The sequence below is a fragment of the Methylobacter sp. genome (assembly GCF_036845245.1).
GTDB lineage: Bacteria > Pseudomonadota > Gammaproteobacteria > Methylococcales > Methylomonadaceae > Methylobacter_A.
In genome coordinates, this window is record NZ_DAIUEH010000008.1 from 1 (window position 1) to 57,671 (window position 57,671).

The following is a 57,671-nucleotide window of genomic DNA, read 5'->3' on the forward strand; positions in this document are numbered from 1 at the left end:
AGTTTGCCATGCGAAAGTAGGGAATCGCCAAGCTCTTATCCTAAAAACCCAAGCCTCATCGCTTGGGTTTTTTTTTGACCTGAGTTTTTCCAACTGTTGAGCGCAGCTCATTATGCTCAGTTAAGCATAATAACAAATGCCATGGTTAACTTAATTCATAGGTTTATCATGCTGTTTATGCACAGATTGAGTTTGGGACAATAAATACCGAAATCCCTTTAATGCAGACGCCTAACCTTAAAATCTATAAATGTAACCTATTGATTATAAAAATATTAATCTTCTGTATAAAAATGATACAATCTAAACAACAGATAGGTTTAATCGGGTCTGAATAACGTTATCTATATCTTATACACAGAGTTATCCACAAAAACTGTGGAAAAGCGTACATGTGCTTGATTATTAAATTTGAATGCGGAAAACAGCTAAAAATTAGCAAAGTCACCTATCAATTCCACTGGCAGGAAGCTTACTATGGAAAACATAATTAAACATTGGACCAAGATAAAATAAATATGATGTGGTTCGACTTGGATGCCAACTCCAAATAGCATGGAATATTTAAGCATGAAAATTAATAATTTCGATCCGGTTCAAACCGAGCTTCTGAAGGGCGTAAACCTGATTGAAGCCAGCGCCGGAACAGGGAAAACCTATGCTATAGCGATGCTGGTGCTACGTTTTGTAGTCGAGCAGGGTATTTCCATTGAAAAATTGCTGGTGGTCACATTTACCAAAACGGCAACCGAAGAGCTTAAAGACCGCGTGCGATGCAGATTGGCAGAGGCTAGGCGAGCTTTGGATGGGCATGCCGAAAACATCGACAAGAATATTATCGTCTGGCTGGCTAATCTGGATATAGAGCCGGAACTGGTCAAGCAACGTCTTCAAATGGCGCTGCTGAATATAGACCAAGCCGGAATTTTTACCATTCATGGTTTCTGTCAACGTGTTTTAAGGGAACATGCGCTGGAAAGTGGGCAATTATTCGATGCCGAATTAACCGGCGATTTGGCGGATATTAAACAGGCTTGTGTAGATGATTTTTGGCGTAAGCAGGTATACCAACGTTCGGCGTGGGAGGTTGAGGTATTAACGGCGGGCTTTAACACCCCGGATGCTTTGTTTGCCAGCATTGCCGCCTTTCCCGGTAACGGCTTTCAAGCTCAAATCTATCCGGATTGTCAGAGCTTGGAGATCACATTAAAAGAATTACAACGGCAAGCGGACTTGGCTAAAGACTCCGGTGACCTATGTGCAAATACTTTACGGCATTGTTTCGCCGACGGAAAATTCAAGACTAGTTATACCGATGCATTCGATTATCACTATAAATCGCTAAGTGCGTGGCTGCATGGTGCCACCACATGCATTCCCGATGCTGAAGCGTTTGCCTTATTGACCGGAAACGGTTTGATGGAAGCCCTGCATGGCGGTAAATTCAGAGCCAATAAAACCCATACCGGCGAGCAGCGTAAGGCCGAGTATCTAGCTGAATTAGCGATAGATACCTCTGTTTTCGATGCGCTGGCGTTGGCGTTTACACAAATTGCCCTGGTATTTCGCAAAACACTGTTAGACCATTTGCGCGAGGAGATGGATAAACGCTTGCAACTGCTTAATGTACTGTCGTTCGATGACTTAATCAGCCGCTTGGCTGAGGCGTTGCAAAGCGAAAAAGGCGAACTGCTGACGGCTGAATTACAACAGCGTTTTGAAGTCGCCTTGATCGACGAATTTCAGGATACCGATGACAGCCAGTGGTTTATTTTTTCCTCATTATTTGCCGCTCCCAGCCAGTATTTATATTTAATCGGCGATCCCAAACAGGCAATTTATAAATTTCGCGGTGCGGATATTTATTCGTATCTGGATGCGCAAAAGCAGGCCGAGCATCAATTTACCTTAGGCAAAAATTGGCGATCGCATCCGAAATTGGTCGATGCAGTCAATGCATTGTTTCAAAGAGAGCGAGCCTTTTTTCTGGATGGTCTGGAATTTATTGACGTAAAGCCTGGCTTGTCGGCAGATAACGGCGAACTACATCAAGCAGGACAAGCAATGCCGCCGATGATGTTGTGGCAGTTACCTGAAAGCGATAGTAAAACGGGGTACTGGACTGCGGGCAAGGCGGCCGAGGAAATCAGGATTGCCGTTGTTAATGAAATAGCCGAGTTGTTGACAGGTGATTACGCATTGCAGCCGATGAATCGAGCTTTGCACCCCAAAGACATTGCGATTCTGGTAAGAACCAATACCCAGGCCAGAGACTATCAGGCAGCATTGCGCCTGGTTGGTGTACCTTCAGTGTTAAACAGCACGGAATCGGTTTTTGCTTCGCAGGAAGCGGCCGATTTATACAGCCTGTTGCAGGCTGTCGCTCAGCCCGGTGATGGCGGTCTACTCAAGCAAGCGCTGACGCTGGACTGGTTTGATTTGGATGGCCAAACGGTCTATCAGCTTAGCAACAACGAAATAGAACTCGACGCCTGGATGTCGCGGTTTCTGAACTATTATCAGAACTGGCAGCAGAACGGATTAATGGCGATGATGCAGCATTTGTTTCGTGAAGAAAAAATCAGGGCAGGCATCTCTAAAACATTGATGGCGGAAAGGCAATTAACTAATCTGTATCATCTTATCGAACTGGTACAACAGGCTGCCGTTGATGAGCATCTGGGCATCAATAAAACCCTGGACTGGCTATGCAATGCGATTGTTAAAGAAAGTAGCATCGAAGAGCAGCAGTTGCGTCTTGAAAGCGATGACGATGCGGTCAAAATTGTCACCATGCATCGCTCCAAGGGCCTGGAATATTCAATCGTATTTTGCCCTTATCTTTGGCAACGTAGCGATCGTTTAAACAGCGAACGATCGTTGATCAGGTGTCATGAAAATGGCTGGACCATAGTCGATTTGGGGTCAGGGGATTTTGATCGATACCGCAAACTGGCGTTAGACGAAGAGCTGGCCGAGGATTTGCGGGTGTTCTACGTCGCGGTTACCCGCGCCAAATACCGCTGTTATATTGCTTGGGGCGACGTACGTTCTCAGGACACGACGAATGATTCGTCGATGGCTTGGCTGCTTGAATTTGCTGAAGCCGATTTTTCCCGGCAACAGGCAAAACTGAAAAGCTTTCAGGATCAGGCCGGGCAGGCTTTTGCCTACCGCTTGCTGGAAGTGCAGGGTGAGTTAAACGGAAGCTATCAAAAATCGGTCGTACACGCCCAATTACAGGCAAAAAAGCGTAAAAGATCGCTATATACCCGCTGGCAGATGAGCAGCTACACGGCTTTGTCTGCATTAAGCCAGCATGATGCGCCGGAGTTGCCGGAAGATAAGGCCGGAGAACAGATGCTCACCGTCAAGCCTGAACCCGGTAATGCAGTAATGGAATTACCTCGAGGCGCGCATACCGGCAATGTCGTGCATGATCTGCTGGAAAATAATGCATTCATCGAACTAGCCCAGCGTAAGGATATTACATTGCAGCGGGACAAGGCTTGCCAACGCTACGGCTTAAAACTGGAACGCCCGGCTTTGCTTGATGAACTGTTGCAAGCGGTGGTTTCAACACCGCTGTCTGCAACCCATACCGATTTTTGCCTGATGAATCTGATGGAACAGCAGTGTCTAAAGGAAATGCCGTTTTACTTATCGATGCAAATGATGGACGCCGCCCAGATTAATCATATTCTGCGCGACACACCGGCTTTTCAGCCGTTGACCGCCAAGCAGATGTGCGGTTATCTGACTGGATTTATCGATCTTATCTGCGCGTATCCAAGTTCAGCAGAAAGCCGTTATTATGTGATGGATTACAAAACCAACGGCCTGCAGGATTACAGCCCCGAAAGCTTGACCCATGCGATGCGCGAACATAATTACGGCTTGCAATATTGGATCTACACGGTAGTGCTGCATCGTTACTTACAAACGCGATTGCCGGATTATGATTACGAAACCCATTTCGGCGGTGTGCGTTATCTGTTCGTGCGCGGCATGCGGCCGGATCAGCCGATGAGCGGCGTTTATCAGGATAGGCCCGATTTGGAACGGGTTGAAGCGTTGGCGGCGTTGTTTGGGGGTGATAATTGATAGATTACGATTTGAGTGCAGGAACGCAAACCGAACCCAGATCATTTAGCCGTTTGGATATTGCCTTTGCCCGCTTTCTGAGTCAGCGCACCGGCTTAGACCCGATACAAAAGCAGGCTTTTGAAACCATCGCGATGACAGCCTCTTACGAGCAAAACCAGGGTCACAGTTGCATTCAAATAGATGACAATGCCCGAACATTGCTGCTTGCTTCAGGACTGGTAGAGACCAACCTTGAAAACCAACTCAATCCCTTACCGCTGGTCATCGAACAGGATCGCCTGTATCTGCACCGCTACTGGAATTATGAAAACCGGCTGGCGATGCAGATCAAGGCAATGACCCAGGCCGAACAATCGATTGAAAAACTCGACGCGATGCTGGATCGTTATTTTCCGGATGCGATAGCTGGAGCCGACGATCAGCGTGAAGCGGCAAAAATGGCGGCGCAACAGTCTTTCTGCATCATAACCGGCGGCCCGGGCACCGGAAAAACATTTACCGTCGTTAAAATCCTGGCGTTATTGCAGGAATTGGCGGAACAACCGCTGCATATTGCATTAGCGGCGCCGACCGGAAAAGCAGCCATGCGTCTTCAGGAGTCGATCGGTTTTAGCAAGACGAAATTGCCGTGTCCGGACGCGATAAAAAATCGCATCCCGGAAACCGTAACCACCTTGCACCGCTTGTTGGGCGCGATGCCGCCCTCTTCATATTTCCGGCATCATGCAGATAAACCGTTGGTTTATGACTTGGTTGTGGTTGACGAAGCATCCATGGTCGATCTGGCCTTGATGAGCAAATTGCTTGACGCGATAAAGCCCGGTGCGCGCTTGATCTTATTGGGTGACAAGGATCAGCTGGCTTCGGTCGAATCCGGCGCGGTGTTAGCCGATTTAGCGATGGCCGAGACTTTGCAAAACAACGTCTACACGTTAAAGACATCGCACCGTTTCGGCGGCGCTATAAAAGAGTTGGCCGAAGCGGTCAACCTTCAGCAGGATCAACTTGCCTGGCAAATTTTATCCGATGGTGGAGACGAAGCCGTGCAATGCCTGCATGAAGATTTGATCGATTATGTAGCCGCACAGCAAGCGGAGTATTTGCAGTTGATTAAAGCCAACGCCGAATTTGAGCCTATTTTTCAGGCGTTTAGCCGTTTTCAGGTGCTGTGTTCCAACCGGCAGGGGAAAAACAGTGTTGCCGACATCAATTATCGGGTTGAGCAAAAACTGGCCGAGCAAAAGCGCATCGACTTGTCCGGTTTATGGTATGCGGGGCGGCCGGTCATGGTCACGCAAAACAACCCGGCGCTGAATCTTTATAATGGCGATATCGGTATTTGCATGCAGGACAGCGTTCCTTCGACAGGCTCCTCAGGACAACTGATGGTATTTTTCCAACGCGCCGACGGCAGTATCAAAAAATACCTGCCTGCGCGCATACCGCATTGCGAAACCGTTTTTGCGATGACCATACATAAAAGCCAAGGCTCTGAATTCGAGGAAGTGTTGATCGTCCTACCCGAAATCATCAACCCTGTGTTAACCAAAGAATTACTGTACACGGCGATTACCCGAGCAAAGAAAGCTATCAAACTGGTAGCAAGTGAGGCGGTATTTTCTGCGACAGTCAGGCAAAAAATCGAAAGAGTTACTGGATTGGTTGATAAGTTTACAAGCTGAAAAGGTTTTATTTTAGCTGGCGCCGGAAAAGCTTCCGCTCCTGCTCACGCCCCTTACCTACATCCATGTAGGCAACGCCTGTTCTCGCTGACGCTCGAACCGGCTTATTCCGGCTTACGATCCCTCTTATTCTTTCATCTTCCTTTCCAGTTCTTCCTGGGTCAAATGCCGCACATCTTCGCCTTTGACCATATAAACCAAACTCTCACAAATATTGCAGGCATGGTCGCCGATTCTTTCCAGCGAACGGGCAATCCAGAGTACATCCAACATTCTGGTGATATTTCTCGGGTCTTCCATCATCCGGGTAATCAGCTGCCGGATAATACTGCCGTATTCACGATCGACATTTTCATCCAAACCGGTAATCGTAGTGACGTCCTCGACATTCATTCGGGCAAATACGTCCAGAGCGCCATGAAGCATTTCCTGAACCAATTCCGCCATGTGTTCCAGTTCGTAATATTGGTCATGCTTGTTGTCAGTATTCGACAATTGTATTGCCATTTCGGCGATGCGTTCGGCCATGTCGCCGACGCGCTCAAGCTCATTGACAACCTTGATGACGGTGATTAATAACCTTAAATCGAATGCCGCAGGCTGCCTCAGCGCAAAAATCTGCATACATTCCTGATCGATAGCCATTTCCAGTGCATCGACCTGATTATCCTGTTTGATAACCAGTTCGGCCATTTCCACGTCCCCGGTCGAGAAGGCCGTTACAGCGAGTTCGATCTGCTGTTCAACCAGTCCGCCCATGGTTAAAACTTTATTGCGCACATCTTCCAGCTCTTTATTAAACTGGCCTGAGATATGTTGCCCTATTTTGCTGTTGTCCATTGCTTGCTCCTTTGCTTGTCCAGTTAGCCGTATCGACCGGTAATGTAATCTTCGGTTTGTTTCTTGCGAGGATTGGTAAATAACTCGCTGGTTGTGCCCATTTCAATCAATTCGCCCATATACATAAACGCAGTGTAGTCCGAAACCCGGGCAGCCTGCTGCATGTTATGCGTCACAATGACTATAGTATATTTTTCTTTAAGCTCATTGATCAGCTCTTCAATTTTTAATGTTGAAATAGGATCCAGCGCCGACGCAGGCTCATCAAGCAATAATACTTCGGGTTCTATCGCAATCGCTCTGGCAATCACCAGACGTTGCTGCTGTCCACCTGACAAGCCCAAGGCGTTATCATTCAGGCGGTCTTTGACTTCGTCCCACAGCGCTGCGCCGCGTAAGGAGTTTTCAACCGTTTCTTCCAATATCCGTTTGTCATTAATGCCCTGAATTCTAAGGCCGTAAGTGACATTCTCGAAGATCGATTTGGGGAAAGGATTGGGCTTTTGAAATACCATGCCGACGCGTCTGCGTAAAGCGGCCACATTAACGGATTTGTCGTAAATATTATCACTATCCAGCAATATCCTGCCTTCGATGGTCACGTTATCGACCAGGTCATTCATCCGGTTGATGCAACGCAGCAGTGTCGATTTGCCGCAGCCGCTGGGGCCGATATAGGCGGTTACTTTTTTCTTGGCCATTTCCATATTAACGCCATGCAAAGCCTGCTTTTCCCCGTAGAAAAGATTTAAATTTTCTACTTTGATACAGGTTTCATTCTGCTCGTCCATTCCTTTCTTTTCACGTAAAACTGAACTTACATCAATGGTATGTGTGCGTACTTGTTGTGTTGTCATGTCTTTAACCTTCTAATGCTCGGTATTTTTCTCGCAAATGGTTTCTGATTAAAATGGCTGATAAATTCAGCCCAACAATGACCAGTACCAACAGTAATGATGTTGCATAAACCAACGGTCTCGCCGCCTCAACATTGGGGCTTTGAAAACCGACATCATAAATATGAAAACCTAGATGCATAAACTTTCTGTCTAAATGCAAAAATGGATAATTGCCGTCCAGCGGTAACGTGGGCGCCAGCTTAACGACACCGACCAGCATTAACGGAGCTACTTCGCCTGCCGCCCGTGCCACAGCCAGAATCAATCCGGTCATCATCGCAGGGCTTGCCATCGGCAATACCGTCAGCCATAGGGTTTCCAGTTTGGTTGCGCCCAACGCCAGACTGCCTTCGCGTATCGATCTGGGAATACGGGCCAAGCCTTCTTCCGTTGAAACAATAACCACCGGCAAAGTCAATAAAGCCAGCGTGATTGAAGCCCACAGCAACCCTGGTGTGCCGTAGACCGGCGCGGGCGATGCTTCCGGATAAAACAGCCGGTCGATGTTACCGCCCAGGATATAGACAAAAAAGCCCAAGCCGAATACGCCGTAAACAATGGAGGGAACCCCCGCCAGATTGTTAACTGAAATCCTGATTAATCGGGTAATAAAGCCTTGTTTTGCATATTCGCGTAAATATACCGCGGCAATGACGCCAAACGGGGTTACGATAACCGACATCATCAATACCATCATGACCGTACCGAAAATAGCCGGGAAAATTCCCCCTTCAGTATTGGCTTCACGCGGATCATCAGTTAAAAACTCAACCACCTTAACGCCATAATGCTTGATTTTATCGAACGAGCTCATGGTGTTCGGCTGGAAAACCCTGACTACTTTAGCCAATGGAATTTCAACCTCACTGCCGCTTTCGGTTTTAGCGACCAGGCTATCCCGTCTAATTTGTCGATACAGCTCACTTAATTGCGTTTGATATTCTTTATATTCAACTTCCAGGTCGGTCTTTTCGGCGGCTATCTGTTGCTCGGCTGCCGCATCCCAGCGATTTTTCAATTGCAGTCTTTTTTGTTTAAGTCTTAACTGTTCCAGACTATAGTTGATCGCTCCGACTTCCTTTTTTTCCAGATGGGCTATTTTCTTAAAAACCGTTAAAGCTTCATCTAATCTCGTTTGAACAGCGGGCCAGGCTTGTGCGCCTTCAGCGATAATCTTGCCGTTTTCCTTGACCGCAACCAGTTGGCCGTAAAAATTACCCCATTCCCGCCGTTCAATCACCATCAGGTCGTCAGGAGACTGTTGCTGCTTAACATTCCGTTCCAATATCCAGCGAAAATCAGTACCGGTAATATCCCGGTTACCGGTTTTAATCAAGTATTGCACCAGAGTATCTTCATCATCGGCCATTGCATAGCCGGTTGACTTGGCCATCACGGCCGGGGTAATACTGGTATCGATATGTTCGCCGATAATTGTCTGGAATTGTCCGTCCGGTTCCTGATAGGTGAACTGTACAACTTGGGACGGCCAGAAGTGGCCGGCTCCACGCACTAAAATCAAGCCCAGCACACCAACCACCATAATAAGGCAGGTACTGACTGCCGCCGCATTGAGCCATACCCAGGGAGTACCGCTTTTAAACCATAATCTGATCATAATGAGCTATATCTTTCACGTAAGCGCTGACGAATGACTTCGGCCAGCGTGTTAAAAACAAAGGTAAACATAAACAACACTAGGGCCGCTAAAAACAAGACCCGATAATGTGTACTGTCCACTTCCGATTCCGGCATTTCCACCGCGATATTGGCAGCCAGGGTACGTAAGCCCTGAAAAACGCTTAAATCCATCACCGGCGTATTTCCAGTTGCCATTAACACAATCATGGTTTCCCCAACGGCGCGGCCGAAACCGATCATCACCGCGGAAAAAATACCGGGACTCGCAGTTAACAGCACAACCCTGACCATGGTTTGCCAAGGGGTAGCCCCCAGCGCCAGAGAGCCCACGGTCAAATGTTTCGGTACGCTGAAAATGGCATCTTCGGCGATTGAAAAAATGGTTGGAATAACCGCAAATCCCATCGCCACGCCGACCACCAGCGCATTGCGCTGGTCATAGCCTATGCCCAACTCAGCCTTAAACCAGTCGCGCAAAGTGCCGTGGAACAAAAATGTTTCCAAAGGCACGCTTACCTTAAAGGCGAACCAGCCGCTGAGTAAAATGACTGGGATCAATATAGCGGCATCCCAACCTTCCGAAAGATTATCAGTTATGGCTTTGGGCACAAATTCCCAAGCAAAAGCAAACAGCATGACGCCGACAGGAACTATCATCAACAGTGCAAAAAATCCTGCCAGATGCTCTTCCATGAACGGAGCCAGCCAAAGACCGGCAAGAAACCCTAAAATAACCGTCGGCAATGCGCCCATGATTTCAATAAAAGGCTTCACGTACTGCCGCATACGCGGAGTCATAAAATAAGCGGTATAAATCGCCCCCATCAGCGCCAGGGGTACGGCTACCAACATGGCATAAAATGCCGCTTTCAGAGTGCCGAAAACCAGCGGCGTTAAACTGTATTTAGGTTCAAAATCACTGTTTGCTGAAGAAGACTGCCAGACATAATCGGGCTTTGGATAGCTTTCATACCAGACTTTCTGCCAAAGCGACCGGATAGAAACCTCTGGATGCTCATTATCGATATGCCAGAAATGCATTTTGCCATCTGCTGACTGCACCAACAGTGCATTCGCTCTCGGCGACAAAACCGCTGCGGTTGGCAACGCATCGCTGACGCGTTCTTTAATCATTTCTCTTTCAGAGGTTGAATGATAAATGCCAACGACGCCGTCGGCATCCGTGGTCATAAAGCCTTTACGGCGCTGTTCGGAATTGATCGCAACGACCGCTTTATCAGACACTTTAAATGCCCTGATTTTTTGCATGGCGGGGCGGTTCAACTTGTCTTTAACCATGCTCCACTGTGAGACCAGACCGCTGGAGTCTCCTACCATCAGCGAAAGGTCGCCATTTAAAAAAGTCACGCTGGTGACTTTTTGCCCGGCATCCACCACATTCTGTTGCTGTCTGATAGCAGGATTGCTCTTGTCGCTAATATCAAAAAAACCGAGCTGACCGTCTTTGCTGATCATGTATAGGTTGGATTCATCCTTATCGATTAAGATATCCGCAACGCCCCCCGCCGGCTGTTCCAGAACTGAATCCGTACGCGTTAAGGCGGCCTCATCGGCAAACAATGATTGTTCTTTTTGGAAATTGATTAAATGGATTTTACCGGGAGCCTCCGGCATATCAGCCGATTTTGCGACTATCGTCGTCGCATTCTCGCCAACTTTAACCGCGATTTTGTCCAAAGCGGCACCGGAATCGTCCAGCACCAAAGGTTGTTCGCCTAACGGGTATTTAAGCGATGGTGTAATAACCCGCACATTGTTCGGATAAGTGACTTTATATTGATGTTTAACAATAACCGCCCGTCCATCGGATAAACCGTAAATGACTGCGCCTTCATTGATAGGGCTGCCTTGGGCAAAGCTGGTGATATGTGTACCCGCCGGTATTGCCACCGCCTGTGTCAATACCGTTTTTCCGTTAGCGGCGTCAAAAAATACCACTTGTCCGCTGTCGGTAAACCGGGCGCCTACTTCATTTTGCTCTTCGATCTCCAGCAGCAAGGTGTTGCCCTGCGCCTGTTCCGGCACCGCGTATTCACTGACCGATTCTGCACTGGCCGATATAAACAGCGGATAAACCACATACAGCAAATAAAAGAAAATCAGTACGATCGCGACAATTACACCCAGACCACCGGCTATTACACCATAGCGTGCCAATGCATCTTTTATGAGTCGCCAGCGCTGATGATATTCACCGGAACTGATTTTTATGGAGGAGGGGGTTATGGATGTATTTATTTCTGACATACTGAAAATACTAGAAATTAAATGAAACTATGATATAACAAAAAAACAAAAAAAACGGCCAAGATTCACAAAGCAAACCTTAGCCGTATTTTTGTTCGATGCGCCTTTACTTTCTGAGGGGGAAGATAACAACACACTAAACCAACATCCTTGTTTACGCATCCTTGCGTGACCTCAATCCAATCCTTAATCTTTATTTAAGCGTAGCCAGTACCTTATCAACAACTTTCGCAGGCAGAGGGATATAGCCGTCTTTTATAACCACTTGCTGACCGGTTTTGGACAACACCATTTTGATGAACTCATTGTCTAACGGCGCCAGCGGCTGATTCGGCTTCTTGTTAACGTAAATATACAAGTAACGTGTCAAAGGATAAGTGCCCGCAATTGCATTTTCAGGTGTTGCATCAACAAAAGTCTTGCTGCCTTTCTTTGCCAAAGGAACCATCTTGACGCCCGATGTGGTATAACCCATGCCGGAGTAACCGATGCCATTAACCGATGAAGTGACGGATTGAACGACGGAAGCTGAACCGGGTTGCTCGTTTACGTTGTTTTTAAAGTCGCCTTTGCATAAAGCGTGTTCTTTGAAATAACCGTAAGTGCCGGAAACCGAGTTACGACCGTATAACTGAATGCTTTTTGATCCCCAAACGGCAACACCGGCGTCACCCCATGTTTCAATGCTTTTTTCGCCGCCGCATTTATTGGTTGAAGAGAAAATTGAATCAACTTGTTCCATGGTTAAGCCCTTGACGGGGTTGTCCTTGTTAACAAGAACCGCCAAGGCATCAATAGCGACCGGAATAGCGGTAGGCTTGTAGCCGTATTTATCTTCGAAAGCTTCAAGTTCGTCATCTTTCATTTCGCGGCTCATAGGGCCCAGGTTTGAGGTGCCTTCGGTCAGCGCAGGAGGCGCTGTAGAAGAGCCCGCCGCCTGAATTTGAATGTTGACGTTAGGATAAGCGCGGTTGAATTCTTCAGCCCATAATGTCATCAGGTTGGCCAAGGTATCAGAACCGACACTGGATAAGTTGCCTGAAATACCGCTGGCTTTTTGATATTCGGGAACACCGGAATCAACAGTTTGTACTGCGCCTGCAACACCACTGACTAATGCAGTGATACCAAAACCCATCGCAGTAACTAACGATTTAGTTTTAAAAGATAATTTCATCATGAACTCTCAAAATAATTTAAAGTGACGCTATTATGTAAATAGAATATGACAAGGATATTACAGCGCAGCATTTTTTGTTATGCTCAGCCTTAAGCGAAAAAACATTATTACAGTAACCTTTTTGCCGGGCAATTCATATTCGTGTCATTAAATATTAATACTGGGCTGTTACGCTTGAGGGCTCATTAATCAGATTATTCCTGGAATTACACACTTTAATATATGTCCTTACAATTTGAATTTCCGGTAGATTTAACCGCTGAAAACTTTATCGCCAAATTAAGCCATGAGGCGACCATCAAGCCGGCTTCACGGCAGTCTTGCTGTAAAACCTATTACGACAGCTTTGACTGGCGCTTATACTCAAATGACATCATTTACGAATTTAACCAATCAAAATCCGCTTCATTCTTAACCTTGAGATCCCTTAAAAATGATTCGGTTATTGCCGAGTCAACACTTAAGAAAGCGCCTTTATTCAGCCAAGAATTCGAGCCTGGGATAATAAGCGATACCTTGGCGCCGCTATTGGAAATGCGCGCATTATTACCCGTTTGCACGCTGGATTATCAAATCTATCATCTGAACGTCATCAATAAAGATGAAAAGACCATACTGCGCTTGTTAATTGAAGAGTACGGCCAATTCAATAACCGTGTTTCGCTGCAATCGGTAAGAGGTTACGATAAGGCCGTTGAACATATCATTGAGATATTGACAACGACACTGGGTTTAACGGCCACGGATAAACCCGTTCTGCAAACAGCATTGCAATTTCAGGGACGCAAGCCTAAGGATTATTCATCAAAACTGAATATCAACCTGGACCCTGACATGCGTGCCGATATCGCCGGCAAATATATTTACAGTCACCTGCTAAAAGCCATCAAAGTCAACGAGCAGGGCACTATCGCCGACACCGACAGCGAATTTTTGCACGATTTTAGAGTGGCAATCAGAAGAACCCGTGCAGGACTCAGTCAAATTAAAGGCATACTGCCCGCTAACATCAGCGCCTACTACACCGATTTTTTCTCCTGGCTGGGACAGATCACCGGACCAACACGGGACTTGGATGTTTATCTGTTGAGTTTTGAGAGTTATAAAAACAGCCTGCCCGCTTCAATCAGGGAAGATATCAATCCCTTATATGATTTTTTGCTGTCTAAACAGCAAAAAGCCCAGAAAGAACTGGCAAAAAAACTGCAATCGACCAAATATCTGTCCACCCTGGCTGAATGGGAACAGTATCTTAAAGAACCCTCCTATAAAAAACCGCTTGAGCAAAATGCCAAACTGACCATTAAGGAACTGGCAGACCGGAGAATATGGAAAGTTTTTACTCGCGTATTGGAAGAAGGCGAGTCGATTACCGACTCATCACCGAGCGAGGCATTACATGACTTAAGAAAATCCTGTAAAAAACTGCGCTATTTGATGGAATTCTTCCAAAGCCTTTATCCGGAACAGCAAATAAAGTACCTGATTAAAAATCTGAAAGGACTTCAGGAAGTGTTGGGGGACTTTCAGGATTATGCCGTTCAAGAGCACAATCTAAAATTGTTCAGCGAAGAAATGATGGCGCTTAACACCCATGCCAATACCTTTTTAGCTATGGGCGTACTGGTTCAAGACCTTGATGCCCATCGATGCCGTGCCCGCGAAGACTTCGCATCAAGATTTGAAGACTTTAAGCAGGAAGAAAACCGGTCGGTCTTTAAATTGCTTTTCGCTCCGGCAAAGCCGCACAACCATCAGCATTGAGTGTGTAGAATACATCCACCCGAGATTATTGTATTATTTATCAATGGAATTATTTCAGCATGGGTAGATCGGGAGCAATGATGTCGAATGTCAGAAATAATCATTTTTCAAACTTACGCCTAATTAAACTATAAGGGTTAAATACTATGAGTAGATTCAAGCTGATAATAGGTTTTTTGTTGGTCATGTTGATTGCCGGTTGCGCCGGAGGCGCTACATATGAAAGTACCGGGGAATATCTGGATGATTCCGCCCTGACTACTAAGGTGAAAACTTCGATATTGGGCGATTCATCGCTTAAACTGTTACAAATCAATGTTGAAACTTTTAAAGGCGTCGTTCAGCTAAGCGGGTTTGTGGATTCCGCGTCTGCTGCGAATAGAGCGGTGGAACTGACGAGAAAGGTTAAAGGCGTTAAATCGGTTAATAACAGCTTAATTGTGAAATAATCGCAGTTGTATAATCCACACGGATGTGGGCAATGCAGATATTAAAAAAGCAGTCAAAATAAATACGTTAGAAAATATATTTATACAGGCAATCATCGGTAACGGTTCCTGCGTTACCCTGTCTATTAATCATACAGCCGTATCCGGCTTGCATCAGGCTAACGCCAGCTCATGCTCATCCAATACAAATCGAGTTACAAATGTCGCGTTGGCGTCTTCAGCCTCCTGTTGACCGGTCTCGGCAATTGCTTCTCTATCTCCTGCATCCATGCTGCGGTCATTTTGAGCATAAAGCAAATTCATAATTTCAGGGCTTAAGGCAAAGTCAAAGCCGACGTTAAGCTCGTCATCCTGCTCCGGTAAAAACAGCTGCGCCTTGGTCGCCACCCAATTGATAATCATAAATATGCCTCTTCAGTGCGTTAAGTCTCGGCTGATTATGCAACATTACAATTAAATTTAGATGACAGTTATAAGACAATAAGATGACACTAAAGTTTCAGAGCAGTTTGCCTGAGTTCATACAGGCAAACGGTACGAAGTAACACTCAAGTGCACATTGTTAATCCAGCATTCCGGCTTGAATAATGAAATCTTCAACCGCTTGAAGACCTTCTTGGGTTTTCAAATTGGTGAACACAAACGGCCGTTCACCGCGCATTTTACGCGCATCGCGATCCATGACCTCCAGCGATGCACCGACATAAGGCGCCAGATCGATCTTGTTGATGACCAGCAAGTCCGAACGGGTAATGCCGGGCCCGCCTTTGCGCGGTATCTTGTCGCCGGCCGAAACGTCGATCACATAAATCGTCAGGTCGGCCAGTTCCGGGCTGAAGGTTGCGCTGAGATTATCGCCGCCGCTTTCGACCATGATGAAGTCGAGATTATCAAAACGCTGGCTTAACTCATCGACCGCCGCCAGGTTCATCGATGCATCTTCCCGAATTGCGGTATGCGGACAACCGCCGGTTTCAACGCCCAAGATGCGTTCCTCCGGTAGCGCCTGGCTGCGAATCAAGAACTGCTGGTCTTCCCTGGTGTAAATATCATTGGTCACCACGCCGATTTCGAAATTGTCGCGCATTTGCTTGCATAGCGCGTCGACCAATGCGGTTTTGCCGGAACCGACCGGGCCGCCGATACCTACTCTTAATATTTGTTTAGTGCTCATATAGTCTCTCAAGAACGAAATAATCTGGAATACTGCATTTCATGCCGGCTACTGGCCAAGGCCAGGCCGAACGCGCTGCCGCCGATGTCATGATCGGCAATACTCAGCGCTTCGTCGACTAAAGCCGGTATTCTTCCGGCCAAGTCTGTCAATAATCGTTGCCCGGCCACTTGTCCTAACGGCACCAGCTTGACCGCGCATAACACCTGGTTTTCCAGCCAGCTCCACAAATAGCCGATCACGGTTTCGCGTTTGGGTACGCCCCAGTTCACAGCGGCAAAAGCGAAGATTGTAGCCAACGTGGCCTCGGGCTTGCGAATCCAGCGCTGCATACCGGCTATGTCCATCGAATCCAGCAACCTTGCCAATGCCTGGCCGGTGTGCCGGTCTTCGGCTCTTAATTCGGAAGTCTCCCGGCACGCAAGCAGCGTTCCGCTCCAATATTCAACCCTCTCAATATCACTGCATTTCCAGGCATCATAAAGCCGCGCCAGAATCGGTAAATCGATGCGCGTCAAACAGATCTCCATCAAGCCGTTAAGCCATTCATCGGCATCGCTTGCATTGTTTATCCAGCCATCATCGACCGCTCGTTCCAAACCTTGCGAATAGCAGTACATGCCTATCGGCAGGCCGGAACTGACCAGTTGCAGCAGACGCAATAACGCCAGATCAGTGACCATGGCCGTGATACGCGCCTTGCTCCGGCTCGAAAGGCAACACTTCATGGGTGACCGTTAAGCCCAATCCTTCCAGCATATGATCCAGCACATGATCGGTCAGGAAGCGAAGCTCGCCCGGCAGAATCTGCAACGCGACATGGCGGTTACCCAAGTGATAACAAGCCTTGGCGAATTGCAGCGCGTCGTCGGTGCGCACCACCGATAGCGATTCCGGCGCCGCATCGACCAGCACCCGGTAATGGTCGGGGCCGGTCAGCACAGAACCTTTGCGCAACACTTGGCCGCGCGGCAAAAAAAGCCCGATTTTGGTGCCGTTGTCGGTTTTAAGCAGCAGGCGGCTTTTCTGGCGCGATTCATACGGTAGCGTTACTACGTCGTCAGTAGCGGTCTCCGGCGGAGCCAGTTCAGTCAGTTTCAGCATAGTCAAAACAAAAAATAACGTTGGGCGAAAGGCAGCACATCGGCCGGTTCGCAAGTCAGCAGCAGGCCGTCGGCGCGGACCGAATAGGTTTGCGGATCGACTTCGATATGCGGTTGGTAGTGGTTATGGATCAAATCCTTCTTGCCGATGGTTCGCGTATTCGCCACCACGCCGATCCTTTTGTTAAGCCCTAAAGTTCCTGCAACATCGGACTCAACCGCAACTTTAGGCAAAAAGAACATCGAAGTCGCCGACGCGGTCTTTCCGAACGAGCCGAACATCGGCCGGTAATGCACCGGCTGCGGCGTTGGAATCGAGGCATTCGGGTCGCCCATCGGCGCCGCGGCAATAAAGCCGCCTTTAAGAATCAGGCTGGGTTTGACCGCGAAAAAAGCCGGATTCCACAACACCAAATCGGCCAGTTTGCCGACTTCGACCGATCCGACTTCATGCGCGATGCCGTGGCTGATAGCCGGGTTAATCGTGTACTTGGCGATATAACGCTTGATACGGAAATTGTCGTTGCGCGGTGAATCTTCCGCCAAACTACCGCGCTGCGCCTTCATTTTATGCGCGGTCTGCCAGGTGCGGATGATGACTTCGCCGACCCGGCCCATCGCCTGGGAATCCGAAGAAATCATCGAAAACGCGCCCAAGTCATGCAGAATATCCTCGGCCGCGATGGTTTCGCGGCGAATCCGCGATTCGGCAAACGCCACGTCTTCGGCAATGCCCGGATCAAGGTGATGGCAAACCATCAGCATGTCCAGATGCTCGTCGACGGTATTGATCGTATAAGGCCGGGTCGGATTGGTTGACGACGGCAGCACATTAGCCTCGCCGCAAGCCCTGATAATATCCGGGGCATGGCCGCCGCCCGCGCCTTCGGTATGATAAGTGTGGATGGTGCGGCCTTTGAACGCGGCAAAAGTATCTTCGACAAAACCGGATTCGTTCAAGGTGTCGGTATGAATCGCGACTTGCACGTCGAAGCGGTCGGCCACCGAAAGACAGCAATCGATAGCCGCTGGCGTCGTGCCCCAGTCTTCATGCAGCTTCAAGCCGATCGCTCCGGCACGAACCTGTTCTTCCAACGCAACCGGCAGACTCGCGTTGCCTTTGCCGAGCAAGCCGAAATTCATCGGAAAACCGTCCAAGGATTGCAGCATGCTGTGAATATTCCACGGCCCCGGCGTGCAGGTCGTCGCATTAGTGCCGGTCGCGGGGCCGGTGCCGCCGCCGATCATCGTGGTCACGCCGGACATCAAGGCTTCATCGATTTGCTGCGGACAAATAAAATGGATATGTGCGTCAATGCCGCCGGCGGTCAGGATTTGTCCTTCCCCGGCGATAATTTCGGTGCCGGGGCCAATGACGATATCGACGCCCTGTTGCGTATCGGGATTTCCGGCCTTGCCGATGGCGGCAATGCGGCCGTTTTTGATGCCGACATCGGCTTTGATAATGCCCCAGTGATCGACGATCAGCGCATTGGTGATTACCAGATCCATTGCCAGCGTGGAATCAACCTGACTTTGGCCCATGCCGTCGCGGATGACCTTGCCGCCACCGAATTTAACCTCATCACCATAAACCGTGCGGTCGGCTTCGACTTCAAGAAACAAGCCGCTGTCGCCCAGACGCACCCGGTCGCCGGTGGTCGGTCCGAACATATCGGCATAGGCTTGCCTGCTGATCCTGCTCATAGATTTTTCTCCAATGCGCCCATCACGTCCTGGCGGAAACCGTAAATTCGGCGCAATCCGGCAAACGCCACCAATTGTATTTCGCGTTGCTGGCCGGGTTCGAAACGCACTGCGGTACCGGCTGGAATATCGGGCCTGAATCCGCGTGTAGCTGCACGGTCGAATTGCAAAGCCGGATTGGTTTCGAAAAAATGATAATGCGAGCCGACTTGAATCGGCCTGTCGCCACTGTTCGCAACCACCACGTTTATCGTCGCGCGGCCTGCGTTCAGTTCGATGTCGCCATAGGCGGGGATGATTTCTCCGGGTATCATGGTTTTATTCCTATATATCATATATAGCGTGGGGCGTGTCATGCGCGCCATTTCCGCTGCTTATTGGCGTGCACGGCACGCCCTACTTGTTATTCGATCGGGTTATGGACCGTGACCAGCTTGGTGCCGTCCGGAAATGTCGCTTCAACCTGCACATCGGGCAGCATTTCCGCGATGCCTTCCATTACATCGTCGCGGTAAAGCAGGGTGCGGCCGAACTCCATCAATTCGGCGACCGTGCGGCCGTCGCGCGCACCTTCCATAATCGCGGCGCTGATAAAAGCCACGGCTTCCGGATAATTAAGCTTCAGGCCTCTGGCTTTGCGGCGTTCGGCCAGCAAGCCTGCGGTAAATATCAGCAGTTTGTCTTTTTCGCGTGGTGTTAGTTGCATTGTTTTATTCCGGTCATTATTTCAACTTCTATTTTATTCAGACTTTTGTTTATGATTCCCACGCTCTGCGTCATCGCCATTAAGTTAGGTCTTGTAGGAGCGGGCCGCGCCCGCGATGAGAACGCTACAAGTCCGCAATCGCTATGTAAATGTCGCGGGCACGGCCCGCTCCTACGAAGTGTCGATAATGGTAGTGATGCTCTGCGTAAACGATGAACATAAACTTCGTACTCTTCGTGTCTCGGCAATTGCTCCTGCATCCATGCAAGTCAGTCGTGGCGCATAAACTCAAGTCGCCCAAATTCGCGGCGCACAAGCTTTGCGTTGTACGGAATCCGGCCGCACAATCGCCCAAACCTGTTCGAAAAAACCGCGCAGCCGGTCGCTTCTGTCATCAATAGCTCTACAGACCAGCAGATCATCAATGAGAGTCACGCCGCAGCTTTTACTATCGCTGATTAGTTGCTGGACTGCGGCCAAACTTTCAGCTCCGGCAGGGCTGGCAAACAGGGTTCCGCAAGCCGATAAGCCCTGTAATCCCCAGCGGGCCGCAAAAGCCTTCGCATCCAAATGCAGGCGTTCCAAAAATAAAGGCTGATTTTCGCAATAAACTTGCCAGCTCATATCCGCTAAACCTTCATCGAAACGTTCGCCACAAGCCGGGCGGCCCAACGACAAAATCTCCCAGCCGATAAAACGTGCGCCAGCAGCCAATTCGACATTAACAGACGATCTTAACTGTGCGCCTTGATAAATAATCGTTTCCTGCGGCAGCCATTCCAGCGCCGCTCCTTTCTTCACTTTGATCGAAACGGTTTGGACAGCCTGCTCGCCATTGCTACGATAAAACTTTCCGGCCGCGGGCGTGGTAATCAGCGCATGGCTGTGTGGTTCGGCATTGATGCAAAGGTTCAAACGGTCGCCGCCGACAATCCCGCCCGGGGGGTGCAGGATATACACATGGCACACGCCGCCTTCCGGGTAAAAAGGCCGTTGTACTGTTAGCGGGCCTTGATGGCGACGGTGCGTAAGTACGGTTTTATCGTGTTTTTGCTCAAAGCCGAGTTCCAGTTTTGCTTGCCAGCCTTGGTTTTGTGCGACGTTACAGTCAGCAATTTCAGCGTACGGCAGGGCATCAGGTTTCAAAGCAGTGTTACCATTGTTTGTTCGTATTACTTGGTGTTTGTTTTATCGGCATGATGGTATGCACAGCGTACCCTACGCTATAGGTTGTGAAACCAACGGAAAAGTCTCCGGGTGACGAATTGAATCGACATGCAAATCAATATCCAATTCCGGCCAATAAAGATGGTGTGGTTGGGGACGATCAACATGGAAAAGCTCTACTACCGGCGCTTTGCGAAACCACGGAAACTCCAAAAATGAAACGAATAGTTCCTCCTTTTCATCAAGCAGTATCCAGAAACCGTGTTTGGTAACGCCGGAAACCTCAATCGGGGAAATGTCTGTGCCAAGCATCTTTAATCTCCTGCTCGTGTAAATTTTCTCGTTCCCATGCGTAGCGCTCATCATATACACATCTCAATGTAGGCCGGAATAAGTCGGTCCGCGCCTTAGCGCAGGACTGGCGTTTCCGGCTACGATTGCCGGAAACGCCCACCCTGGCTATCGCCGGGTGGGCTTATTCCGGCCTACATCCTGTATTTAAAATCATCAACAAATTATCCAAGTTTACAATTAAACGCCAGGGTTATAATTCTCAAACCGTCAAATACCGCTTAACCATGTCATCGCTCAATTCATCCATCGCCCCGGCAGCCACTCCTCGGCCTCTATCCATAATATAAAACCGGTCGGCAACCTTACGTGCAAACGGCAGTTTCTGCTCCACCAGCAACACGGTCACGCCCAATTCGTTTTTGATTTTGATAATGCCTTCGCGCACTTCGTCCTTCGCTTCGTCGCCTTGTTTAAGCAAGGGCGTCGTTATGCCTTTGGCTCGGTTCAGGCGGATAATCACATCGCCGATTTCGCTGACGATATTCGGCTGTATGCCTTCGGTCGGCTCGTCCAGAATCAGCAATTTAGGATTCAACACCAAGGCCCGGCCGATAGCCAGTTGCTGTTGCTGGCCGCCGGACAAATCGCCGCCGCGCCGTTTGAGCATTTGTTTCAGCACCGGAAAAAGTTCATAGATATGTTCCGGTACTTTTTTGATGCCTTGTTTTCGTACCGCGCGCAGGCCGATTTTCAGGTTTTCCTCGACCGTCAGCAACGGAAAAATCTCCCGGCCCTGCGGCACAAAACCTATGCCCAGCTCGGCGCGGTGTTCCGGTTTGGCAAGGGTTAATGCCTCGCCATTGTAGTCGATAGCGCCGTCGCGCACGGCGATCAGGCCCATGATGCATTTCAGCAAAGTCGTCTTGCCGACGCCGTTGCGGCCCATTAAACACAGGCAGGAACCGGCCGGTATATCGAGATTCACATCCCACAAGGTATGGCTGCCGCCGTAATATTGATTCAATCCGCTAATTTTCAGCATCAGTCCCCCAAATAAACCTGTATCACGCGAGGATCGTTCTGCACCTCGTCCATCGTGCCTTCCGTCAGCACCGAGCCTTCATGCAACACCGTCACATGTTTGGCAATCGAGCGGACAAACTCCATATCGTGCTCGACCACCACAATCGAGCGTTCGCCCTGCAACGATAACAGCAGTTCCGCGGTGCGTTCCACTTCCTGGTGAGTCATGCCCGCAATCGGCTCATCGACCAGCATGACTTTAGGTTCCTGCATCAGCAACATGCCGATCTCCAGCCATTGTTTCTGCCCGTGCGACAGGATGCCCGCCGGTTGCGACCTCAATTCAACCAGCCCTATTGTTTCCAGCACTTGCTCGATACGGTCGCGTTGCGCGCCGGTCAATTTCGCAAATAAGGTCGACCAGACGCCTTTGTTGGTCGCCAAAGCCAGTTCCAGGTTTTCGAACACGCTGAGCATTTCAAATACGCTGGGCTTTTGAAATTTACGGCAAATCCCAGCCTTGGCGATGGCCGGTTCGTCCATTTGCAGCAAGTCGATGGTTTGCCCGAAAAACACCGAGCCGGTATCGGGTCGGGTTTTGCCGGTAATCACATCCATCAGCGTGGTTTTACCGGCACCGTTTGGCCCGATCAAACAACGCAATTCCCCGGCGTCGATATACAGCGACAGCTTATTCAAGGCTTTGAAGCCGTCGAAACTGACGCTGACATCTTCAAGATAAAGAATCGGGCCGTGACTGGTATCGACCTGTCCCGGTTTAAGCGCTAAGCCGTTCATTGTTTTTGCTCCTGCAATCGACGTTGCCAGAATCCGAGTAGGCCGTCAGGCAATAGCACGGTCACCAGAATAAAAGTCGCGCCGAGGAAAAACAGCCAGATTTCCGGCGCCCATCCGGTCAGCAGAGTTTTGGTGTAATTGACCAGCACCGCGCCGACAATCGCGCCGTACAGCGTGCCGCGCCCGCCGATAGCGACCCAGATCACGATTTCCAATGAGTTCAACGGCGAGAATTCGCTGGGATTGATAATACCGACTTGCGGCACATACAACGCCCCGGCAATCCCGGCCAGCATCGCGGCAAACACAAAAATCCACAGTTTGAACAGTTCAACGCGATACCCTAAAAAACGCACCCGCATTTCTTGGTCGCGAATCGCAGTCACCACCCGGCCCAGCTTGCTGTTGACGATCCAACGGCTAAGCAAAAAAGCCAAGATCAGGATTATGCCGGAAGCCATCAACAAACAGGCGCGCACGGCATCGGACTGGCTATTAAAGCCGAGGATTTCCTTGAAATCGGTTAAACCGTTGTTGCCGCCGAAGCCCATTTCATTCCTGAAAAAAGCCAGCAACAGCGCATAAGTCAGCGCTTGGGTGATAATCGAAAGATAAACGCCGGTCACCCGTGAGCGGAACGCCAGCCAACCGAATAAAAAAGCCAGCGCACCGGGAACCAGCACAATCATGATTGCGGCAAACCAGAACTGGTCGAAACCGTGCCAGTACCAGGGCAGGGCTTTCCAATCGAGAAACACCATAAAATCGGGCAGCAGCGGGTCGCCGTAAACGCCGCGATTACCGATCTGGCGCATTAAATACATGCCCATCGCGTAGCCGCCGAGCGCAAAGAATGCGCCGTGACCCAGGGCCAGAATACCGCAATAACCCCAAACCAAATCCAGCGACATGCCGAGCAACGCGAAAGTGATATATTTGCCCAGCAGCGACACCGTATAAGCCGAGAAATACAGCGGCGAGCCCGGTGAAAATATCAAATTGCACAGCGGAATAATCAGGCTGATTGCAGCCAGAACAGCCAGTACCGAGAGCGTGGCTTTATCGTTTTTAAACAGCATCGCTTAGCCCTCCACCGCGCGGCCCTGTTGCGGAAACAATCCGCGCGGACGTTTTTGAATGAATAAAATGATAAACACCAGCACCAGTATTTTCGCCAAAACCGCGCCTGCGTAGGGTTCGAGCAATTTATTGGCAATGCCCAGCGAAAATCCCGCCACCAGCGTGCCCCACAAATTGCCGACGCCGCCGAACACCACGACCATAAACGAATCGACGATATAAGCCTGTCCCAGATTCGGGCCGACATTGGTAATCTGGCTTAACGCGACCCCGGCGACTCCGGCGATACCGGAGCCCAAGCCGAAGGTCAACGCATCGACCCGGCCGGTCGGAATGCCCATCGCCAAGGCCATCTTGCGGTTCTGCGCTACGGCGCGAACTTCCAGGCCTAAGCGGGTGCGTTTGAGGATTTGCAGCAACAATACGAATACCAGCAAACAGAAAATCAATATGTACAAGCGGTTCCAGGTCAGCGATAAAAAGTCATTGATTTGCAAGGCGCCGCTCATCCACTCCGGCGTCGCGACGCTGCGGTTTAACGGCGAAAAAATCGAGCGCACGGTTTGTTGCAAAAACAGGCTGACGCCGAAAGTCGCCAACAGCGTTTCCAGCGGGCGGCCGTATAAAAAGCGGATAATGCCGCGTTCGATCACAATCCCGGTCAACGCCGAAATAATGAACGCAGCCGGTACCGCAATCGCCAGCGACAGTCCCAAATGGTTGGGCATCAGCTGTTGCGTGACATAAGTGGTATAAGCGCCGAGCATCATCAGTTCGCCATGCGCCATGTTGATCACGCCCATCACGCCGAAGGTAATGGCAAGGCCGATCGCGGCCAAGACCAGCACCGCGCCGAGGCTTAAACCGAAAAACAGGGTTTCGATAGCGGCATAGGCTTGCAGTTTCGAATTGATTTTTGCCAATGCGGCTTCGGCCTGATGGCGCACATCGTTGTCCGCTTCCAGGTAATGGCCGTCGCTATCTTTTTCGACCAGTTCATTCAAGCGGTTAACCACATTTTGGTTGGCCTGATCCTTTAATAAGTCTATCGCGGCCAAACGCACGCCTTTGTCGGGGCTGTTCAATTGTTCCAAGCCCAAAATAAGCTTGATTGCATTTTGTACCTTGTCATCTTGTTCCATCATAAGATGGCCGCGCAACAGCGCCAGGCTCTGGTCATCGATGGCTTTTCCCATCGCGCCGACGGCTTCTAGCCTTACGGAAGAATCATCATCATTCAGTTGCAAACGGCCGATTATTTTCCTCAATGAGGTTCGCAGGCTGTTATTAACAGTGATTTTTTGAGTAGCGGAGCGTTCGACGATGCCGAGGCTTTCCGAGCTTTTGGCGTCGGTCAGTTTGTAGCCGGTCTCGATTTCTTCGCCGATGACGAGTTTTTCATCGGCCTTAAGCGTCAATAAGCGTCCATCGAGCAGGGCTTGCAATACCGCAATGGCCCGTGGATTCGGCACTGCGGCCAGTTGTTCGATAGCCTGGCCACGCTCTTGCATGGACCCGGCTTTAAGATTGGATAAAGCGGCCGAGAACGCATCTTCGGCGGCAATTTCCTGACCGATACTCAAGGTTGGCGACATCAGGAACAATCCCAGCATTACCCGGCAACACCATCTGAAAGAATTCGGTTTCATGTCATCTCCATAAATCATTGATAAGCGGGCTAGCTATATTAAGCCGAGCAGCTCGCCAGTTAGGGAACGAGCGAATGTAACTAGTACGAGCCCTCTCCAGAGGGAGAGGGTTGGGTGAGGGGGAAATAAAATAAGGAAATCCTATTTATATCCCCTCATCCCAGCCTTCTCGGCAATTGCTCCTGCATTGCTCTACTACCTACATCCCTGTAGGCATCCCTGAGGGAGAAGGGGCATATGTCTCCAAGTCAACAATATTGTAAATACGCAGGCCGTAGGGCGCGCCGTGCGCGCCAAATTGGTTTAAATACGCAGCTGGATATCCGGTGTCTATCTTTGAAATTGTCAGTTTGGGTGTGGCTGCTCGCTGTAGGAGCGGGCCATGCCCGCGATGAAAGGACGACAATCTGTCGGCCCATGTCGCGGGCGCGGCCCGCTCCTACGGCGTCATTACACTTAACTTGAGCCTTGCCCAACCTGTCCAATTAACTCATATCAAAAATTCTGTCCGGAGCACTTCTTGGTTTTGGTGTTGTAATTTCCGCAATTGATGGGGGCTGTCCAGTCGGCAATAATCGGTTTGCTTTCCGGCAAAAAGTCGGACCAAGCATCGCCGTCGATCAGCTTGTTGGTTTGCCAAACAGTCTGCAATTGGCCGTCATCCTGGATTTCGCCGATTAATACCGGTTTGCTGATGTGATGGTTAGGCAACATTTTGGCGGTGCCGCCGGTCAGGTTCGGGAATTCGACGCCGATGATCGCTTTTTGTACCGCGTCAGGATCAGTCGTACCGGCTTTTTCAACTGCTTTGACCCACATGTTGAATCCGATGTAATGCGCTTCCATCGGGTCGTTGGTCACCCGTTTCGGGTTTTTGATGAAGTCATGCCATTGGCTGATAAACGCGGCATTTTTGGTGGTATCGATGCTCATGAAATAGTTCCATGCGGCCAGGTGCCCAACTAGCGGTTTGGTGTCCATGCCCGACAATTCTTCTTCGCCCACAGAAAACGCGATCACAGGAATCTTTTCTGCGGAAATGCCCTGGTTGCCCAGTTCCTTGTAGAACGGGATATTGGCGTCGCCGTTGATCGTCGAAACAACGGCTGTTTTCTTACCTGCCGAGCCGAATTTCTTGATGTCGGCGACAATACTTTGCCAGTCGGAATGCCCGAACGGCGTGTAATTAATCATGATGTCCTTTTTGGCGACACCTTTGGACAGCAGGTAGGCTTCAAGGATTTTGTTGGTTGTGCGCGGATAAACGTAGTCCGTGCCCGCCAATACCCAACGTTTTACCTTTAAATCGTTCATCAAATAATCGACTGCCGGAATTGCCTGCTGGTTAGGCGCGGCACCGGTATAAAACACATTTTTCGACGATTCTTCACCTTCATACTGCACCGGGTAAAACAGCAGGCCGTTCAATTCTTCGATGACCGGCAATACCGATTTGCGGGAAACGGAAGTCCAGCAGCCGAAGATCGAGGCGACTTTATCCTTGGTCAGCAATTCGCGGGCTTTTTCGGCAAACAGCGGCCAATTTGATGCCGGATCGACGACTACCGCTTCGAGTTTCTTGCCGAGCAAGCCGCCTTTTTTATTCTGCTCGTCGATCAGCATCAGCATCGTGTCTTTCAGCGTGGTTTCGCTGATCGCCATTGTGCCGGACAAGGAGTGCAGAACGCCGACTTTGATCGTGTCTTCGGCGTTTGCCGCGCCTGCGGTAAAGGCCAATGTCGCTATCGCACCGGCAATACCGAGCTTTTGGAGTTTTGAAGATAATCTTTTCATATTTGTCATCCTGAATAGTTAAGAGGGATTAGATCTGCCACTGGAAGCCGAGCTTTACCGCATTGGTGTTTTCGCCTGCGGCAGTTGATGTGTAGTTCAAGCCTTTGGTCATCAGGTCGCCGTATTCCCAGCTCAACGACACTTTGGCGTTGTGGCCGTCGATCACATAGTTCACGCCGCCTTCGTAAGAATTGCGGTTGGAGCTGCCGCCGGGCATCACATTCACGTAACGCACATAGGGCTGAACCTGGCCGATACCGATTTTTTGCGGGAACAAATACATGCCGCTGACGTCATAAGCGTTGCCTTCGAACATCGAGAAACCGCCGCCCGCATTGCGCGAGGCTTGGCTGTAGCCGCCGGAAATCCCGTAGTTTTTGTATTCGCCGTTGACCGTCACCACGCCGCTGTTGGGCAGCACTTTTTCCAGTAGCACATCGACCGCGGTGCCGCGGAAGTTGCCGTGATCCAGCGCGGTACCCGCGCCGTCTTCCTGATATTGGTTGGACACGCCGACGGTCAAGATGTCGCCGCCTTTGCCGTAGTAAGTGCCGGAGGTGTAATAGCCGGGATTCTTCTCAACTTCCCAGAAGTTGTAGGCGAAACGTTGGCTGTATAGGATATTGTCGTCGACATTCGCGCCGCCTCTTAAGCCGCGAAAAAAACCGATCGCATATTGCAGGCGGCCGCTGAATGCAGCACCCCAAAAAGTCGCACCGTCGTCACGGCCGAAAGAACCGGCGGAAGTACCGTCCGATTTAATCGTCAAATTGTAATCGGCAGGCTCGAACGGCGTGCCGGAACTGAAAATATTGTAAATCGCGCTATAAAACGGACCGTTCATTTCGCGGCGTTCGGCCGGAACCAGCATGCGGCCAACCCAAAGATTAACGTACGGGTTGTATTCGATCTTGCCGATCGCATCCAATACCCGGACTTCGCCGCCGTTGCTACAGGTTTGGCAATCGGTATTGAACTCGACTTTCAAATATTTGTGGATCTGGCCGTTGAGGTACAAACGGATATTGTCCAGGTTAAAGTCGTTGCTCCATTTGTTGCCGCTGGCGCCGGCTCCGCTTTCGGCAGCCTGAAAGCTGGTGCGTAAACCCGCGCCGATGCTGACCCATTTGGTGTCGTCAATTTTAAATGTCGCCCCGGCTTGGCTTACCGGCGCATAGCCGGCCGCCAGCGTTAATAAGCTGATTGCCGAAAGAAGTGGCTTGCTTCGTAGTCCGGCCGTTGTTTGTGTAGAATCACTCATGTCAGGTTCCCCAGAATTTAATACGTGATTTGATAGTGCAGCCGGTTTATCCGGATGCAGCCAGGAAGTTGGCTGGGGACGATTATTTTGTCCGGGGCGAATTTGCACAATGCGTCATCTGACTCATCAGTCAAATGACGTATATCCGGCAAACTGCGATTCGCCTACAGTTGCGGAACCTGTCTCACACAATCCGGATTCGTATGAATAAGCCAATACAAGACCCTGCCAGAAGCCTGTTTTTCATCCTTATCGCAATGGCCGGGCTATTAACCGCCTGTGCGCCGGGTTTGGAAAAAAAACCGATGCAAATCGATACCGCAGCGATTAAGCGAATTGAATTCAAGATCGGCACGGTCAAGCAAGCGTCGTTGAAACCGGTGCTGGCCCGTCAGGATGTGGCTGCCCGGATCAGCCAAAATCTGTCCGGTTGGGGTTATCCGGTAGGAGCTAAAGACAATCAGGCTTTTAGTCATACCTTAACCGCTGAAGTTGGCTTGATTGAGCACAGTGGAACACCGCCCGGATTTTCATTTTCTTCCGGCAACTCCGATCCAAGAGCCCTCGATTTTCAAAAAGCCAACGTGCTGCCGATCAGCTGCGAGCTGGCTTCCATCGCTGATCCGAAACAAACGACTTATTTATATATCGACTTTGCGGCCGCGAATTCGACCAGTGAGGCGCAATTGCTCGATCACATCAGCACGGTCTGCTTCAATTTGTTGAGCGAGCTTAAGTGGCCGGATAAATCGCAAAGCCAGCCGTCATCAAGCCTTAAGCCGAGCTGGATACCGGAAGTGCGTATCGAAACCGTCACCAGCCCGGACGAAGCAGGCAAAGCCGATGCGCCGGGCAAGGAAAGGGAAGGCGAGGGCCGAAAGCAGATCATCATTCACAATCAGGGATCGCCGGTGATTTTAAAATTCGGGCATGAAAGGTTATAAAATGAGGAATGAGCGGCTCACTGCCATTAGTTAAGCGTTGTAGGAGCGGGCCATGCCCGCGATCAAGGTGCTACAACGTTGCTCAAATATCGCGGGCACGGCCCGCTCCTACGGTGTCTTGTCTTATTGACGCAATGACAGGACGCGCCGCACCGAAACCAGGAAAATTTCAAAACAAGCGACTGTTATTGGGCGTAGTTAAGATTCATTGCACCAAATTGAATCAATGTTTTTTATGGCTATAGGCTGTTTGGCGTATCGGCTCTGCTAATGATCTTTGGTGTAGATATTGCTTCAATCTAAAAACCGTAATTGGAGTGAGTGAAAGCCGTTCGTGCTGAGCCTGTCGAAGCATGAACGGCTTTCACTCGCGCTCATTTTGTGAGCATTCCAAAACCCCGCTCACCCCATTCGTCAAGCTCATGACAGGCTTCGACAAGCTCAGGGCGAACGGGATTTTGGAATGCTCAACTGCGGTTTTTAGATTCAAGAAATAGTGATTGAGCATATGCAGTGAACAGTTCCGCTGCCTATTGGCGCGCACGGCACGCCCTACGGCACAGGGAATATAATTAATGTTTATCGATCAGAAAATAAGCTTTTATAAAACCCATCGAGGAAACCAAGATCCGACAAAGTGTCTCAAAAATCCGCCGCGACTATAACGCCTGGGTCGCCAACGAAACGCTGGAAGACTATGCGCTGAGATTCGCACCGCGCACATTCCGCAAATGGTCGGAATTCCAGGTCGCCAATACCGCGTTCGGTTCCACCTCGTTCCTGGTTCTGGAAGCCATCGGCGGCTTTCTGTCGATCAACTACGGCTTTACCAACGCGTTCTGGGCCATCCTGACCGTCGGCCTGATTATTTTCATCACCAGTTTCCCGATCAGTTATTACGCCGCCCGCTATAACATCGATATCGACCTGATGACCCGCAGCGCCGGTTTCGGTTATATCGGCTCGACAGTCACCTCGTTGATTTATGCCTCGTTTACGTTCACGTTGTTCGCGCTCGAAGCATCAATCATGTCCCTGGCGCTTGAGCTGTATTTCCATATCCCTATCGCGATAGCGCATATTATCAGCGCGGTTACCGTGATTCCGCTGGTGACTTTCGGGATTACCACGATCAGCCGCTTGCAAATGTGGACGCAGCCGCTGTGGCTGGTGCTGTTGATTACGCCTTATATTGCGGTATTCATTCGCGAGCCGGATTCGCTGATGACGGTGCAGACTTATTTCTGGATTGCCGGCAGCGGCCAAGGCTTTAACTGGCTGATGTTCGGCAGCGCGACCACGATCGCCTTTTCAATGGTCGCGCAAATCGGCGAGCAGGTGGATTTTTTGCGCTTTATGCCTGAATTGACCGAAAAAAACCGGCTGTGCTGGTGGCTGGCTACGATCAGCGCAGGACCCGGATGGATTTTGTTCGGCATGGTCAGGCAACTGGGCGGCGCGTTGCTGGCTCATCTTGCGGTGCGCCACGGCATAGCGCCGGTCCATGCGCATGAGCCGACGCAAATGTACCTGGTCGCTTACGGCGACCTATTCGACAATACCGAGTTGGCCTTGGCGGTCACGACCTTGTTTGTAGCGATTTCCCAGATCAAGATCAATGTCACCAATGCTTATGCCGGTTCGCTGGCCTGGTCGAATTTTTTCTCGCGGCTGACGCACAGCCATCCCGGACGGGTGGTATGGCTGGTGTTTAATGTGTCTATCGCCCTTTTGCTGATGGAATTCGGCGTATTCGGCGCTTTGGAAAAAGTATTGGGCTTATTCTCCAATATGTCGATAGCCTGGATCAGCGCGGTTGCCGCCGAATTGCTGATCAACAAAACCCTGGGCTTGAGCACCAAAGCCGTTGAGTTCAAACGCGCTTACTTGCCGGACCTGAACCCGGTCGGCACACTGTCCACCTTATGCGCCTCTATTGTTTCGATATTGGCTTATCTGGGGCTTTTCGGCGCGTTCGCACAGGCATTTTCAGCGTTTATAGCGTTGAGTCTGGCCTTTATACTGGTCCCGTGCATCGCGCTGCTGTACGGTAACCAACGTTATCTTGCCCGCGACATCAACTTTAATAATCAGGCTAAAGTCAGCCGCTGCACGATCTGCGAAAATCATTTCGAGCGCGAAGATATGGCTTATTGCCCGGTCTATGAAGGCAGTATTTGCTCGCTTTGTTGCACACTGGACTCGCGCTGCATGGATGCCTGCAAGCCGGGCGTACGCTTGGACGATTATCTGCAAAGCCTTGCCGAATGCTGTCTGCCGGGCTGGGTGAATTTGAGCCTTAGGTTGCGTTTGATACGCTTTAGCCTGTTGTTTTTGTTTCTGGCGGTTTTAACCAGCGTATTTGTCGGGATTATTTATTACCAGGATTTATTGGCTGCCGAACGGTATCTGCCTTCGTTCAATCTGCTACTGGCAAATTTCGTAAAAGTTTACGCTTCGTTGCTGGTGTTTATCGGCTTGTGCACCTGGTGGCTGGTCTTGAACGACGAGAGCCGGCGTGTCGCCCATGAGGAAATCGCCAGGCAGACCCAGCGCCTGCTGATGGAAATCGACGAGCACAAAAAGACCGACGCGAAGTTGCAGCAAGCCACCAAAATGGCGGATCGCGCCAATAGCGCCAAAAGCCGTTTCCTGAGCAGCATGAGCCATGAGATACGTACGCCGTTGAACAGTATTGTCGGCTACGCCTATATTTTGCAGAAAGATCCGACAATACCGGCGCACAGACGGCAGGCGGTGGATATTTTAAAGCGCAACGGCGAACATTTATCCGCGCTGATCGAGGATATTCTGGATATCGCCCGCATCGAAGCGCGTAAATTCGAGCTGCGCCAGGAGCCTATCGATTTTCCGGGTTTTATTGAACATTTGGTCTGTGTGTTTAAACCGCAGGCCGAACAGAAGGGGCTGTCGTTTTACTGCCAGATTCTCAACACCTTGCCTCAACGGGTGCGCGGCGATGAGAAGCGGGTCGGGCAAATATTGATCAACCTGCTCGGCAATGCGATTAAATTTACCGCGGAAGGAGAAGTCGTGTTCCGTATCGGTTACAGCTGCGGAGTCACCACGTTCCAGGTCGTCGATACCGGCCCCGGCATCCATAAAGATCAACTGCAAAATATTTTCCAGCCTTTTACCCAATTACCGAATGAGAATTTAGACTCCGGCAGCGGCCTGGGGCTGACCATCAGCAAAATTTTATGCGAAATCATGGGCGGAGAACTAGTGGTCGTCAGCGACCCGAACAAAGGCTCGACTTTTACCGTAAGGCTGCTGCTGCCCAATCTGGGCGGCGAACAGCAGTACATTCAGGAAGAAGACATTGTGGGTTACCGGGGCAAACGCCGGAAAATTCTAATTGTCGATGACCAGCCGGATCACCGACAGCTGATTCTATCCATCCTGGAACCGCTGGGCTTCGGTATGATTGAAGCGGCTTGCGGTGAAGAATGCTTGGATAAAGTTGAAACAACAGCGCCGGATCTTATCTTGCTGGATTTATCGATGCCCGGACTGGATGGCGCCGCAACAGCGCATCTGCTACGGCAAAACGGCAATGCAACGCCGATCGTTGTGTTAAGCGCCAACGCCTATCCGTCCGACCGGCTCAATGCGATTAATGCCGGTTGTAACGATTTCCTGGTCAAGCCGATACAAGTCAGCGAGTTGCTCTACAAGCTTAAACTGCATCTGGGCATGGACTGGATTTATCAGGACGATGAAATTGAACCGCAAAGTTCCAACCTGCCGCCTTCTTTGGATATTATCCAAGAGTTAACCGCTTATGTCCGGATCGGCGATTTGCTGGGACTCAATCAATACCTGACCGGCCTCATTCAGCATCATCCGGAATATACCTATTTTGCGCAGCGGCTCATAACGCTGGCCGGAGGATTCGATATGGCTGAAATCAAAAAACTTTTACAGATCACTCATCAGGAACTCAGCGGCAATGACCGGTAAATTTAACGGAATCGCGATGATTGTCGATGATACGCCGGGCAATCTGGCCTTGTTATCCGATACGCTCTCGGAAGCCGGTTACCGGGTGTTGGTCGCGACCGACGGCTTGTCGGCTTTGGAGCAAATCGCTTACCTGAAACCGGACATTATCTTGCTGGATATTATGATGCCCGGTATTGACGGTTTTGAAACCTGTAACCGGCTCAAATCTTCGCCCGAAACGGCCGACATTCCGGTTTTATTTATGACAGCGTTAAGCGAGCTGGACAACCTGTTGCGCGGCTTCGATGAAGGCGCTGTCGATTATATTGTCAAACCGATTCGCCCGCCTGAAGTGCTGGCCAGGGTCGATTTGCAACTGACACAGGCCCGAAACCTGCGCCGCGTTGAAAATGCGTTAAACAATAGCCCTTTTTCCGCGTTGGCAATCGATTCATCAGGCATCATCACCTGGTTGACGCCCGGCGGCATCCGCTGGCTGGATGAGTTCCTGCAAAAACATGCCTTAACGGGGCAACATGAAATCGGTTCGCCGCTGCCCAAGCCGATGCAGGAATGGGTTAAACAGCTTGGCGATAAATCCGAAGCGTTTGAAAGCTATCGGGTCGGAACCGGTTTTTTAGCAAAAATAACAGCGTGCCAGAATACAGGCGAATATCTGCTGGTTTTGGAGAAGCATTCCGGAGAGTGGGATCTTGATTGGGTAAGAACTTCCTTGGGCCTTACTGTGCGTGAAGCGGAAATTCTGATGTGGATTTCCAGAGGCAAAACCAATAAAGAAACGGGCCTTATTCTGGGCAGCAGCCCGCGTACGATTAACAAGCATCTCGAACATATTTTTGAAAAGTTGGGCGTGGTGACCCGTGCGGCGGCAGTTTCAATGGTATTGCAGCGGCAGCATTAAGGATATGGCCATTAATAATTTCGGGCAACCGCGTCAAGCCGATCATGCTTAGACAGGCTCAGCACGAACGGCTTGACGATAGAAGACAGTGATTTTGGGAAGCTATTTTTCATCGAGTTCTAAGTCAGACCATCATGTTTTGAAGCAGCCATGCTTTCGGTTAGTGTTGAAAAACCCGCGCCTGTTTGGCTCATATCGGACAATGGGGAAAGAATGGTAGAATTGCCGTTTTTGCGCAATCCGAGAACCTCTCTTAACCATGTCTAATACCACAAAGCTTCCCGTTGAATCACTGAAACTGCATGTCGATTTGACGGGCTTTGAGTTCCCAACCGCACCTGATTTGCCCGATACCATTTTGGGCCAGTCTAGGGCCCAATCCGCACTGGAGTTCGGCGTTGCGATGAGCAACCCCGGCTACAATATTTTTGTGATGGGCGAGCCGGGTTTGGGCCGGTTGTCGATGATTACCAATCATCTGAATGCCGAGGCAAAAACGCTGCCCGCGCCGCCATCCTATGCCTATGTCGATAATTTCGATAACTCAAGAGAGCCGGTGGCCGTTGAGCTACCCGCAGAGCATGGGCAGATACTCAGCAAAGACATCGAAAAGCTGATCGATAACCTGCTGGCGACTTTTCCGGCTGCATTCGAAAGCCCGACTTACCAACAAAAAAAGAGCGCTATCGAGCGCCATTATAATCAGCTCTATAACAATGCGATCGACTTGGTCGATAAGAAGGCCTTGTCCTTGGATATTGCGTTATTCAGGGAAGGCGAATCGATTTCTTTTGCGCCTATCCGGGACAACAAGGCACTGAATGAAGACCAATTTGCCGAATTGCCGCTGAAGGAACGGGAAATCTTTCACAGGCATGTCGAGGAGCTGGAAGAATACCTGAGCGATGTCTTGCTGGAATTGCCCCAGTGGCGCAGGGCGATGGTCGAGAAAATCAAGCAGCTGGATAATGACACCATCAGTCTGGCGATAGAGCCGTTGTTTGCCGAACTGAACGACAGCTACCAGAATATCGATGACGTGATCACTTATTTGGCGGAAATCGAAAAGAACTTAAGCAATACCATTGCCGATTACCTGATGCCGAGCCGGACGCCGGAGCCGCAAGACAATACCACTGCAAAACGGCTGTTGTTGACCGAGCTGTATGCGCCGAATATCCTGGTCGATAACAAGCAGGAAAGCGGCGCGCCGGTTATTTGCGAGCCGCACCCGATTTACCAAAACCTGTTCGGGCGCATCGAATACGTCAGCGACCAGGGTACATTGGTCACTAATTATCGCCGGATTTGCGCCGGTTCATTGCACAAGGCCAACGGCGGTTATTTAGTTCTCGATGCTGAAAAGCTGCTGACCTACCCGTTCGTTTGGGAAGGCCTTAAACGCGCACTGCAATCCGGCCTGATTGAAATCGAATCGCCATATTCCGATTTGGGCATTAACACCATTACGCTCAAACCCGAAGTCATTCCGCTGAACGTTAAAGTGATTCTGGTCGGTTCCAGGGATGTGTACTATTTACTCGAAGAATTGGATGACGAATTTAACGAGATGTTCAAAATCCTTGCCGATTTTGACGATTACATCCCGCGCACCGACGAGTCGATGCAAAGTTTCATAAAGCTGATGATCAAGCACGCCGCAGATTCCGGCGCCAAACCGTTAACACAGCCGGCGATAGAATGTCTGATCGAGCACAGTTGCCGAATTGCGGAAAACCAGCATCATTTTTCCGCCCGCATCAAAGATTCGCTGGAAATTATCGCCGAAGCCAACCTGTTTTGTAAGCGGGACGGCCGGCCGGTTTGCGACCGCTCACATATAGAGCAGGCTTTGGCCGCAAGAGATCATCGTAACGGCAGAATCCCCGAGAACATCCTCGAAGAAATGCTGGTCGGCACCATACTGATCGATACTGAAGGCGAGGCGATAGGCAAGGTCAACGGCTTGACCGTGCTGGAAGTCGGCGGCAGCAGCTTCGGCGCGCCGGTGCGGATTACTTCCAGCGTTTATCCGGGTTCCAGGGGCATCGTCGACATCGAGCGGGAGGTGGAACTGGGCCAGGCCATTCACTCCAAAGGCGTGATGATCTTGACCGGCTATCTGGGCCACACCTACGCCCAGCAATTCCCGCTGGCGATTTCCGGCAGCATCGCGATCGAGCAGTCCTACGGTTATATCGACGGCGACAGCGCCTCGCTGGCCGAACTGTGCTGTCTTATTTCGGCGCTGACACGGACGCCGATCAAACACAGTTTTGCGGTGACCGGCTCAATCAACCAGTACGGCGAAGTGCAGGCGGTAGGCGGCGTTAACGAGAAAATCGAAGGCTTCTTCAGACTGTGCAAGGCGCGAGGCCTTGACGGGCAGCACGCCGCGATTATTCCGGCTGCCAACAAACGCAACCTGATGCTGAAACAGGAAGTGATTGATGCGGTGGCCGAAGGCAAGTTTGCGATTTATGCGGTGTCCTGCGTCGATGAAACGCTGGAATTATTGACTGGGGAACCGGCCGGTGTGTTAGATAGTTACGGTTTTTATCCGGAAGGGAGTATTAATGCTAAAGCTATTTCCCGGTTGAAGGAGATTTCGGATATGGCTACGGATGAGGATGATAAGGAGGAAGGGGTTTAGTTTAGTGGGTAATTAATTCACCACGAAGACGCGAAGAGCACGAAGTTTTGTAGGCCGGAATAAGGCGATCCAAGCGCGTAGCGCAAGGTGGCGTTTCCGGCGAGCTGGGGTAGTGTTTGCCGGAAACGCCGGTTTTTGCTATCGCTCGAACCGGCTTATTTCGGCGTACTGGGCTGGGGTTTTGTTGCTTTTTTTATCATACAAGTCGAGTTGACCTGTGCGAAAGACAGTGCAGGCCGTTCACTTTCGCACTAGGTTTAAGAGCCGTGAATGTATACAAATATAGGTCGGGCGATAAAGCCACATTCGAAAGGGACTTGTTTTCCCTAGTCGAAAACTATTTCTGGGCTTCAACGCGATTTGAGTTAAATGATCCTTGCGAGGGATTGTTTTCCCAAGATGTGCTTGATACTCAGCTGAATCTAATTGAAAAGCTATCTACAAGAAACCACCCGAAGGCGGCAGAAGCGTTTATTGAGGTAAGGAAATCAGTTTTAGAGGTGGTAGCGTTCTCGGAAAAGTCCGGGGTTTATTCTTTGAGCACTACTGCAACTGATGAACTGTTGTGGGCACACTATGGAAATGCACACAAGGGTTTCTGTATCGAATACGATATGGATTATCTAATCGATTTTACCAAGATAGAGAATCATAAAGTGCCTGTTTTGTATAGTAGCACCCCGCCAAAGCTGGATGTTTCCGATATTTCTAACATTAATCTGGATCGAATGCTTCAAAAGCTATTGGGGACAAAATCTAAGAAATGGGAGTATGAGAAGGAAGTAAGGATTGTAACGTCTAACTCAGGGGGGCAGAGCTACGATTATCGGGCTGTCAAGGCAGTATATTTTGGATTACGAATGCCAGAAGAGCTTCAAGATAGAGTTATGCGGGAGCTGTCCGGGCGGGGAGTTAAGTATAATAAAATGAATATGGCAGATGACTACAGTTTTTTTCCACTGCCATTAGAAGATGCGTATGTTGACGCTCAAAAATATAAGTACAGCATTGCCCCAATATTGGATTGGGCCATAACACCCGAATATGTCAACGAAAAATACAAGAAGTTCGTTAATTATTTGTTCAAGGCGGCAGAAATTGTGCGCCGCGAGCCATATTGCAATGCGGTGGAGATGGTTGAGTTTAGTGTCGAGAAAAGCAGCCCAGAAAAACCTGTGATATTTGCTCAATACAAAAGAGATGAGAATAGATACGTAAATCACTACTTAACGTTGCCGGAAATTGATGAACAGTATGCAAAAATCACGGATTTGGGAAACTAGCCTCAAGCGGGACGGGGTTTGTAACCCATATGCGCCAACTTAAGATTAAACATATCAAATCATGCTGGCGTCAATTTCAATTTATTTGCTAGCCGCGTAGATACTCTGTTTGAAGTCAATCATATTTCATTGATTTTTAGCTATCCGACAGATGCCGGAATTGCATAAAAACGGGTGTTATCGAAAGGCTTATCGTGCTTCAACATGCCATGGATGGCATGGAGCAATTTACGCATGACTGCGCAGAGAGCCTGCATCTTTTCCTTACCGTTAGTCACCACTAGATGCTCGAAATAAGCCCTGACGTGTGGATCATGTTGATGGGCACTCAAGGCTGGCATATAAAGGGCTGCACGAAGATAACGGTTACCGGCTTTGGATACTCGCGTTTTCTTATGGACACTTTTACCCGAGTCGAAAGCCTTGGGATCAAGGCCCGCAAACTTCACCCATTCCCGATGGGAAAGGTCTGGCGGCAACCATAACAGTTCGCCCATGAGTGCAATGGCGCTGGTTTCGGCAATGCCTTTGATACCGGTCAGTAGCTCCAGTACCCGTTCAAGTTCGGGATATTTGCTGATCAAGACCAGCGCCTCAGCCGTTAAGCGGTCGATACGTTTTTGCAATTGAATGATAGCCAGTTTAGCATCGCGCAATACGGCTTTGGGAGTTTCCTGAGTCGCTGTTAGGGCATGTAAATGATTCTTTGCGGCCGCTTTTTGGCCGGTTAACGAATTAATCCTGCGGGAGAAACAGCGAAGAGCTATCGTCTCATTGGCTGGGCGAGTCCAAGCGACGAAGTCCATCCTCGCTGCGTATTCGGCCAAAGTGTTGGCATCGACAGCATCAGTTTTGCTATTTCTCATCAACACCTTAGCAAAATTATGAGAAGCTTTTGGATTAACCACCATCAGCAACACCCCTGCATCATGCAGGGCGACTGCCAAATCAAAGTGGTAGACCCCGTAGCTTCCAGGCAAACGATGATGCCAGGTAACTTAGACAGCTTTTTAACCAATCGGGCGCGGTCAACTGGGGTGTTGGTGAATTTTTGTGGGTCGAATGACTTACTGTTCTTCCGGACAACCAGAATCAATTCTTCAGAACCGACATCAATGCCTGCTTGTAGCGATAGCTTTGATTCATGATCATTTTTATTAATTTTAATGGTCGTCATAGGGGTTTGTCTGAATGGGTTAAAGAAAGTAGACTGTTCATCGGTTCCCCGACCCTGCACATGCACCTACCTTCCTTGTGTATGCAGGCTCTAAGCCTCAGATACTCCACGGTATGGGTGAATAGGGCGGGGGCCAATCTACGCGGCAGGCTCTGGTTAACAAAAACCAGTCCTCAGGTCGGGACGGCCTCCCAATAAACGGTTAAAGCTTACTTGATCTCTTTGGTAGTATTTTATTAATTTTGATCATACAAGGTCGGGCATGCTGTTTATGCCCGACAATTCCAAGCGGCAAGGGAATGACGAACTTCGGGATTGACCACCGCCTCTGCATTTCGGGTGCTAAAATGTCGGGCAACGAAAAAGCTGTTACCCGACCTACTTCGGAATCTTCATTATGCAATATCGTCGCGCTAAAATTCCAGGTGGCACTTATTTTTTTACCATTGTGACGTTCCGGCGGCGGAAATTTCTTTGTGAACCGGACAACGTCGAATTGTTGCGTACGGCGTTCCGAACCGTTAAATCAGCTATGTTGGGCATACCGTTGAATGCAAAAAGATACGCACAGATTCTCTAAGAAATTGCTGAGAGTCCCTTTTTTTTAACTAAAGAAAGTAACTTAAGCGAAGCGCCGGAAGGACGTTTTTCTCCTCGTTCCCATTGGCTGATAATGCCTTTTGAGACATTCAAATAATTAGCGAAGACAACTTGGCTGACGTTCTCGCGTTCACGAATATCGCGAATCTGTTCTGGTTTTAAAGGACTGATAGGTGTTAAACATAGTCCATCAAATTCCCGCATCGTGCGTTTTTCCATAAGCCCCGCTTCATGCAAATCTTCAGCGGTTTCGTGGATGGATGCCATTATGTTGCTACGGTATTGTTTGCCCATTACAAGTTATCTCAGTCAATTTGTTTTTGTTAACCGCTTCGGTTAATTCTGCGTCTGCATAGTTCAGCATTTCTACGGCAAGCTTCTTCAAAGCCACCAACTCGTCGTCATTGATGTTAGCCTGTTCATTTTTTGCAAAGCCATGAACGAAAAAAGCCCGCGTTCCCTCCTTAAAAAGAATCATCGTGCGAAACCCACCCGATTTTCCCTGACCTTTTCGGGCAACGCGTTGTTTAATGACGCCTCCCCCCAAATCTGCATCAATCAAGCCTTGTTCGGCATCCGTGATTGCTTTACATAAAGCCATATCGCTGATTCCTGATTTTATGGCAAAGCGTGTAAATGGCCTATTCTTAAAAATTCTCATCGTTAACTCATTCCTTGTAATTAAATTCCTTTGAAAGGATTCTATAGCGCCTAGTGTTACTATGCAATCAATATTACCAAGCCTATGTTTGATAAGCGCGTAGTGCCGTCGGGTATGCTGTTTATGCCCGACAATTCCAAGCTTCAAGGGAATGACGAACTTCGGGTTTGACCACCGTCCTGCATTTCGGGTGCTAAAATGTCGGGTAACGGAAAAGCTGTTACCCGACTTGGGGAATCTCCATTATGCAATATCGTCGCGCTAAAACTCCCGGCGGCACCTATTTTTTCACCATTGTGACTTTCCGGCAGCGGAAATTTCTTTGCGAACCGGACAATGCCGAATTGTTGCGGACGGCGTTCCGACATGTTAAATCGGCTCATCCTTTCACTATTGACGCGTTTGTGCTGCTGCCGGAACATCTGCATTGCATTTGGACGTTGCCGCCGGACGACGATGATTATCCGATGCGCTGGAATGCCATCAAAAACCATTTCACCCGCCATTGCCCGGATGCTCTCAAATTACCGCCTTCGCCATCACAACGGCGAAAACGGGCGCAAACCATTTGGCAGTCGCGCTACTGGGAACACCAAATCCGGGATGACCGGGACTTTGAAAAACATTGCGATTACATCCATTGGGTGCGACGTGAAAGTTGCATCCGTTATTGTCTCACCTGAAAGAGGTAGTGAGACTCGTTGTTCCCTCAACGGTAGCCTACCGATGCAGGCTAAGCTGGCAACGGCTTGGTCTGAAGCCATCGGGACAATGTAAGCCCTCGCAAGAGAAGGAAAAGCCGCGAGGCGATTCCAACTGCTGCCAGCATCAGGCGGCAGGGTGGCTAGGCTAAATAGTAAGACCAACATAGGTGAACTGTTGATAAACCTCGTTATGTAAAACAAGCCAAAGATGCTGACAGGCTTGAACCAAAAGGTATGTGATCGGTTGTTCGTTTCTAGTGTGCGAACACAGGGACAAAGATCATCGGGGAATAGACAGGGTCTACGCTATTCATGTAACGGATGTGGAACACGGTAAGCCCGTATGGCCGCCCGGAATACTGGGCAAGCGAACCGCAAGGGACGCCTAGGGTGATGCGGGTCAAGGAAAGGGGAAAAAGCGAATGCCGCCCTGTAATCGGACGGATAAGGATTGAAACATCATCCTATGCGAAAGCAGGCAGACTTCCTCCTGGTCTCTCATCACAAGAGAGTCTGTAGACCCCCCTTTATAGAAGGAAAGCAAATGAACGCTGCAAAATTGGCGTGTGCACCTTCCGAACTGACATGGCACGGCATTGATTGGGCCGATGTACACTGTCAAGTCAGGAGGCTGCAAGCGCGTATTGTGAAGGCCACACAGGAAGGCAAAAGCCCTGCAATGGCTGCTGACCCATTCGTTTAGCGGCAAAGCATTAGCCGTAAAACGGGTGACGGAAAATCAAGGCAAAAACACCGCCGGCGTGGACAGGATTACCTGGAAAACACCGGCAGCAAAGACCAAGGCGATAGCGTCGATAAAGCGGCGAGGTTACTCACCATGCCCTCTTCGGCGAGTCTTGATCCCGAAGAAAAACGGCAAAACAAGGCCTCTGGGCATTCCCACGATGAAAGACCGCGCCATGCAAGCGCTGTATTTACTGGCGCTGGAACCCATCGCGGAAACAACAGCGGATCCGAACTCTTATGGGTTCAGGCCGGAACGTTCAACCGCCGATGCAGGTGAGCAATGTTTTAATGCGCTGGCTAAACGGCATTCACCGGAGTGGGTGCTGGAGGCTGACATCAAAGGCTGCTTCGACAATATCAGCCATGACTGGATGATCAGAAATGTCCCTATGGACACCATGATATTACGGAAATGGCTCAAGGCGGGATATAGGTATCAAAATGAACTCTTTCCTACAGAAGCCGGAACCCCACAAGGGGGAATTATGAGTCCGGTACTGGCAAACATGACCCTTGATGGTCTGGAAGCAATGCTCTCGGAGAGATTCCCGAAAAGCAAGCGGCCCAGCCTGAAAATGAACATGGTGCGTTACGCGGATGACCTTATTATCACCGGCCATTCGAGAGAATGGCTGGAAAATGAGGTTAAACCCGCAGTGGTTGAATTTCTGGCGGAACGCGGGCTAGCCCTATCGACAGAAAAAACCAAAATAACGCATATCAAGGAAGGGTTTGACTTTCTCGGTTGGAACATTCGCAAATACAACGGCAAACTGCTGATAAAGCCGTCCAGAGCGAACGTCAAAGTCCATCTTAATAAAATCCGGGAAGTCATCAAAGGCAACAAAACCGCTAAGCAAGTCAACCTGATCAGGATGCTCAACCCAATTCTACGCGGATGGGCAAATTATCATCGGCATGCAGTCGCGAAGGAAACCTTTGGCTATGTTGATCATAAAGTCTGGTCTGCGCTCTGGCAATGGGCAACAAGAAGACATCCCAATAAGAGCGCCAAATGGGTTAAAGCGAAATACTTTAAAACCGCAGGTGCCCGAAATTGGGTATTTGCCGCCAAGGTCAATGCGCCAGACGGAGAACCGATGAATCTGACACTGGCAACAGCAAGTGATACAGTTATTCGCAGACACGTCAAAATCAAAAGTACGGCAAACCCCTTTGATCCAAAAGATGAAATTTACTTTGAAAATCGTTTTGATTGGAAATTAAAAGAATCACCTACAGGAAGAAAGAAACTTGCACGGCTTTGGGTAAGTCAGGAAATGCGCTGTCCGGTATGCCAACAACCTTTAGAAGCGAACGATAAATGGAATATTCATTACATTCGTCCAAGAAGCGAAGGCGGGACAGACAACCTAGCAAACATGATTATGGTACACCCAGATTGTCATAGGCAAATACACAGCCAACATTTGCACGTTGTTAAACCGGTCTCGATAGAGGCTTAGTAGAGGCTTGAGCCGTATGATGGGAAACTATCAAGTACGGTTCTTAGGGGAGAAAGAGGCAGTAATGCCTTTTTCTTACCCGACAACCCGGTGAAACATGGATTGGTGTCCCATCCCGGTGAGTGGCCCTATTCGAGCTTTCACCGCTTCCTTGGCCTTGGGCTTTATCCGCCAGATTGGATGGGGCTTTTTGAGTCTGAAGAGGAAGATACTTATGGGGAATAACTCAACGCTGTAAGGCGGATTCGCGCAGCAATCCGCCACGAACGGAGCCTTGAACCTGATCCCTGCTCGGATTTTTCCACGCAGGGATTTTTTATACCCGATTGTCATTGATATTGTGCGTCGTCTAAAGCGCCTACTTTTGATGATTGGTGGTTTTCCGGCACGAAACTGCCTTACGAATTGTACCGAGAAATGAAGCTGCGTAAGCCGGAATAAGGCCATCCAAGCCTTGTCCTGAGCTTGTCGAAGGGCTTGTGAGCCGATGCAATCTCATATCGTCATCTGTTTTAGATGAAAATTCAGTTAAATATCATTATTTTCATAATACTACGCATAAAGGCCTATTTACTGATAGTGCTTTACAGTGTCCTATTGCAACCTAATTTTTGGAAAATTTATTTTTCCAGAAGGCAAGCAGGATGTCAGGTTTTGCAGCGCGGTCATTAAGAATAAAAGTCAGCCTATGCACAATGCAAGACTTGGCACTCTCTTTCCTGGTTCCCACTTGTGGGCGACAAATTGAGAGGTATGGTATGAAAATCGTTGTAATTGGCGGCACCGGGCTCATCGGTACAAAACTCGTGAACAAACTTCGTCAGAGCGGCCATGAGGTAGTGGCGGCGTCACCCTCCTCGGGCGTCAACACCATCACTGGTGAGGGGCTGGCTGAAGCGCTTGTAGGTGCCCAGATTGTCGTCGACCTAGCGAACTCGCCGTCGTTCGAGGACAAGGCAGTTTTGGAATTCTTCGAGACGTCAGGCCGAAACCTTCTTGCCGCAGAAGCGGCCTCCGGCGTGGGACATCACGTTGCGCTATCGGTCGTCGGCAGTGACCGTCTTCCCGACAGTGGTTACCTCCGCGCGAAGATGGCCCAGGAAAATCTGATCAAGGCTTCCAAGATCCCCTATACGATTGTCCGCTCAACGCAGTTCTTCGAGTTTTTGGGCGGCATCGCCCAATCGGGCACCGTCGGGCAAACGGTTCGCTTGTCGCCAGCCCTTGTGCAGCCCATCGCGTCGGATGACGTGGTTGCCGCGATGGCCGACGTCACAGTGGCGGCGCCGGTCAACGGCACGGTCGAGATAGCAGGTCCTGAGCGGGTCAGTCTGGCCGAACTTGTCCAGCGATTCTTGAGCGCAAACCAAGATCCACGCAAGGTAGTCGCAGATGTCCATGCACGTTACTTCGGCGCGGAGTTGAACGATCAATCTCTGACCCCCGGTGATAACCCGCGCATCGGCTCGACGAATTTCGAAGCCTGGCTCAGCCGGTCCAAACCTCAGAAGTCAGCCAGTCAAGCTGGGTGAACACCCAGATGAAGCAGTGCGACGGACCGGAGCTGAACTGAATGTTCACCTGTCTATGCTTTTCTGAAGAATACGCTTTCTGATCTGGATGAGGGCTTCATACGGTGGTTTTATATTAACGAATTTGTATCAACGAAGGAGAGTACAAATGTTCACTAGATTTCTCTGCAGAGTTGTCTTCGCAGCTCTTTCCGTAAGCGCAGCTTCAGCCGATGACTTGTCTACTGTTAAGTCCAAGGTAACGCTGGTTTTTGATCGCGCTCTTCCGAATGTGCTCGGCAAGAGTATGAGAGGCGTGCTTGTCGAATACCCGCCGGGTGGCTCATCGCCCGCGCATACCCATCCAGACTCGGCTTTCATCTATGCAACGGTCCTGGAAGGGGCAGTTCGTAGCAAAGTCAATGACGGTCCGGAAAAGGTATATCACGCCGGTGAGAGCTTCGCCGAAGTACCTGGCGATCATCATGGCGTCAGCGCAAATGGCAGTGACACTCAACCCGCACGTCTGCTGGCCGTATTTGTCGTCAATACCGACGAAAAAAACCTGGTCACGAACGACAAATAGTGAAAGAACGGAGGTTACCATTACATTTGTAGATGATAAGGTAGGCTTATGCCGGATTGCATTTGATATTGTGCGTCGCCTACAGCGCTTACTTTTGGTGTTTCGCTACGAACTACTCGACAGACTTTTGGCCTGAGCTGGATGCAAACTTTGATCATCCCGTATTCCGCTATACCTCATCAGGCTACTTGAATTTCTGGCTCATTGACGGTATGGCGTCGTATCGGCATCAATAATCAACCGGCAATCGGGTAACCAATTCATCCCAACGAATCACAATATTCGGCAACACACTGACCTGGGTTTCGCCGTTTAATTCGTACAGTTCTGGCTTGCCGTATTCGCCGCCGATCAAGCGGTAAACGGTCAGCACCCGATCCATCGGATGAATCAGCCAATATTCTTTTACGCCATGACGTTCGTAAAGATTACGTTTTTTGATTTGATCGTGACCCGCCGTGGAGGGCGACAACACTTCCACGATCCAGTCCGGTGCACCGCGCACGCCGCGCCGATCCAGTTTACTGCTGTCGCAGACTACCAGTACGTCCGGTTGTACGACGGTATCGATGCTTTCGTCCGCTTCATTTTGTTTCGGCAGTCGGACATCGACCGGGGCAATGAAAACGCGGCAAGGTTTCCCGGTTAAAATGTTAGCCACTTGCCGATAAATTTCTCCGGCCACATCCTGATGCGCCAGATCGGGAGCCGGGGACATTGTATACGCATTGCCATCGATCAACTCATAGCGACTATCATCAGGCCAAGTCAGGTAATCGCCGTAACAATGATGTTGAGTATCTTTTAATGCCAAACCCATATCAGTTTCCTCGTGTATTTCATGTAGACCGGTATTGTGATGGAAAAAAGCATAACACAGCGCATATGCTCCGGGTACTATTTTGGAGCTTCGATTATAGGCTCTCCTTTCTGATGTCATGGAGTATTTGCATCTCTCCGCTTTTGCCGGAAGTGCCCGGATAAAATATTAGCAAACTGGTTTATGGCTGGTTTTCTATGTGTGCAATCGCACAGACGGATCCTGGGTTGCAGGTATAAATTTAAAACTCAGATAAGGGGATTTAAACGCTAAGAATACATTCGCTGTATTTTAAAACCTTGTCTGGTCACTGGTTAAAAATTATTCCTACAACTCACTCAAATTGAGCTAACAGGAGAAAACTATGACTACTAGCACAATGATCAACACCAACTCTATTAAGCCCGGTATGCCTGTTGTCTGTTCTGAAGACGGCCAGTTTGCGACTGTCGATCATATGGAAGGGGAGAATACGATCAAGCTGAATAAAGATAAGTCCGGGCAGCATCATTACATTCCGGTCAGCTGGGTAACCTCAACCGACGGCGGCAAGGTTAAAGTCGATCGTCCGGGAGACCAAGCGATGAAGCAATGGAAGACAACTCCGCCGACGCGATAGATGGAGGTTGTCGAGCTAACGAAAATGTTGTCGAAATGACCGTTGGCTGAGCGAAACCGAAGCTTCAGGCCCAATAGTCGCTTTTTGCTTGGGCGTGAAGCTTCGGCTTCGCGCAGTGAGTGGTCAGGACAACAGCTTATTAAAAAAGAGGAGTTGTTATGAAAGGTTTTGTACAGGATATCGAAGATCTTGCTGTTAAGAATGAGGAGTTTCGGCAAGTGCTTTACACCGCAAAAAACTGCCAGCTCGTTGTGATGGCGTTAAAGCCTAACGAAGAGATCGGCGCGGAAGTCCACCAGCTCGACCAGTTTTTTCGGGTAGAGGAAGGGGAAGGGGAAGTCGTTCTCGATGGCGTTCGGACTGCCATTCAGGACGGTTTTGCGATAGTCGTTCCGGCCGGGACGAACCACAACGTGATCAATACCGGCAGTGTGCCGCTAAAGCTTTATACGCTGTATGCGCCGCCGAACCATCGGGACGGTGTGGTCCATCATACCCGTGACGACGCAGAGGCGGACAACGAACATTTTGACGGTAAAACAACGGAATAGTTATAAACCGGCTGGATATTTACTGTTTCCCAACCCGGAAGGGAAGAGGTCTTTATCGGCGGCCAATTTCCATGACGACCACGTCTATGCCGTTTTCCCGTAATCGGCCCCGAATCGTGCTAACACTGGTCATCTGGGTATAAGGGCCCATTTTGACCCGGTTCCAAACGACATTGCCGACTTTTGCTTTTTCAACTTTGGATTCAATGCCCATTAAAGCCAGCTTGGCTCTTAAGCTGTCGGCATCTTTAAATTCCCTGAACGAGCCGGCCTGCAAAATATAACTGGTGATCTTTGCCTGTCCTACCCGTTCTTCTCTGGCACGGGTGTTAATTTCGTAATCCGGCACGATGACTTCTTTTTCGGGCAGGATGGTATAAAAATCAAATTGCGGCAGCACCGGTCCCTGTTCAGGTTTTTTCTCCTGCGTGGGGGCTTCGGCCTTTGTTTCTTCAGTCTTGGCCGGTACATTGGGTTGAGCGGTTGTTTGCTTCGATCCGGTACTGCGTAAATAAACCAGAAAGACTACAAACAAAATAATCAATGCCGTAATCAGCATCCATCGCCACAAGCTAAGGCTTTGCGGGCGTTGTTGCCGGTATGACGCGCTATTCTTATTCTGCGTTCTGTGTTTGTAGTCTTTAGCCATGTTACATTGCTTCAGGAGTGTTGATTTTCAGCAAGTCCAAGCCGTTTGCCAATACCTGTTTCACTGCGCAAATCAAATTGAGCCTTGCATTGCGGATTTTTGCATCATCCACTAGAAATTGATGCGCGTTGTAGTAAGTATGGAACTCGTTTGCCAGTTCGCGCAGGTATTGAATCAGCTGATGCGGCTCGTATTGTAGCGCAGCTCGCTCCAGTACTTCAGGATAGCGCGCCAGTGTTCCCAGCAGATTGGTTTCGTGCTCTTCGGTTAATAGCGCCAAATTTTCCATGCCCAGCAGCAAATCCCGTTTCCAGTTTTTTTCATCCAATTGACGCAGCACACTGCATACTCTGGCGTAGGCATACTGCACATAAAATACCGGGTTTTCGGTAGATTTTGAGGTTGCCAATTGCAGGTCGAAATCCATGTGCTGTTCAGACCTGCGCATTACATAGAAGAAACGAGCAGCATCTTTACCGACTTCATTACGCAATTGCCGCAGGGTGACAAATTCGCCGGACCGGGTCGACATTTGTACTTTTTCTTCGCCGCGATAAAGCGAGGCAAACTGTACCAGCAGCACTTTTAATTTGGATTCATCAGCGCCCAGGGCCTTAATGGCTGCTCTGACGCGGGGTATGTAGCCGTGATGATCGGCGCCCCAAATGTTGATGATCCGGTCAAAGCCACGATCCAGCTTGTTCATATGGTAGGCAATATCGGATGCAAAATAGGTGGATTGGCCGTTATCGCGAACCACTACCCGGTCTTTCTCGTCGCCTAATTCGGCGCAGGCAAACCAGGTTGCGCCATCTTTTTCATAAAGATGGCCACCGGCACGTAAGCGTTGCAGCGCTTCCTGAACCGAACCGTCATCCATCAGGCGGCGTTCTGAAAACCATTCCTGATAGTCAACGCCAAACTCGCTTAAATCAATTTTGATGTCTTCCAGAATGTTGTTTAGGCCGATTTGAAAGAAGTCCTGATATAACGGCGTTCCCAACAACGTTTTAGCGCGGGCTATCAACGCATCGATATGTTCTTCTTTATCGCCGCCTGCCGGTTCGTCAGGCACTATATCTTCAAACACCAGCTCTACAGGCCGGCGATATTCATTAGTGGCGTTGTTATAAATGTCGTTAGCAATTTCGCGGACATATTCGCCTCGATAGCCATTGCTGGGGAAATGCACAACTTCGCCGCATTCTTCGAGGTATCTGAGCCAGATACTGGTGGCGAGTATATCCATTTGTCGACCGGCATCATTGACATAATATTCGCGGTGTACGTCAAAACCGACGGCCTGCAATAAATCGGAAACCACAGAACCATAAGCGGCCCCACGCCCATGGCCTACATGCAATGGCCCGGTAGGATTGGCGGAAACAAACTCGACCTGGACTTTTTCACCGGCACCGACATTGCTCAAGCCAAACTTCCGGCCTTCATCGTGAATCTGTTTGATAATCCGATATTGGGAATTGGGATCGATAAAAAAATTGATAAAGCCGGGTCCGGCCAGCTCAACTTTAACAATCGCAGTATCTTGCGGCAATGCGGCAATCAGTTTTTCAGCCAGTTGGCGCGGGTTTGTGTTGGCCGGTTTCGCCAGCATTAATGCCAGATTCGAAGCAAAATCGCCGTGTTGAGGGTCACGGGTACGGTCGATAGTAATATTCGGGGTGATTTCCTGAGCGAGAACGCCGTTTGATTTAAGCGTTTCAACGGCTTGCAGGATAAGTTCCTCTATTTTTTTTTTCATTGCTTCACTGCGTAGGTTAGATCAAGTAAACAGGCGTGCATTATCCATTAAAATCATTCGATTATCCATTCAAACAACATTTAGGCCGATTCACTGGATAACGGCGTGACCAACGTGGCTTGCTGCCTGCGCTGTCCGTTATAGAAACGGAGTGTGATTGATGTGCGGAGGGTAATACAGGAGCAATTGCCGGGATTTACAGGTTATCAATATATTCCCGTAAGTCCCGGTAAGAGAAAGGGCGTGGATTATTTCTTGGTGAAATACATAAAAGTGCCGTACTTATTGTCTTTAAGCACCATGGCTGTATCGGTTTTATCCACTAACGAGTAAACATCGAATTTACCCGCTCTGCCAAGTATGCTGACCTTTAACATGCCGTCTTCAATAACATAGTCAACTGCCGGCGCATCATAAGGATTGCCTCTAACTTGAGGAATGTCTTTTTGGGTCAGCTGGTTGTTATCAAGTACCCAGGTCATGCCCATCGATTTTTTTTCAGTATCTTCCGGCGATTTTTTTGTATATTCCAGAAACCAGCTGCCGAGGAGGTCTTTATTAGAAGTCAGGGCTTGGGCAAATACAGCCGTGCTTGACAAGCCGAACAACAACGTTAGCGCAAGCAATAGTTTTATTTTTTTCATTATCTTTTCCTGGGTTAAGAAACTGGATATAAACCACTATTTTTTTATAGTAATACTATTGTACAAGAAACTGGGTTCGACAGTATTTAACTTTAATCTTTATAGGGTTTTTCCGGTGATACGATTTTCCAGGTTTATTAAAAAGGCAGGATGATGTCGGGCTTGATTTTTTTCATCAGCTGCCTGAATTGCTCTTGAATACGGGTCATTGCCGCTTCCGAATCGGCTTCAAAACGAATAACCAGCGACGGCGTTGTGTTTGACGCCCGTACCAGCCCCCAGCCGTTCGGGAAGTCGACGCGCATCCCGTCGATATCGGTGATTTTTCCGCCGGTAAATTTGGCGGCTGCCAACAGGTTGTTGATAAAGGTGAAGTTTTCACCCTCTTCAAGCGCGACATTCAATTCCGGGGTGTTGATGCTATCGGGAAAGTCGGCAAATACCTCGGCGCTGCTGCGCGGGTCTCTGGACAGTATTTCAAGCAAACGCGCGGCCGAATACAAAGCATCGTCAAAACCGAACCAGCGATCATTAAAGAAGATATGGCCGCTCATTTCACCAGCCAACTTGGCGCCGGTTTCTTTAAGTTTTGCTTTCATCAATGAATGCCCGGTTTTCCATAGGGTCGGCTTGCCGCCGTATTTGATAATTTGATCGGCCAGATGGCGGGTGCATTTCACATCATAAATGATTTCCGATCCGGGTTTACCCGCGAGCACATCTTTGGCAAACAGCATCATTTGCCGGTCCGGCCAGATGATTTTGCCGTTTGAATCGACCACGCCCAAACGGTCGCCATCGCCGTCAAAAGCGATACCGATGTCGGCTTTGTAATGTTTGACCGTTGCGATCAATTCGCTCAGATTTTTGGGATTGCTGGGGTCTGGATGATGATTGGGGAAGGTGCCGTCAATGTCGCAAAATAATTCCATCACTTCACAGCCTAAGGTTCTAAGCAGCTTGGGCCCCAGCTCACCCGCAACGCCGTTGCCACAGTCCAGCACAACGGTCATGGGCCTGGCTATGTGGATATCCTCGGAAATAATGCCTAGGTATTCATTGCTGAATTGGCTGTTCTGTTCGATGCTGCCGGGTTTACCGGTAGCATAAGCTTGATTAGCTATGCAGGTTTTAAGCTGTTGGATTCTTTGGTCAGCCAAGGTTTCGCCGTTGATGACCATTTTCAGGCCGTTATAATCGGCGGGGTTATGGCTGCCGGTAATCATGATTCCGGAACGTCCTTCGGTGTGTCTTGCCACAAAATAAAGCACCGGCGTAGGCACCATGCCTATATCCAGCACATTAAGCCCGGTGGCGATAATTCCTTTAGCCAGTGCTTCCTCCAGCGCAGGGCTGGAGGTTCTTCCATCCCGGCCGACGACCACTGTTTTACCGCCATGTTCTTTAGCCTGGGTGCCCAGAGCACGGCCAATGTCATAAACCACGTCTTTAGTCAGCGTCTTGCCGACTATGCCCCGGATGTCATAAGCCCTGAAAATAGTGCTGGTGTCAGCGTTTTTTTTTGTGGACACGGGCATGTCAAAGAAATCCGGCACTGTTTTTTCAACGATTTCCGGCTTATTGCTTGGGGCAACCGGTTTAGTAAAATTAACGTCGTCGGTTTGTGCCATAGATGATCGCTCGATGCGTTGCTCTACCTCGACAACGTCTCCTGCATCCATGCCATCGTCAAAGTCATCAAAAAAACCGCTCATTCCAAAATCGGCAACATGATTATTATCGCCAGCTACGTCGCTGTCCTGATTATCCAGAACCCGTTTAAACTGCACCAGTGTTGAAATAACAGCATTCATTTCAGATAACTGCACAGGATAGGTGCCCTGTAGTTTATTATTCATCAAGTCTTTACAGGCTTTTAGCACGCTGGCGAGATCTTGCGTTAACAGCGTTGAAAGCTTCCGGTATCCGATAAAAAAAGCCAGCAGCGCCAGTAACGTGGGGATAGCAATCATGCCGGCAACCAGAGTCAGTCCGGTGGAATCAGCACTGCCCGCGTACTGGTAATGCAGTTCCCAGCCGGTGTTGGCTACTTTTATGGGGGCATCATCGTCTTGCTCACCGGCTACGGGGTCACCGGCAGCGCCTAACACGAGCGTTGCTTGTTTCAATTCAAGGTGCCCGTTTTTTAGCTCTGCCGCCTGTACGGTCTTGCTGATAAAGTCATAATTCAAGCTGGCCAGAATAACGCCCACGGCCTGATTGTTCTGTATAATTTTACGAGTTATCGCCAGATGCCTATCAGGCCCGATATCGCCTTGTATTGCCGGTAATTGGTTTGTACTAAATGTCTCCCTTACCATATCCAAATCGGCATAACCCATTTTGGGTACGCTTTTGTCATCAAGTTCACTGACACCGGGCAATAACAGTCTGACTTTCAGAGCGCCGGGCAAATGCTTTTCAAGTTTTGCAGCCACCGTGGTTAATTGAGCCGTGTCTGTGCCGGTAACTGCAGCCAACACTTCCGGGTCCTGAGCCATTTTCTCCAGCGTGTCGGTTAGCAGATTGACCTGTGCCGCTATGCCTAAGGCGACGCTTTTTGCAACAGCGGCTGTTGAGTCCTGCTTTGACTGTTTAATTTGAGCCGCACTGATCCAGTAGACGCCTGCACCGGCAGATAGAATCATTAAAACAGCAAACACTGACAATAAAGAAAATAGCCGTACCATGTTTATGCTCCTCAAAGAAAAACAGCTTAATGACGACCTGTATGACCAAAGCCGCCTGAGCCGCGCAAACTTTGATCAAACTCGGCGACGTGTTCGAATTCCACCTGTACCACCGGCACGAAAACCATTTGTGCGATACGCTCGCCGATATTGATCGTAAAAGCGGAGTTGCCCCGATTCCAGCAGGAGACGAAAACCTGCCCCTGATAATCCGAATCGATCAGTCCGACCAAGTTGCCCAATACAATGCCGTGTTTATGGCCCAAGCCGGATCTGGGCAATAACACCGCGGCCAGTTGATGATCATCAATATGAATTGCCAGGCCGGTTGGAATTAATACAGTTTCTCCCGGTTTTAATTCGATCGGCTCATCCAGGCAGGCGCGTAAATCCAAACCTGCCGAACCTGATGTCGCATATTCTGGTAACGGAATGTCCTTGCCTAAACGGCCGTCCAGAATTTTAAGCTGTATTTTTGTTGTGCCTTTCATGTTCCCTTCTCTCTGCGATTAAGCTGATTAATTGTTCGGCTAATTGATTTTTGTCGGTCATTGCCAGGTTTTTTTGACCGGTTTTCCAGAAAACCTGCAATGCGTTGTGCTCACTGTCAAAGCCGCCCAAATCGCGTCCTACCCAGTTTGCCGCAATCATATCCAGGTTTTTTCGTGACAATTTGTCTAAGGCATATTGTTCGAGGTCATGGGTTTCTGCGGCAAATCCGACGGTGAACGGGCGGTTAGCCAGCTGCGCCACTTCCGCCAGAATATCCCTGGTTTTTTGCAGCGTTAACGTTAGCGTGGATTGGTCGGCCTGTTTTTTTATTTTCTCGTTTTCCATCGCAGGGCTGTAATCGGCAACAGCCGCTGCACCGATGTAAATGTCATGTTCCGCGGCTTTGGCGATAACCGCCGCATACATTTGCGCAGCTGTTTCTACGTTTATAAGATCTGCATTATCAGGCGCGGAAAGCATGACAGGGCCGCTGACCAACGTAACTTCGGCGCCCGCTTTTAACGCGGCGTTGGCAAGCGCATAACCCATTTTTCCTGAACTGCGATTGGTGATGTAGCGTACCGGGTCTAAAGGCTCGCGGGTCGGCCCTGCGCTGATCAAGACTCTAAGACCGCTTAAACACTGAGTTGCCGGCTCATCCAGTAAACGATTGCAGATGTCCAGCGGTTCGGACATTCTGCCGAAGCCGGTTTCGCCGCAAGCCTGATCGCCCTGTTCGGGGCCGATCACGGTAACGCCGTGGCTTTTGAGTTTTTGGATGTTTTCCTGAGTGACCGGCTTATGCCACATGGCCTGGTTCATGGCCGGGGCAATGTAAACAGGGCAGGTTGCCGCCAGGTATAGCGTCGATAATAAGTCGTCAGCCAAACCGTGACTGCATTTTGCAATGGTATTGGCCGTTGCCGGAGCGATAATCAATGCATCGGCCCAGCGCGCCAGATTGATATGGCCCATCGCATGCTCTTGATCGGCATCAAGCAATTCGCTATGCACCGGATTGCCGGAAAGCGCCTGAAAAGTCAGCGGGCTAACAAATTCCATAGCGGATCTGGTCATCACCACGCGTACTTTAGCGCCCCGTTTTCGCAGCAGCCTGACCAATTCGGCCGACTTGTACGCAGCAATGCCGCCACTGACGGCCAATAGAATATGCTTGTTAATAGTAAGGCCCGGAAAGTTGAACAAAAAATGACATTATGGCAAGTATGAAGAAATTCTTCTATGCTTAAATCTCAATCGTATAGGAAGAGGCCTATGTCCATTAAAGATTGGTCGGCAGAAGATCGGCCCAGAGAAAAACTGTTGCTACGCGGCTCAGCCGCTTTAACCGACGCGGAATTGCTGGCTATTTTTCTGCGCACCGGCTCGCCCGGCAAATCCGCAGTGGATTTGGCGCGTGAGCTATTGAGCGATTTTGGCTCTTTGAATGCCTTATTAAGCGCAGACCAGCAACGCTTTTGCGATGGCAAAGGCTTGGGCGAGGCCACTTATGTCCAGCTCCAGGCTGTATTGGAAATGGCCCGGCGGCATTTTAAGGAAGCCTTGCAGCGCGGCAATGCGCTAACCAGCCCGGACATCACCCGCTCCTATCTCAGTGCGCAACTACGTGGCTACAGCTATGAAGTGTTTGCCTGCTTATTTCTTGATAATCAGCACCGGGTTATACAACTTGATGAATTATTCAGGGGCACCATAGATGGCGCCAGCGTGTATCCGAGGGAAGTTGCCAAGCAGGCATTACGCCATAATGCAGCAGCGGTCATTTTTGCCCACAACCACCCGTCCGGTATTTCCGAACCCAGCCAAGCCGATAAACATATCACCGAGAAACTTAAGCAGGCGTTAGCCTTGTTTGATATACGGGTGTTGGATCATTTTATTATCGGTGACGGACAGCCTTATTCTTTTGCCGAGCATGGCTTGCTGTAAGGCGGAGCAAATTGGCTAATAATGGCAGCATTGATAAAATTCTTTGAAAAGCAAGGTTCAGCATTAGCCAGCGTTTCCGAAATATATTCATGCATTGTCAAATTGGAAAAAACATTCCCTTTTCGTCAAAAAAACGGCCAACTTTTTTCTAAAACCAAGCTGTGGCAAAACTTAGTTTTTTGATTAATAAATAAATTAAATTAATGGCACTTTTTATGCTTTAGTTTTTTTTGAGAGTCATGTGGACTTAAAAAAGACCAGAGGCTTTAATGATGTAAGGCGTCCAGCTTAATAGGGAGTTCACCTGATAGGTAATAGAGCCTATTGATTGAAGAAGTTGGAGGCTCTACCTTACAGATGCCTATACACCATTTATTTTTGAGGCATAGGGACATAGCTCAGGCAAAATAAAAAACTAACGCCTTTTTCGCCGCTACGAAAACTTTCAAAAATGGTGTCATTGGGCGAGGGCACTGATTATTAATAGGGATTCGATATTTTTCCTTTAATAATAAAAATGTCAGCCGATAACGACATCAAGAATGTTAGGTCGACATTGCCGGTATGACTGACGTGCAAGCGTAAATTTAATAAATTCGCTTTGAGGAAACCATCATGAAAAACATAGTATGGGTGTTTAACATCATTGTTCAACTCACATTAATGGCAGCGCTGCTCTTTAACCGTGAGATTTATTTACACTGTGTTGACCTTGACAGCTAATTGATAGGCATCGAACGATTCTTAGACTTTTATGAACGGAGCCGAGCCAGTCCCTGATTTTTTCGGGGATTGGCAGTAGGCTGATAAGTATAGGTTTTTCATGCCTAACACAATTCAAGGGCAATGATATTTATGCGTGTTAGATTCGAATTTCAATAATGAAAAAATATGGTATGAACAAAAGCAAAATAACGGCGACTTACCTTTCTTTAATCTATCGGAGATCATCTGAATGAAAGATGCAAAGATAACGCCGCTGACAGTACAGCAATACGAAGAAATCTCCGAAGATATTTACGATGAAGTTGACAGGCTTGAGTATGCCGGAACGATTGCAACTAAATGCGCCAAACATCCCGAACACGGAGACATTATCCTTGTTTCATCTACTGATGGTGGTCATTTAATGATTCACTTTTAATCATTCACTTTGAAGAAGCACCGAAAGCGTCGTTAGTGAGTAATACTATCCGAGACAGTGTCAAGTCATTGGGAAAATTGGATGGAGCTTTATAAAGTCAATATATTGCTCCGGAAACGGAAGTGCAATATTCTTACTCAATCTATTGCCTCGACCTGATAGCGGTAAATTCGGATATTTGGGGACCAGTAGTCGGATGCTAAGCCGGCTTTTTGTTTTAAATGCCGTAAAAATTGTTCGGGCTGCGGTAATGACTCCCATACTGACGGCAAAAAAGTGCCGCGTAGATGACCTTCTTCTAAAACCAAGCCATCAATGCCGGGCTGCAACTGGGATAGTAAATCCTGTTCAGAGCTAAACGATACCGGCTCAGCAGGCGTGAGGATGGACAAATGTATTTCCAGGTTTTCCAATTCATAGGCTTGCAGCGGTGGAAATCGAGGATCTTTAAAGGCGGCGCAAAACGCATTTTCAGCAACATCTTCGGCTAGCGGTTTGACCGCCACCAGCTTGCCAATACAGCCGCGTAATTGATGATTTATCT

49 protein-coding genes and 1 pseudogene (1 of these 50 running past the window's edge) are annotated in these 57,671 nt (G+C 49.3%); 18 read left to right on the forward strand and 32 right to left on the reverse strand.

The window, feature by feature from the left end:
• Nucleotides 1-570 precede the first annotated feature (570 nt).
• Nucleotides 571-4,104: an exodeoxyribonuclease V subunit beta gene (gene recB, locus V7051_RS05205; protein WP_333873975.1), complete on the forward strand. Its 3,534-nt coding sequence runs from the start codon at nt 571-573 to the stop codon at nt 4,102-4,104.
• Complete coding sequence (gene recD / locus V7051_RS05210; RefSeq protein WP_333873974.1) at nt 4,101-5,789, forward strand: exodeoxyribonuclease V subunit alpha; 1,689 nt, start codon at nt 4,101-4,103, stop codon at nt 5,787-5,789. The genes recB and recD overlap by 4 nt, the downstream gene beginning before the upstream one ends.
• 126 nt (nt 5,790-5,915) lie before the next feature.
• On the opposite strand, the gene phoU is transcribed toward recD, so the two are convergent.
• From phoU to V7051_RS05235, 5 genes are all read right to left on the reverse strand, one after another.
• The gene (phoU, locus tag V7051_RS05215) at nt 5,916-6,629 is read right to left on the reverse strand and encodes a phosphate signaling complex protein PhoU (RefSeq protein WP_333873973.1); all 714 of its coding nucleotides are present in this window, start codon (nt 6,627-6,629) and stop codon (nt 5,916-5,918) included.
• A 23-nt stretch (nt 6,630-6,652) separates the two neighbouring features.
• Nucleotides 6,653-7,486 carry a phosphate ABC transporter ATP-binding protein PstB gene (gene pstB / locus V7051_RS05220; RefSeq protein ID WP_333873972.1) on the reverse strand — a complete coding sequence of 278 codons (834 nt, stop codon included), beginning with the start codon at nt 7,484-7,486 and terminating at the stop codon, nt 6,653-6,655.
• 4 nt (nt 7,487-7,490) lie between these two features.
• Nucleotides 7,491-9,146 carry a phosphate ABC transporter permease PstA gene (pstA, locus tag V7051_RS05225; protein WP_333873971.1) on the reverse strand — a complete coding sequence of 552 codons (1,656 nt, stop codon included), beginning with the start codon at nt 9,144-9,146 and terminating at the stop codon, nt 7,491-7,493.
• A complete protein-coding gene (locus V7051_RS05230; RefSeq protein ID WP_333873970.1) occupies nt 9,143-11,437 on the reverse strand; it encodes an ABC transporter permease subunit in 2,295 nt (764 codons plus the stop codon). Before V7051_RS05230 ends, pstA begins: the two co-directional genes overlap by 4 nt.
• A 193-nt stretch (nt 11,438-11,630) precedes the next feature.
• Nucleotides 11,631-12,614, reverse strand: a complete 984-nt coding sequence (locus V7051_RS05235; RefSeq protein ID WP_333873979.1) for a PstS family phosphate ABC transporter substrate-binding protein — start codon at nt 12,612-12,614, stop codon at nt 11,631-11,633.
• Nucleotides 12,615-12,839: 225 nt separating this feature from the next.
• Between V7051_RS05235 and V7051_RS05240 the strand changes: the two genes are divergently transcribed.
• Together V7051_RS05240 and V7051_RS05245 are read left to right on the forward strand one after the other, a co-directional pair.
• Nucleotides 12,840-14,381, forward strand: coding sequence for a CHAD domain-containing protein (locus V7051_RS05240; protein WP_333873969.1), 1,542 nt, complete (start codon nt 12,840-12,842; stop codon nt 14,379-14,381).
• Nucleotides 14,382-14,527: 146 nt separating this feature from the next.
• Nucleotides 14,528-14,830 carry a BON domain-containing protein gene (locus V7051_RS05245; RefSeq protein ID WP_333873968.1) on the forward strand — a complete coding sequence of 101 codons (303 nt, stop codon included), beginning with the start codon at nt 14,528-14,530 and terminating at the stop codon, nt 14,828-14,830.
• Between the two features lie 153 nt (nt 14,831-14,983).
• Here the strand turns inward: V7051_RS05245 and V7051_RS05250 are convergent, their stop codons facing one another.
• From V7051_RS05250 to V7051_RS05320, 15 genes are all read right to left on the reverse strand, one after another.
• Nucleotides 14,984-15,232 (reverse strand): hypothetical protein, encoded by a 249-nt coding sequence (locus tag V7051_RS05250; protein WP_333873967.1) that lies wholly within the window; start codon nt 15,230-15,232, stop codon nt 14,984-14,986.
• A 160-nt stretch (nt 15,233-15,392) separates the two neighbouring features.
• Complete coding sequence (ureG, locus tag V7051_RS05255) at nt 15,393-16,004, reverse strand: urease accessory protein UreG (RefSeq protein ID WP_333873966.1); 612 nt, start codon at nt 16,002-16,004, stop codon at nt 15,393-15,395.
• A gap of 8 nt (nt 16,005-16,012) precedes the next feature.
• Complete coding sequence (locus V7051_RS05260) at nt 16,013-16,687, reverse strand: urease accessory protein UreF (protein ID WP_333873965.1); 675 nt, start codon at nt 16,685-16,687, stop codon at nt 16,013-16,015.
• On the reverse strand, nt 16,677-17,108 hold the full coding sequence (ureE, locus tag V7051_RS05265) for an urease accessory protein UreE (protein ID WP_333873964.1): 432 nt from the start codon (nt 17,106-17,108) through the stop codon (nt 16,677-16,679). Before ureE ends, V7051_RS05260 begins: the two co-directional genes overlap by 11 nt.
• A 2-nt stretch (nt 17,109-17,110) precedes the next feature.
• Nucleotides 17,111-18,814: an urease subunit alpha gene (ureC, locus tag V7051_RS05270; protein WP_333873963.1), complete on the reverse strand. Its 1,704-nt coding sequence runs from the start codon at nt 18,812-18,814 to the stop codon at nt 17,111-17,113.
• Nucleotides 18,811-19,128, reverse strand: coding sequence for an urease subunit beta (locus V7051_RS05275; protein WP_333873962.1), 318 nt, complete (start codon nt 19,126-19,128; stop codon nt 18,811-18,813). Before V7051_RS05275 ends, ureC begins: the two co-directional genes overlap by 4 nt.
• 89 nt (nt 19,129-19,217) lie before the next feature.
• Nucleotides 19,218-19,520 (reverse strand): urease subunit gamma, encoded by a 303-nt coding sequence (ureA, locus tag V7051_RS05280; protein ID WP_333873961.1) that lies wholly within the window; start codon nt 19,518-19,520, stop codon nt 19,218-19,220.
• A 288-nt stretch (nt 19,521-19,808) separates the two neighbouring features.
• A complete protein-coding gene (locus tag V7051_RS05285; protein ID WP_333873960.1) occupies nt 19,809-20,666 on the reverse strand; it encodes an urease accessory protein UreD in 858 nt (285 codons plus the stop codon).
• A 72-nt stretch (nt 20,667-20,738) separates the two neighbouring features.
• The gene (locus V7051_RS05290; protein WP_333873959.1) at nt 20,739-20,999 is read right to left on the reverse strand and encodes a DUF2442 domain-containing protein; all 261 of its coding nucleotides are present in this window, start codon (nt 20,997-20,999) and stop codon (nt 20,739-20,741) included.
• Between the two features lie 241 nt (nt 21,000-21,240).
• Nucleotides 21,241-22,023, reverse strand: a complete 783-nt coding sequence (locus V7051_RS05295) for an ABC transporter ATP-binding protein (RefSeq protein ID WP_333873958.1) — start codon at nt 22,021-22,023, stop codon at nt 21,241-21,243.
• A complete protein-coding gene (gene urtD, locus V7051_RS05300) occupies nt 22,023-22,802 on the reverse strand; it encodes an urea ABC transporter ATP-binding protein UrtD (protein ID WP_333873957.1) in 780 nt (259 codons plus the stop codon). Before urtD ends, V7051_RS05295 begins: the two co-directional genes overlap by 1 nt.
• A complete protein-coding gene (gene urtC, locus V7051_RS05305; RefSeq protein WP_333873956.1) occupies nt 22,799-23,881 on the reverse strand; it encodes an urea ABC transporter permease subunit UrtC in 1,083 nt (360 codons plus the stop codon). Before urtC ends, urtD begins: the two co-directional genes overlap by 4 nt.
• Nucleotides 23,882-23,884: 3 nt before the next feature.
• Complete coding sequence (gene urtB, locus V7051_RS05310; RefSeq protein WP_333873955.1) at nt 23,885-25,531, reverse strand: urea ABC transporter permease subunit UrtB; 1,647 nt, start codon at nt 25,529-25,531, stop codon at nt 23,885-23,887.
• Nucleotides 25,532-26,026: 495 nt separating this feature from the next.
• Entirely contained in the window at nt 26,027-27,325 is a 1,299-nt protein-coding gene (urtA, locus tag V7051_RS05315) for an urea ABC transporter substrate-binding protein (RefSeq protein WP_333873954.1), read from the reverse strand.
• Between the two features lie 28 nt (nt 27,326-27,353).
• Nucleotides 27,354-28,586: a hypothetical protein gene (locus V7051_RS05320; RefSeq protein ID WP_333873953.1), complete on the reverse strand. Its 1,233-nt coding sequence runs from the start codon at nt 28,584-28,586 to the stop codon at nt 27,354-27,356.
• A gap of 203 nt (nt 28,587-28,789) precedes the next feature.
• Between V7051_RS05320 and V7051_RS05325 the strand changes: the two genes are divergently transcribed.
• The 5 genes from V7051_RS05325 (at nt 28,790) to V7051_RS05345 (ending at nt 38,354) form a co-directional block, all read left to right on the forward strand.
• On the forward strand, nt 28,790-29,530 hold the full coding sequence (locus V7051_RS05325) for a hypothetical protein (protein WP_333873952.1): 741 nt from the start codon (nt 28,790-28,792) through the stop codon (nt 29,528-29,530).
• A 930-nt stretch (nt 29,531-30,460) separates the two neighbouring features.
• A complete protein-coding gene (locus V7051_RS05330; protein ID WP_333873951.1) occupies nt 30,461-33,514 on the forward strand; it encodes a hybrid sensor histidine kinase/response regulator in 3,054 nt (1,017 codons plus the stop codon).
• On the forward strand, nt 33,504-34,418 hold the full coding sequence (locus V7051_RS05335) for a response regulator transcription factor (protein ID WP_333873950.1): 915 nt from the start codon (nt 33,504-33,506) through the stop codon (nt 34,416-34,418). The genes V7051_RS05330 and V7051_RS05335 overlap by 11 nt, the downstream gene beginning before the upstream one ends.
• A 259-nt stretch (nt 34,419-34,677) precedes the next feature.
• Nucleotides 34,678-37,071: a Lon protease family protein gene (locus tag V7051_RS05340; protein ID WP_333873949.1), complete on the forward strand. Its 2,394-nt coding sequence runs from the start codon at nt 34,678-34,680 to the stop codon at nt 37,069-37,071.
• A gap of 266 nt (nt 37,072-37,337) precedes the next feature.
• On the forward strand, nt 37,338-38,354 hold the full coding sequence (locus V7051_RS05345) for a DUF2971 domain-containing protein (RefSeq protein WP_333873948.1): 1,017 nt from the start codon (nt 37,338-37,340) through the stop codon (nt 38,352-38,354).
• Between the two features lie 140 nt (nt 38,355-38,494).
• Here V7051_RS05345 and V7051_RS05350 read toward each other — a convergent pair whose 3' ends face one another.
• The 4 genes from V7051_RS05350 to V7051_RS05365 form a co-directional block, all read right to left on the reverse strand.
• Nucleotides 38,495-39,265 carry a transposase gene (locus tag V7051_RS05350; protein WP_333873978.1) on the reverse strand — a complete coding sequence of 257 codons (771 nt, stop codon included), beginning with the start codon at nt 39,263-39,265 and terminating at the stop codon, nt 38,495-38,497.
• On the reverse strand, nt 39,265-39,531 hold the full coding sequence (locus V7051_RS05355; protein ID WP_333873947.1) for a hypothetical protein: 267 nt from the start codon (nt 39,529-39,531) through the stop codon (nt 39,265-39,267). The genes V7051_RS05350 and V7051_RS05355 overlap by 1 nt, the downstream gene beginning before the upstream one ends.
• A gap of 576 nt (nt 39,532-40,107) precedes the next feature.
• A complete protein-coding gene (locus tag V7051_RS05360; protein WP_333873946.1) occupies nt 40,108-40,398 on the reverse strand; it encodes a helix-turn-helix domain-containing protein in 291 nt (96 codons plus the stop codon).
• A gap of 7 nt (nt 40,399-40,405) precedes the next feature.
• A complete protein-coding gene (locus tag V7051_RS05365; protein ID WP_333873945.1) occupies nt 40,406-40,792 on the reverse strand; it encodes a type II toxin-antitoxin system RelE/ParE family toxin in 387 nt (128 codons plus the stop codon).
• Between the two features lie 245 nt (nt 40,793-41,037).
• Here V7051_RS05365 and V7051_RS05370 point away from each other — a divergent pair, with 245 nt between their 5' ends.
• The 5 genes and pseudogenes from V7051_RS05370 (at nt 41,038) to V7051_RS05390 (ending at nt 45,806) form a co-directional block, all read left to right on the forward strand.
• Nucleotides 41,038-41,475: an REP-associated tyrosine transposase gene (locus V7051_RS05370; RefSeq protein WP_333873944.1), complete on the forward strand. Its 438-nt coding sequence runs from the start codon at nt 41,038-41,040 to the stop codon at nt 41,473-41,475.
• A 565-nt stretch (nt 41,476-42,040) separates the two neighbouring features.
• Nucleotides 42,041-43,220, forward strand: a pseudogene (ltrA, locus tag V7051_RS05375) (group II intron reverse transcriptase/maturase); the annotation flags it as partial.
• A gap of 303 nt (nt 43,221-43,523) precedes the next feature.
• Nucleotides 43,524-43,709, forward strand: a complete 186-nt coding sequence (locus tag V7051_RS05380; protein WP_334181125.1) for an HNH endonuclease signature motif containing protein — start codon at nt 43,524-43,526, stop codon at nt 43,707-43,709.
• A gap of 758 nt (nt 43,710-44,467) precedes the next feature.
• Nucleotides 44,468-45,241, forward strand: a complete 774-nt coding sequence (locus V7051_RS05385) for an SDR family oxidoreductase (RefSeq protein WP_333873942.1) — start codon at nt 44,468-44,470, stop codon at nt 45,239-45,241.
• A 217-nt stretch (nt 45,242-45,458) separates the two neighbouring features.
• Nucleotides 45,459-45,806: a cupin domain-containing protein gene (locus tag V7051_RS05390; RefSeq protein ID WP_333873941.1), complete on the forward strand. Its 348-nt coding sequence runs from the start codon at nt 45,459-45,461 to the stop codon at nt 45,804-45,806.
• 229 nt (nt 45,807-46,035) lie between these two features.
• Here V7051_RS05390 and V7051_RS05395 read toward each other — a convergent pair whose 3' ends face one another.
• Nucleotides 46,036-46,626, reverse strand: a complete 591-nt coding sequence (locus V7051_RS05395) for a Uma2 family endonuclease (protein WP_333873940.1) — start codon at nt 46,624-46,626, stop codon at nt 46,036-46,038.
• Between the two features lie 364 nt (nt 46,627-46,990).
• Between V7051_RS05395 and V7051_RS05400 the strand changes: the two genes are divergently transcribed.
• Both V7051_RS05400 and V7051_RS05405 read left to right on the forward strand, forming a co-directional pair.
• Nucleotides 46,991-47,245, forward strand: a complete 255-nt coding sequence (locus V7051_RS05400; protein ID WP_333873939.1) for a DUF2171 domain-containing protein — start codon at nt 46,991-46,993, stop codon at nt 47,243-47,245.
• A 158-nt stretch (nt 47,246-47,403) separates the two neighbouring features.
• The gene (locus V7051_RS05405) at nt 47,404-47,796 is read left to right on the forward strand and encodes a cupin domain-containing protein (protein ID WP_333873938.1); all 393 of its coding nucleotides are present in this window, start codon (nt 47,404-47,406) and stop codon (nt 47,794-47,796) included.
• Nucleotides 47,797-47,848: 52 nt separating this feature from the next.
• On the opposite strand, the gene V7051_RS05410 is transcribed toward V7051_RS05405, so the two are convergent.
• From V7051_RS05410 to coaBC, 6 genes are all read right to left on the reverse strand, one after another.
• A complete protein-coding gene (locus tag V7051_RS05410; protein WP_333873937.1) occupies nt 47,849-48,445 on the reverse strand; it encodes an SPOR domain-containing protein in 597 nt (198 codons plus the stop codon).
• Nucleotide 48,446: 1 nt separating this feature from the next.
• Entirely contained in the window at nt 48,447-50,207 is a 1,761-nt protein-coding gene (argS, locus tag V7051_RS05415) for an arginine--tRNA ligase (protein ID WP_333873936.1), read from the reverse strand.
• Between the two features lie 248 nt (nt 50,208-50,455).
• Nucleotides 50,456-50,851, reverse strand: a complete 396-nt coding sequence (locus V7051_RS05420; RefSeq protein ID WP_333873935.1) for a hypothetical protein — start codon at nt 50,849-50,851, stop codon at nt 50,456-50,458.
• Between the two features lie 137 nt (nt 50,852-50,988).
• Nucleotides 50,989-53,541, reverse strand: coding sequence for a phosphomannomutase/phosphoglucomutase (locus tag V7051_RS05425; RefSeq protein ID WP_333873934.1), 2,553 nt, complete (start codon nt 53,539-53,541; stop codon nt 50,989-50,991).
• 26 nt (nt 53,542-53,567) lie between these two features.
• The gene (dut, locus tag V7051_RS05430) at nt 53,568-54,032 is read right to left on the reverse strand and encodes a dUTP diphosphatase (protein WP_333873933.1); all 465 of its coding nucleotides are present in this window, start codon (nt 54,030-54,032) and stop codon (nt 53,568-53,570) included.
• Nucleotides 54,004-55,239: a bifunctional phosphopantothenoylcysteine decarboxylase/phosphopantothenate--cysteine ligase CoaBC gene (gene coaBC, locus V7051_RS05435; protein ID WP_333873932.1), complete on the reverse strand. Its 1,236-nt coding sequence runs from the start codon at nt 55,237-55,239 to the stop codon at nt 54,004-54,006. Before coaBC ends, dut begins: the two co-directional genes overlap by 29 nt.
• A 69-nt stretch (nt 55,240-55,308) precedes the next feature.
• Here coaBC and radC point away from each other — a divergent pair, with 69 nt between their 5' ends.
• Both radC and V7051_RS05445 read left to right on the forward strand, forming a co-directional pair.
• On the forward strand, nt 55,309-55,983 hold the full coding sequence (radC, locus tag V7051_RS05440; RefSeq protein WP_333873931.1) for a RadC family protein: 675 nt from the start codon (nt 55,309-55,311) through the stop codon (nt 55,981-55,983).
• Between the two features lie 955 nt (nt 55,984-56,938).
• Nucleotides 56,939-57,127: a hypothetical protein gene (locus V7051_RS05445; RefSeq protein ID WP_333873930.1), complete on the forward strand. Its 189-nt coding sequence runs from the start codon at nt 56,939-56,941 to the stop codon at nt 57,125-57,127.
• 137 nt (nt 57,128-57,264) lie between these two features.
• On the opposite strand, the gene amrA is transcribed toward V7051_RS05445, so the two are convergent.
• Nucleotides 57,265-57,671, reverse strand: the 3' portion of a protein-coding gene (amrA, locus tag V7051_RS05450; protein ID WP_333873929.1) for an AmmeMemoRadiSam system protein A. The gene runs 151 nt beyond the window's last position; only the last 407 of its 558 coding nucleotides appear in the window; its start codon lies off the right edge, out of view; its stop codon occupies nt 57,265-57,267.

Excerpts from the sequence above, each read along its gene's own strand:
- recB (WP_333873975.1), top strand. The coding sequence starts at position 571 with ATGAAAATTAATAATTTCGATCCGGTTCAAACCGAGCTTCTGAAGGGC.
- phoU (WP_333873973.1), bottom strand. The coding sequence starts at position 6,629 with ATGGACAACAGCAAAATAGGGCAACATATCTCAGGCCAGTTTAATAAA.
- pstB (WP_333873972.1), bottom strand. The coding sequence starts at position 7,486 with ATGACAACACAACAAGTACGCACACATACCATTGATGTAAGTTCAGTT.
- pstA (WP_333873971.1), bottom strand. The coding sequence starts at position 9,146 with ATGATCAGATTATGGTTTAAAAGCGGTACTCCCTGGGTATGGCTCAAT.
- V7051_RS05230 (WP_333873970.1), bottom strand. The coding sequence starts at position 11,437 with ATGTCAGAAATAAATACATCCATAACCCCCTCCTCCATAAAAATCAGT.
- V7051_RS05235 (WP_333873979.1), bottom strand. The coding sequence starts at position 12,614 with ATGAAATTATCTTTTAAAACTAAATCGTTAGTTACTGCGATGGGTTTT.
- V7051_RS05240 (WP_333873969.1), top strand. The coding sequence starts at position 12,840 with ATGTCCTTACAATTTGAATTTCCGGTAGATTTAACCGCTGAAAACTTT.
- V7051_RS05245 (WP_333873968.1), top strand. The coding sequence starts at position 14,528 with ATGAGTAGATTCAAGCTGATAATAGGTTTTTTGTTGGTCATGTTGATT.
- V7051_RS05250 (WP_333873967.1), bottom strand. The coding sequence starts at position 15,232 with ATGATTATCAATTGGGTGGCGACCAAGGCGCAGCTGTTTTTACCGGAG.
- ureG (WP_333873966.1), bottom strand. The coding sequence starts at position 16,004 with ATGAGCACTAAACAAATATTAAGAGTAGGTATCGGCGGCCCGGTCGGT.
- V7051_RS05260 (WP_333873965.1), bottom strand. The coding sequence starts at position 16,687 with ATGGTCACTGATCTGGCGTTATTGCGTCTGCTGCAACTGGTCAGTTCC.
- ureE (WP_333873964.1), bottom strand. The coding sequence starts at position 17,108 with ATGCTGAAACTGACTGAACTGGCTCCGCCGGAGACCGCTACTGACGAC.
- ureC (WP_333873963.1), bottom strand. The coding sequence starts at position 18,814 with ATGAGCAGGATCAGCAGGCAAGCCTATGCCGATATGTTCGGACCGACC.
- V7051_RS05275 (WP_333873962.1), bottom strand. The coding sequence starts at position 19,128 with ATGATACCCGGAGAAATCATCCCCGCCTATGGCGACATCGAACTGAAC.
- ureA (WP_333873961.1), bottom strand. The coding sequence starts at position 19,520 with ATGCAACTAACACCACGCGAAAAAGACAAACTGCTGATATTTACCGCA.
- V7051_RS05290 (WP_333873959.1), bottom strand. The coding sequence starts at position 20,999 with ATGCTTGGCACAGACATTTCCCCGATTGAGGTTTCCGGCGTTACCAAA.
- V7051_RS05295 (WP_333873958.1), bottom strand. The coding sequence starts at position 22,023 with ATGCTGAAAATTAGCGGATTGAATCAATATTACGGCGGCAGCCATACC.
- urtD (WP_333873957.1), bottom strand. The coding sequence starts at position 22,802 with ATGAACGGCTTAGCGCTTAAACCGGGACAGGTCGATACCAGTCACGGC.
- urtC (WP_333873956.1), bottom strand. The coding sequence starts at position 23,881 with ATGCTGTTTAAAAACGATAAAGCCACGCTCTCGGTACTGGCTGTTCTG.
- urtB (WP_333873955.1), bottom strand. The coding sequence starts at position 25,531 with ATGAAACCGAATTCTTTCAGATGGTGTTGCCGGGTAATGCTGGGATTG.
- urtA (WP_333873954.1), bottom strand. The coding sequence starts at position 27,325 with ATGAAAAGATTATCTTCAAAACTCCAAAAGCTCGGTATTGCCGGTGCG.
- V7051_RS05320 (WP_333873953.1), bottom strand. The coding sequence starts at position 28,586 with ATGAGTGATTCTACACAAACAACGGCCGGACTACGAAGCAAGCCACTT.
- V7051_RS05325 (WP_333873952.1), top strand. The coding sequence starts at position 28,790 with ATGAATAAGCCAATACAAGACCCTGCCAGAAGCCTGTTTTTCATCCTT.
- V7051_RS05330 (WP_333873951.1), top strand. The coding sequence starts at position 30,461 with ATGACCCGCAGCGCCGGTTTCGGTTATATCGGCTCGACAGTCACCTCG.
- V7051_RS05335 (WP_333873950.1), top strand. The coding sequence starts at position 33,504 with ATGACCGGTAAATTTAACGGAATCGCGATGATTGTCGATGATACGCCG.
- V7051_RS05340 (WP_333873949.1), top strand. The coding sequence starts at position 34,678 with ATGTCTAATACCACAAAGCTTCCCGTTGAATCACTGAAACTGCATGTC.
- V7051_RS05350 (WP_333873978.1), bottom strand. The coding sequence starts at position 39,265 with ATGGTGGTTAATCCAAAAGCTTCTCATAATTTTGCTAAGGTGTTGATG.
- V7051_RS05355 (WP_333873947.1), bottom strand. The coding sequence starts at position 39,531 with ATGACGACCATTAAAATTAATAAAAATGATCATGAATCAAAGCTATCG.
- V7051_RS05360 (WP_333873946.1), bottom strand. The coding sequence starts at position 40,398 with ATGGCATCCATCCACGAAACCGCTGAAGATTTGCATGAAGCGGGGCTT.
- V7051_RS05365 (WP_333873945.1), bottom strand. The coding sequence starts at position 40,792 with ATGAGAATTTTTAAGAATAGGCCATTTACACGCTTTGCCATAAAATCA.
- V7051_RS05370 (WP_333873944.1), top strand. The coding sequence starts at position 41,038 with ATGCAATATCGTCGCGCTAAAACTCCCGGCGGCACCTATTTTTTCACC.
- V7051_RS05380 (WP_334181125.1), top strand. The coding sequence starts at position 43,524 with ATGCGCTGTCCGGTATGCCAACAACCTTTAGAAGCGAACGATAAATGG.
- V7051_RS05385 (WP_333873942.1), top strand. The coding sequence starts at position 44,468 with ATGAAAATCGTTGTAATTGGCGGCACCGGGCTCATCGGTACAAAACTC.
- V7051_RS05395 (WP_333873940.1), bottom strand. The coding sequence starts at position 46,626 with ATGGGTTTGGCATTAAAAGATACTCAACATCATTGTTACGGCGATTAC.
- V7051_RS05400 (WP_333873939.1), top strand. The coding sequence starts at position 46,991 with ATGACTACTAGCACAATGATCAACACCAACTCTATTAAGCCCGGTATG.
- V7051_RS05405 (WP_333873938.1), top strand. The coding sequence starts at position 47,404 with ATGAAAGGTTTTGTACAGGATATCGAAGATCTTGCTGTTAAGAATGAG.
- V7051_RS05410 (WP_333873937.1), bottom strand. The coding sequence starts at position 48,445 with ATGGCTAAAGACTACAAACACAGAACGCAGAATAAGAATAGCGCGTCA.
- argS (WP_333873936.1), bottom strand. The coding sequence starts at position 50,207 with ATGAAAAAAAAAATAGAGGAACTTATCCTGCAAGCCGTTGAAACGCTT.
- V7051_RS05420 (WP_333873935.1), bottom strand. The coding sequence starts at position 50,851 with ATGAAAAAAATAAAACTATTGCTTGCGCTAACGTTGTTGTTCGGCTTG.
- V7051_RS05425 (WP_333873934.1), bottom strand. The coding sequence starts at position 53,541 with ATGGTACGGCTATTTTCTTTATTGTCAGTGTTTGCTGTTTTAATGATT.
- dut (WP_333873933.1), bottom strand. The coding sequence starts at position 54,032 with ATGAAAGGCACAACAAAAATACAGCTTAAAATTCTGGACGGCCGTTTA.
- radC (WP_333873931.1), top strand. The coding sequence starts at position 55,309 with ATGTCCATTAAAGATTGGTCGGCAGAAGATCGGCCCAGAGAAAAACTG.
- V7051_RS05445 (WP_333873930.1), top strand. The coding sequence starts at position 56,939 with ATGAAAGATGCAAAGATAACGCCGCTGACAGTACAGCAATACGAAGAA.